Raw genomic sequence first — 48,991 nt, 5'->3', positions numbered from 1 at the left:
GAGTAAGACGACCGTAGAAAACTATATTGCTAATCAGCGAAAAGCATAATGGTATTCATCCCTTGTTTGAAAGCAAGGGAATTCTGCCAAATTTATATTAAAAGTGAACTCAGCACCAGATGTTGACAAAACATTAAAATGAGTTTATGATTGCAAATGTTAAAAATAAATGAGAAACCAATTGTGATGATCAGGAAAGTAGTAACTGGGATCAAGTCTAGGGAGCTGACGGGTAGTGGAAGTCAGTCTTGAGCCAGTCATGAAAGTAACCTGTGAACTGCCGATGCGAGCGTCAGTAAGTGTCGGCTGGGGACACCCATTATCGTGTGAACGTATCGTAGCCTGTGAGGTGCGACGGGTTGCTTCTAAGTAAGTGGAAGAAGCAGTCGAGCCGAACACTTTTCAACCCCTACTGTACGCGATCAAAGCTGCCGGACACGCAAATGCCCAGCACAAACAAAGGTGGTACCGCGCGCAAGCGCCCTTTGAAAATCCTAGTGATTTTCAAAGGGCGCTTTTTTCGTTTGATGATGAAGGAGGACGAGTGCATGTTTCAAACAACAAGTTATGGTGGTCTTAGTCGAGTGCCAAGCAATGACGAATTAGCTGTTGTTACTCAAGTCAACACACAAGGAGTTTTTGCTTATGTCCAATCAAAAATTAACATTCAAACATTATCTCATTATTGGTTCAATGTTGTTCGGCATGTTCTTTGGTGCCGGTAATCTTATCTTTCCGATTCATTTAGGTCAATTGGCCGGTAGTCATTGGTTAACGGCTGGTTGGGGCTTCTTATTGACCGGGACACTCTTACCGTTACTCGGCATTATTGCGATTAGTATTACCCGCAGTACTGGCATTTATGATCTTGCCCGGCCAATTGGCAAACATTACGCCACAGCATTTATGATTCTAACTTGCGCCACCCTTGGCCCGTTGTTTGCTACGCCACGGACGGCCACAACGCCGTTTCAGATTGGCATTGCTAGTCATGTCAGTACCAGTCAAGCCCCGCTTTACTTGTTCATTTATTCATTGATTTTCTTCAGTATCACCTATTGGGCTTCCCGGAAACCAACGGGCATTGTGGACATGATCGGCAAGCTGCTCAATCCGGCCTTTTTGATTCTACTAGCGGTTATCTTTGGGATGGCGTTTACGCATCCTTTAGGTATTGCGAAAATGACCGCTACGACGACGGCTTATCAGCAACATGCTTTTCTGAATGGCTTTTTACAAGGGTATAACACGATGGATGCCTTAGCTGCTTTACTATTCGGGATTGCCGTTGTCACGGTTATTCGTGGGTTAGGACAGCATAATCCAACGGCGATTGCGAAAACGGCTGCTAAATCTAGTTTGCTGAGTATTTCGTTAGAGGCACTGATCTATCTCGGCTTAATCTGGCTTGGCGCGACATCGTTAACCCACTTTAAGTTGACAGTCGATGGCGGGATTGCCTTTTCACAAATTGCCAAGGCGTTCTTCGGCGTTCCTGGGGAGATTATGTTAGCGATTATGGCCACGTTAACTTGTTTAACGACGGCGGTTGGCTTGGCATCGTCATTTTCAGAAGCGTTACATGCGAAATTTCCAAAGATTTCCTATCGAACTTGGAACCGGCTTTCTTGTGGCGCCTCGTTCTTAATTGCCAATATTGGTTTGGATCAGATTATCGCTTGGTCAACGCCAATGCTCATGTTCTTGTATCCTTTAGCGATTACGTTGATCGTCTTATCGATTCTGTCACCGTTATTTCACCGTAATACGGGTGTCTATCGTTGGACGACTGGGTTTACTCTGATACCCGCATTATTCGATGCGCTGGGTTCGGCTCCCGCAATCGTGACGCGACAAGGTTGGGCGCAACACTTATTAGCTTGGGATGCGAAAACTTTACCGATGGCGAAGTTGGGTATGGACTGGGTGGTCCCAGCGTTGATTGGATTAGCGATTGGCCTGGGTGGCTACCTGATTCAACGGACCTTGGCAGCGCGCAGTTACAAAACGAATCAAGATTAAGGTGTATCATGAACTTACGACATATTTAAAGGATGGATGGCAGTGAGCTTTTTAGGAACTTTGTGTTTATTATTAGTTGCGACGACCTTAGCGGGACACTTTGCCCATCGTGCCGGGATTCCGGCCGTGATTGGGGAAATTTTGGTGGGCGTTTTGCTGGGACCGGCGATTTTAAATTGGGTCCAGCTCAATACCCTCGTCCAAACGTTTTCGGACATCGGGGTGATAGTCCTGATGTTTATTGGTGGCTTGGAAAGTAATCTGACGTTGCTAAAGAAGTATTTGCGGCCAGCTATTATTGTGGCCGTCATTGGTGTGATTTTTCCAGTCGTGATTATGGGGGTCACAAGTCGATTGTTTCACTTTACGTGGTTTGAATCACTGTTTATCGGCGTGATCTTTTCGGCCACGTCAGTCTCTATTTCCGTCGAAGTGTTAAAAGAGTTCAAGGCACTGGATACTAAAGAGGGCGCGACGATTCTCGGTGCGGCCGTCGCGGATGATATTATTGGGGTTATTTTGTTAAGTTTGATGATTTCGATGATGGGTGACTCTGGTAGTGGTACGCAATCTAATATCGGTATCGTCTTGTTGGAACAAGTCGCGTTTTTTGTGGGCGTCTTCTTATTAGTGAAATGGGTTGCACCGTATTTGATGCAACTGAGTGACCATCTTTTGATGGCAGCCAGTCCGACAATTATGGCGATTATCATTTGTTTGGCAATGGCTTGGGTTGCGGATTTAGTCGGCCTGAGTGGTGCGATTGGCGCATTTTTCGCCGGGGTCGCGGTTGCTCAAACTGACTATCAGCACCAAGTCGATATCAGTGTGGAACCGGTTGGCTATACGATGTTTATTCCGTTGTTTTTCGCTAGTGTCGGGTTGAATATGACGTTTGATGGGTTCTGGGCCGCGTTACCATTCATTGCGGTAATGACAGTCTTAGGTGTCCTAACAAAACTAGTCGGTTGCGGCTTAGGTGCACGCTTGAACGGTTTTAGCGGATCGAGTAACTATCTAGTCGGTGCGGGGATGATTTCCCGTGGTGAAATGGCATTGATTACGGCCCAAATCGGATTCTCCGCGCATTTATTATCCGGCGATTATTATTCAGATGTTATTTTAGTCATTATTCTGGTCACCATCATTGCACCATTTGTCCTAAAAGACGCCATTAACCGGGCGCCAAAGTTAGTGGTTAGTGATAAATCGGCGTAAACTAGTTTAGGTTGCCGCTACGGTTGGTCTGGACTGACGCTGGAACGTGGTGGCCGCGTTTGAAAGCCTGAGAAGCGGTCTTTCAAGCCGGGCTTTGACTAGAACTGGGAAAAATCCCCCAGCTCAAGTCAAACGACACCACTGAGCGTCATCCAGCCCGCCCTACGCTGAATGATCGGATTAATATGGTTGACGACTAACTTGAAAGTAAGACTTTTTAACGCCGGGCGGACTAGAATTGGCTCAGTGGTGTCGTTTATCTTAGTCGGTGGTTTTCCGACTTAGATAAAGCCCGACTTTTGAGACCGCTCTGTGGCTCAAAAACGTGGCCACCACGTTCCAGCCAATGCTAGGCCAACCAGAGTGGCAATTTATATCAATCAAAATTTGACCTATCAAAAAACATCTTCAGCCAAATTAGCTGAAGATGTTTTTTAGTATCCGGTAATTAGACGCGGACTTGATGTTCAATAGTAAATAACGTGGGATCAAGATGCACGATTAATGGTGAGACATCACCCACACTGAGTAGCGTTAAGTGGTGCATTGCGCGTGACGCAATCGTATAGAGCAGACCGACTGAATTGGCATCTGGGTAGTTTTGAGCGGAAATGTCATAGGCAATGACGGCATCAAATTCCAAGCCTTTCGCTAGGTAGATCGGCAAGACAATGACGCCCTGTGGCATCGTCCGGTCACTATCAGCCATCAATGTCGCCACGGTATGATGTTTCAAGAATTGATAGACTTTCTTGCTATCTGCCATATTCCGTGTCAAAACAGCGACCGTGTGGGTGTGTTCAAGCTGCTGATGAACTTCCGTCAGTAAACCTTGTAAGGCACTGTCTTCATCGTAACGAATCATCACTTTCGGTAAGGCGCCTTCTCGTGTAAAGGCTTGAATCTGGTCGCCATCTGGTAAGAGCGCTTTAGCGAAATTCGTGATTTGTAAGGTCGATCGATAACTCTTATTCAACGTAATTAAGTTAGCCCGCCGTACCTGAAAGGCATCGCGTAAACGTTCTAGTAACTGTTTGGGTTGTTCGATTCCTTTGAATAGGGCTTGCTCACTGTCACCTAGTAGGGTGAACTTGGCAAGTGGAAAGGCGTGCTTAATGTAAAGCAATTGCGCTAACGAGTAATCTTGCATCTCATCGACGAAGAGGTATTGCATGCGCCGATTTTGTCCGCTACCGGTTAAAATATCGCGTAATAATAAGAGCGGCGCGCAGTCAATTAAGTCAATCCGGTGGTATTCAATTCCGGCACGGAAGGCTTTGATTCGTGCGTTCCAATCGGTTTCGGTAACCGCGGCTGGACAGTCGACTTGAGCTAAGAAGTCATTGTACTGTTCATAAGTATCTAAAAAGTAGCCATTATAAATGGCATCATAAACTTGGCGCAAGCGCTTGGTTACGATTTGCTTACCAATATAGAAGACTTCATCATCCAACGATTGAAAGGCGCCACGGCGTTTGTCACCAAGTAAGTCGTGATAGGCTTCATCCGATAATTGGTCGATCTGTTCGTTGACCCAATCAGCTTGAGCTTCATGATCGATGCGGTGTTTAAGTCGTTTGATCAACGTGTTCTTGATCGCTAAGAACCGGTCAGCTGGTTGCATGGCAGTGGGTAAACTAGTGGCAATCGCCGTGATTTCTGCGCGGGTGAAGAAGACATCGCCGTTGAAGACGATGTTAGTGAACCGCAGCTTGTCAGCCGGTAACTGGTGACAATAGGCGTCAACTTGGGCCATAAAGGCGGCCCCTTCTTGAAAGTCACGAATCGCCGCACTGGTCGCTGGGGCTTGTTGGTCACTTTCGTAGCGTTCAAAGAGACTTTGGACAGTCAGACCTTGGAACCGGGCACTGAGGAATTCCGCTAGTGTTACTTGGCGCATATTACGTTCCCCTAAACTCGGTAAAACTTCCGAAATATAGTGGCTGAATAACCGGTTAGGTGAGAATAAGACCATCTGGTCAGCTTCGAGTGACGCACGTGAATGGTATAACAGAAAGGCGATCCGCTGTAAGATCGCGGAGGTCTTTCCAGACCCCGCGACTCCTTGGACGACTAAGAGATCACTGTAAGTATCACGAATGATATCATTTTGTTCTTTTTGAATCGTGGCCACGATGTTTTGCATATAGGCATCGTTTTGTTCTCCGAGAACGGATTGTAGAATCTCATCGCCAACGGTTTCGTTAGTATCGAACATATTGTTAATCTGACCATGATCGATTTGGAATTGCCGTTTCTTCAATAGTTCGGTCGTTTGCTCACCCGCGGGGGCTTGGTAGGCGACTTTGCCGAGCGTCCCATTATAGTAAACGGAAGAAATCGGGGCGCGCCAGTCATAAACCAAGAAGTTTTGATGTTCATCGACAAACGACGCGGTTCCGATGTAGAGGCGTTCGGGATCATCTGCGGGGTCATCTTGGATGTCGATGCGCCCAAAATAAGGTGAGTTACTCAAATCTTTTAAGACACCGACTTGTCGATTTAAGATGGCTTCGGATTCAACGGCGCGTTCAACCATTTGCTTTTGTTGTTGCAGTTCGGCGTTGGTTTCAATTCGGTCATCAACTTCAAAGGTATTGACGGAGTTGTTGTCCCCATAGTTTTTTTGAATAATGTCGGTATCATGGTGGGCCTTAGCCACCAAACGGTCGGTCTCTTTAGCGCGAGCCTTGATCTGTTTAACGACCGTATCTACTCGGCGCTGTTCTTGTTGTTGTTCTTGATCTGGTGTTGTCATTGGCAGCCTCCCGTTTTAAATTCTCGTGTAAATAGCTTGAACAATTCTAGGCGGATTTAGGGGCGCTGTCAATCAAAGCGCCTGCATTTTAATGAATGCTGGGTCTTGCAACTAATGCCACTTTATTCTAAGATGATTTTAATAATTCTAATGAAGAATGGGTGACGAGATGCAAGTAGCGTTAGCACAAATTGATATTAAGTTCGGTGATCCAGATGAAAACTATCGTCGCGTTGCGGCTGCGGTCAAACAGGCTGCCGTTCAGCAGGCGGCTGTCGTCGTTTTGCCGGAAATGTGGAATACTGGTTATGCTTTAACGGCGCTTGATCAATTGGCAGATCGTGATGGTGCCCGGACGCAAGCGTTCCTAGCTGACCTGGCACGGCAATACCATATTAATTTAGTTGGTGGGTCCGTGGCGGTTGCCCGCAATGGTCACTACTATAATGAAATGTTAGTCATTAATCGGCAAGGGGCATTGCTGAGCCGCTACGATAAAGTCCATCGTTTCGGGTTGATGCGTGAAGATCAATACATTACGGCTGGCCAGACCGAAAATCGATTTGTACTCGATGAGGTGCCGGCAATGGGTGTCATTTGTTACGACATCCGTTTCCCCGAATGGTTACGCAAGCAAGCTGCTCAGGGGCCACAAGTGATCTTCGTCTCAGCCGAGTGGCCAACCGTTCGTTTACCGCAATGGCGGATTTTGTTGCAAGCACGGGCCATTGAAAACCAGGCATACGTTGTGGCAGTTAATCGCGTCGGCAGTGATCCTGACAATGACTTTGGTGGCCAGTCATTAGTGATTGATCCACTGGGACAAGTGATGGCCGAAACGCAGGATCAACCAATTGTGGTGACGGTAACAATAGATTTACAGCAGGTGGCGGCCGTTCGGGGGAGTATGCCAGTCTTTGCAGATCGGCGGACTGAGCTGTATTAGCATTTAGAATAAAATAGGCTTGGTACTAATTGAATTAAGTGACCACTCTGGTTGGGCCAGCACCAAGCATGATAAAGCTAATGATTATAACCGGATTTACAAAAAACCATTAAGATTAGATCAATGCTAATGATTTTTGAAGCTTTCAGCAAAAATCATTACTTGAAAAACTAACTTTGACACCAGCGCGCGTAACGCTTACACTAGTATCAAATAATCGTTGAAGAAAAGAACAGTAGGGCGTCCAACCAACAGAGACCTAGCAATTGCTGCAAGCTAGGAGGGACAATCGAATTGGCTTTTTGGAGATTCGGAGTTTAGACCGGGTACCCACCCTTATCGGCGTAATGAGTGGCAGAAACAGTTTCTGCAATTTAGGTGGTACCACGGTAATGCGTCCTAATTGACTAGTAATAGTTGATTGGGATTTTTTTGTATCGAATAATAGGAGGATATGAATATGACGAAAAAAGTATTATTAACTGGAGATCGCCCCACCGGCCGGTTGCACATTGGCCATTATGTCGGGTCATTACGTAATCGGGTGGCGTTACAAAATACCGGTGATTACGATTCATACATTATGATTGCGGATAACCAGGCGTTGACGGATAACGCGCATGATCCAGAAAAGATTCGTAAGAGTTTATTACAAGTGGCAATGGATTATTTGGCTGTCGGGATTGATCCTGAAAAATCAACCATTTTAGTGCAATCACAAATTCCGGCGTTAACGGATATGATGAACCAATTCTTAAACTTGGTGACGGTAGCCCGCTTGAACCGGAACCCAACTGTTAAAACGGAAATCAAACAAAAGGCGTTTGGTGAAAGTGTTCCTGCTGGTTTCTTTGTTTACCCAGTGAGCCAAGCTGCCGATATCACTGCCTTTAAAGCCACTACGGTCCCCGTTGGTGATGACCAAGAACCAATGTTGGAACAAACGCGTGAAATCGTGCGGAGCTTTAACCGGACGTATCAACGAGATGTTTTAGTTGAACCAGAAGGCTATTTCCCACCGAAAGGGTTAGGCCGAATTCCCGGGTTAGATGGTAATGCTAAGATGAGTAAGTCGTTGGGCAATGCGATTTACTTGGCTGACGATGCCGATACGGTGCAAAAGAAAGTCATGTCAATGTACACCGATCCTGATCATATCCACGTTGAAGATCCTGGTAAGATTGAAGGCAACGTGGTCTTCACTTACTTAGATATCTTCGGTGAAGATAAAGCCAAGATTGCCGACTTAAAGGCTCAGTATCAACATGGTGGCTTAGGTGATGTGAAGATCAAACGTTACTTGATCGAAGTATTGGATGGGGTCTTACGGCCGATCCGCGAACGTCGCGCCATCTATGAAGCTGATCCTGCCCAAGTGATGCAGATTTTAAAGGATGGGACTGCCAAAGCCAACGTGGTTGCGGACCAAACTTGGCGTGAAATGCAAGCGGCCATTGGGATTAATTATTTTGAAAAATAAGGTTTAATAAAAATTGTCGTCACTTGAAAAAAGGACGGCAATTTTTTTATTGAGACGCAACTCTGCAAGTGACGGCGATTAATGCTAAACTTAATCCCATAATTAATTAGCTAGAGGAGCATCTGAAACGTGACAGAATCAGGATATTGGCAACAAATTGCAGCTAAGGCTCGCGCTGAACAGCGGCCATTTTTCACGATGGCCCCGATGGAAGCCGTTAGTAACACCGTCTTTCGGCAAGTCATCAGTCGGGCCGCCGCCCCCGATGTATTTTTTACGGAATTTGTGTACGCTAAAGGTATTACGAATCCCAAGACGAAATTCCCGGTACATGGTCGGTTATACGTGGCGCCAGCTGAATCTCAAATGCCGGTGGTTCAACTATGGGGCAACGACCCGGCAGATTTTGCTAGTGCCGCGGTAGCGGTTAAAGCGCAAGGTTATCAGGCGATTGATATTAACATGGGGTGTCCCGATGGTACGGTCATTAAGAATCACGGTGGCAGCGATTTGATTCGTAATCCGCAATGGGCGGTTGATGTGATTGCGGCTGCTAAGTCATCGGGGTTGGCCGTCAGTGCGAAAACCCGTTTAGGCTACAGTAAACTCGATGAGATGCAGACTTGGATTCCGACGTTGCTGGAACAGCACGTGGCGGTGTTGACTGTTCATTTGCGGACGAAACAAGAAATGAGCAAGGTTCCGGCCCACTTTGAAGTGATCGATGAGTTGATTAAGATGCGCGATGCGATTGCACCGGAGACGTTATTGCAAATTAATGGGGACATTAAGAACTATCAGGCTGGAGTGGCTTTAGCCAAAGCGCATCCTGGATTAGATGGCATTATGATTGGCCGTGGCGTCTTCGCGAGTCCGTTTGCGTTTGAGCAACAGCCCCAACCACATTCATTGGCAGAATTATTGGATCTGTTGCGTTACCAATTAGATTTGTTCGATGACTTTAGCCAACGCTACGATGTGCCGCGTTTTCCATCATTAAAACGCTTCTTCAAGATCTATGCGCGCCCAGAGTTAGGCGCGACTGAATTACGCAATGCGATGATGGATGCCAAGTCCACCGCAGAAGTTCGCAAGATTTTGGATGAGTCGCCGTTAGCTAACTAGGCGGATTGTATTTGGTGTTACTTAATGGTTGGTTCTTAAAACGCTAGAACGTTATGGTAACGATACGACTGGGCAATTTAGAAACTGGTAGTTCAGTTAATCTAATGGTTTGAACTGCCTCATTCCTAATTTGCCAATTTTCGTTAATCAACGCCGGGCGGGACAGAATTGGCTCAGTGGTGTCGTTTGACTTGGCCGGTGTTGTTTCCGGCTTAGTCAAAGCCCGGCTTATGAGACCGAACTGTGGCTCATAAACGTGGCCACCACGTTCCAGCCGATTCTGTCCCAACCAGAGTGACAAGTAAAACAGTTATCAAAAGGTCCAGCATACAAGTGGTGTGTTGGGTTTTTTTGATGGACTAACCGGTCTGATGAGACGCGACCGTTGACCATCACACGCTGGGAATTTAATGGTAAAATAAATACAACAGAATGTTTGGTTTTAAGGCGCGACTTTTGAATGATAGGATCGCCTTAAGCTAAAATAACCGAGTGACTTAAAATGAAAAGCGAGCGTGGTGTTATGAAGAATTTAGCAATTGTGGACCTGGGATCGAATTCGGCGCGGATGGCTGTTAATCGACTGCATCCGAATGGAACGGCGGATGAGATTAAGCGGATCAAAGAGGATACCCGGTTATCAGAAGGCATGGGCGCACAGCACGTGTTAAGTGCTACCGCCATTGATCGCACCATCAAAGCGTTGCAACATTTTAAGCGGATCTATTCACGGATGCCCAATACTGATGTGATTGGGATTACCACTGCCGCGGTGCGAATGGCGCAGAATCAGGCAACATTTTTGATGCGGGTCAAAAAGGAAGTTGGTTTGGATCTCAAAGTCTTATCTGGTGATGATGAGGCCTATTACGATTACTTAGGTGTGGCCAATTCGCTAGTCGTCAATGATTGCTTGATTCTCGATACTGGCGGTGCTAGTTGCGAATTGATTCTGGTTAAGGGTGGTCAGGCCAAGCAACTGATTAGTGTGCCGTTTGGCGCGGTCACATTATCGGAACAATTTGAACTTGATGACGTGGTGCCGGCCGCCAATTTATTTCGGGCCCAGATGTTTTTGCGCAATCGCCTAGCAGATATTTGGTGGCTGACCGAAGCGATGCATTTTCCGATTATTTTACTCGGCGGCGCCAATCGGACGTTAGCGCGCATCAATCGCCGGCGTCAACAAAAGCTGAAGGTTGAAGACATTCATGGCTACCGCTTAAAGACAGAAACGGTCTATCACACATTCCTTGATTTCTTGACGCGGTCGCGACTCGGCCGCCAGGATATTTCAGGGATGGAATATGACCGGGCTGATATTATTGTTGGCGGGATGTTGCCACTAGTGACCTTGTTACAAATGCTTGACAGTGATCGGGTCATCTTCTCTGAAAGCGGCGTGCGTGAAGGGATTATCTCGGAACATTTAAATCAGAAAACGGAACCTAAAGATAAGGAATGATTATATGACGGCTGATTTTCGCCATTTTTATCAAAAGAGCTGGGCGGAACGGACCGCGATTGTGGCCGAGAATGCCCACTTATCGTCAACAGAAGCGGCGTTATTCAAAAAATACTATTTGCCGCAACATCATGAGATTATTGAAAATTATTTAACCGATTATCCATTACCCATGGGTGTCGCGGTGAACTTTGTGATTGATGAGCAACCACGAATCGTCCCGATGGTCACCGAAGAACCGTCCGTGATTGCGGCAGCCAGTAATGGCGCCAAAATCATCAAACGGGCTGGTGGCTTTAAGACGGCGCTAAACCAACGTGAGATGATTGGTCAAATCGTGTTAGAACACTTGCAGGATCCGGAACAAACGGCGGACTTGATCAAAGCACATGCACCAGGCTTACTAAAGGTCGCTGACGAGGCTCATCCAAGCTTGAAAAAGCGTGGTGGTGGGGCGCGTCAGCTGCGGGTGCGGCAACTAGGGCAAGGTTACTTATCGATTGATCTGTTCGTGGACGTGCAGGCTGCGATGGGTGCAAACATGCTGAATACAATGTTGGAGGCGGTCGCCAAATCAATTGGTGTCTTGACGAAGACGAATGCGTTGATGAGCATCTTATCCAACTTTGCCACGGCTAGTCTGGTGACGGCGACTTGTGAACTGCCAGTTTCGTTGTTACAAGCCGGCCGTTATGCGGGTGATTTAGTGGCCCAAAAGATTGCCTCAGCTAGCACGGTTGCTCAGATTGATCCTTATCGGGCAGCAACCCACAATAAAGGGATTATGAATGGTATTGACGCCGTCGCCATCGCGACTGGAAATGATTGGCGGGCGATTGAAAGCGGCGCGCATGCCTATGCCGCTAAGGATGGTCAATATCGCGGCATGAGTACTTGGACTACCGATGGCCGGATCTTAAGTGGTACATTGACCATGCCGTTACCAGTCGGCGTGGTTGGGGGCTCGATTAAGATCAATGAACTCGCCCAACTTAATCAGCGATTATTAGGGATTACAACCGCAGGAGATTTGGCAAAGACGATGGCGGCCGTGGGATTGGCCCAGAACTTGGCGGCTCTACGGGCATTAGTGACCACTGGAATTCAACAAGGTCATATGCATTTGCAATTGAAATCATTAGCGTTAGCCGCCGGGGCGACCCCCAGTGAATTGCCTATTATTCTCCAGCGTCTCGAACAAGCGCCGCAACAAGATCTAGCGACGACTCAACAACTCATTGCCACTTATCGGCAAACAAAGGATGAAAATTAAGATGACTGAATTAAAAGTATCACAACAAGTAAAAGACTTATTAAGTGCGACAAACTCCATTTTTCCAGGTAATGTGACGGTCACGTTCGGTGATCAAAAAGCCGGGTATGTGCGTCATGACCAAGCTGCACAATTGATGCAAGATGGGAATATTGAAGTCCATGTCAGCGATATCACGGCACCGAACTATACGGCATCGCATGAAGTCATGCATCTCTTACTGTTGTTGCAAGGCTTCCCACAGATGACGTTTAACTTAACGACGAACAATGCCCAACTAGATGAACAGTTGATGGCGATTGCGACTGAACTTTATGATGCCGTTGCCCATGTCTTAATTGTCCAAAACCAACGGGAACATGACTTAATCGATAGTGAGATTGAAGACTTATACTTCAAAGGCGTTTATGCCACGATTGATCCCGAAGATCCTAATCAAGACGATGCGATGATGACGTTACGGTTATTAACGTTAACGGACTTATTGGTCTTCTTTAATGGTGACTTAGGTGATCAACGCTTAGCCAAGGTTGAAGCGGACTTTCCAAAGTCATGGGCCGCAGCTAAGAAGTTGTATGCAGTCATTACCACTAAGCCGGTTGAAACGCCATTTGCCATGCGGCGGACGGTGGTTAAACTATTCAAAGCTTTCGATGACCAGATGTTGGACTGGGACTTGCCATTGTTACATGGTAGTGAATTCGTCACCATGCAAAGCGTGCTTAGTGACCGGCAACAACGACTAGAAGTGCGCCAATTGTTCGATATTTATCATTCAGAAATGATTGAAACGGAACAGCACACGCGGGCCTTTATCGGGTTAAATAAAGGTGACCGGCAAAATGCGTTTGTCATACCAGCACCAGCTGAAAAGCAAAGTGATGACTTCTTTAAGGAATTGTATGGCATGCAGGTTAAAGATTTGTTTGCCCGGTTGCATGTACCGTTTACGACTAGATAAGAGTGTGAGCGAGGACGGGTTGAAGGTGAGCATTGCCTAGCTAGTCAGTGATACCGGTGAACTTCCGGTATGGCTGACTAGCGTAGCAAGCGGAGCCTTCAGTCCGAGCGAACACGTTTCAGCAAACTAACGCAAAGGAGGTTCTCAAATCATGACAACTCAAGCCCAACAAACGGTACTAGCGGCCAAGCACATTGTCTTCATGACGGGTGCCGGGGTCTCGACACCGTCAGGAATTCCGGATTATCGATCTAAAAATGGCTTGTACACCGGCCATCACAATGCCGAATATTATCTGAGTCATGCTTATCTCGAGTCTGATCCCATTGGCTTTTACCATTATCTAAAGGAAAATTTGTATCATCCAGAAGCTAAGCCTAACGTCATTCATGAAAAGATGGCAGCGTTGACGCAACGCGGGCAGGCTGGAGTGATTACGCAAAATATTGATAATTTATACCAAGTGGCTGAAACTAAAAATTTAGTCGAATTTCATGGCAACTTGTACCAGGTCTACTGTACTCAGTGTGGTCAACCAGTGCCCTGGGCGGACTATTTAAAGTCGCCTTATCATACGACGGATCACGGTTATTTACGGCCCAATGTGGTCTTATATGATGAAGGGATTAATCAGCAAAATGTTGACCGCGCGTTGGCGTTGTTGCGGCAAGCCGATCTGGTCGTGATTTGTGGGACCTCATTTCGGGTTTACCCCTTTGCTGGATTGATTGATTACCGCGCGACTGGTGCGCAAGTGATGGCGATTAATGAAGAACCGTTACAATTACCATTCGATTTTGAGATGGTTCAAACCAATGCGGTCAAATTTTTTGAAGGACTGACGCTAACATGATTACACTAGGATTAACAACTTGGACGGAGCATCCGAGCTTACTGGGCGGAACGGATAACTTAACATTGACGGAATACTCAGGGGTCCTACCAGTTGTTGAAGTCGATACCCCGTTTTACGGGATTCCGAAGGTCAGTACCGTGGCTAAATGGCAAAAAGAAGTTCCGGCCAAGTTCCAATTTATTTTAAAAGCCAATCAGACGATGACGCTGCATGATACTTATGAAGACGGTCTTTCGATGGACGCTTTGAAGACGGCTTACCGTGAATATCGAGCGATGTTGAAACCGTTAATTCAGCATGGACAGCTTAAAGCGGTGTTATTTCAATTTCCACCGTTTTTCGAACGCTCAACGCGGAATTTCCATTATCTACAGCGGATGGTGCAATGGCTGCCAGGGGTACCGATTGCGGTCGAGTTTCGGAATCAGAGTTGGTATGAAGCCGGCGTTAAGGATTCAGTCTTTGACTTTTTGAAGGACTTAGGGCTGATTCATGTGATTGTGGATGAACCGCACGCCATGAATGATGGGGTCTCATTAGAGCCAGTCGTGACGAGTCCGAAATTGGCAATCATGCGGCTGCATGGTCGTAATCAGCAAGGCTGGTCAGCTAAAGGAAAAGATTGGCGCGGTCAACGCACGTTGTATCGCTATAATGACACTGAGTTGGCGGCCTTTAAGACGATGGTCGAAGACTTGCAACCCCAGACAGATGAAGTTTGTGTGATCTTCAACAATAATTCGGGCGGCGATGCTGCGGATAATGCGTTGGCTTTAAAAGAACAGTTAGGCATCTCATTTGGTGATCTAGGACCACAACAGTTGGACTTGTTCTGATAAAAGAACACTTAAAGAACAGTAAGCAGGTCGTGGATTATGATACCCTGAACGTATGGAAAACCGATCAATCAAGGGGGTATCAGACATGACAGAATCAGAAGACAGTTGTAACTTATCATTAGACCGCCGCAAATTTGCTGAAATGGTCGTTAGCTCACACCAAGTTTCGGATGAGCTAGATCCCGAGGCAATCGTGAAACGCAAGCTAACACTATATTTATCCGCGTATTATTTAGCGGATCGTTTTAATAAGTTAGAAAATGCCCATTTTGAAGGGGCTATGAATTCAGAACGTTATCAGAAGTTATTGAATGAACTTAAAGATGAGAAGTTCGGTGACTGGTAAATTGAATAAGTTTGAAGGGCGCTCACATTTGTGGGTGCCCTTTTTTTCTCCTCCCAAAACGTCATAGGACTTGATTGCACATTCAAGATTACTTGAGTTAAAATTGCGGACCAACCAGAGTGGCCACCTGATTCAACTAGTACCAAGCCTTAGTTATATGTTTAAATTTATTGTGATTATTTATACTTTTTACTTAAAAAGTATAATATTTTTGATATTTTAGCCGTATAATGAATTTATAAGTTAACTATACGAATGATGTAAGGTAAAGCTACTGTTTGAATTACGGGGGGTTCTTAGAATGGCAAAAAAAATGGGATCAAAATTGCATTATAAGATGTACAAACAGGGACGCTTCTGGGTCTTTGCAGGTCTAACGCTATTAACTTGGCAGCTTGGGAATACAGCGACTGCCCAGGCAGATACAGCCGGGACGACTGCTAAGCCGGCAACCGCCACGACTCAGGTGACAGCGGCAACTAGTGGTGAGGAAAACAGTGTCAAGTTGTCGGCCACACCAGCATCGACACAAGCTAATCACAGTCAAGCGGAGTCGGCAACGACAAGTACCGATAGTACTGCCAATAGCTCGGAAGCTGCTAGTTCGGCCACCAGTAGCCAGCAACCTCAATCTGGTGCAACTGAGTCTCAGTCAGTAACATCAGGAGCTAGTTCAAGAGCTCAAAGTCAAACTGATGGTAACAGTCAAAGCGCAACTAGTCAGTCGAGTCAAGCACCGGCCAGTGCAGCACTGAAAGATCAATCAAGTGATGTGACACCCGCAAGCTCAGCAGTGACGAGTGCTAAGGACAATAATACAAAACAATTGACTGTTGAACCGGCTTCATCAATGGCGACTACCGGTCAAACTAGTCAGGTCGCTAAGGCAATGGTCACCAGTCGGGCACCCAGACAATTGAATCGCAGTGCTTTATTACGCGATACTGCGGTACCAACTGAGATTAAAGGTGTTAATGGTGATGTCGCCTGGTCATTTGATGCTAGTAATGGGGCGTTAACTTTAGGTGGTGGTACGCTTGGTAGTCCCGACTTTACGTATACCGATACAAACAACACGCTCCAAAAATTGAATCGTGATGATGTTAAGTCAATGGCAGTGACTGGAAAATTAGTGGTCACTGGCCTGAATGGTGTAAAATTATTTGCACATTTGAGCAATGGGGTCACCGGTTTGGACCAGGTTGATGTTAGTCAGGCGACCAGCTTAAGTTATATGTTTTATCAGACGAAGCTAACGCCCGTTGTCAATTTGAATGGTTGGGATGTTCGTAACGTTACTGATATGTCGGAATTGTTTTTCCAGGCGATTGGTGTGACAGATATCGAAGTCAATGACTGGCAGACCGATTCATTAACTGATATGGATGAGACGTTTTCGTGGTCAGATGATTTGGCTACGGTTAATGTAGCTGATTGGAATACTAGTAAAGTGACTAATATGTGGGGGCTCTTCCAATATGCCGGAAAGCTAGTGAATGTGGATGTTAGCAAGTGGGATGTTAGCAAGGTCAGCATCTTCTACCGAACTTTTTATGCCACTGATTCATTAACAAAAATTGATGTTAGTCGATGGAATACTGCAAGTGCGACGAATATGGAGCAAATGTTTCTATCTTCAAGCGTGGAGCACCTTGATTTGAGCAATTGGGACATGTCAAAGGTGACTGATAATGATGAAATGATGGGGTATGCACCAGGTCAAGTGAACACCTTTAGTTTGGTTGAGTTAAAAGTTAGCCCAACGTTTAAATTTGTTTCTCCGGACTTCTCTTGGTATAACAATATCGGCCAAGTCACGACATACCCATATACGGGTAAATGGGTTAAGGTGAGCACAGGTGAAGTTTTAACGTATCAAGAGCTTGATGATTTTTATCGGAAAGGCGCTACGGATACTGCTGAGACTTATCTTGCCCAAACAGATTATAGTGATCGGAGCCAATTGACGGGCCAAGACATTAATATCTATCCGAATACCGATTGGAGCGTGATATCTGGGATTGCCAGTCTGAAAGATGCGCATGGTGAAGATGCGCTTAATTTTGATCCCAGTCAGTTTAGTTATACTGGTTCAGTTGATCAAACTAAGATAGGTCATTATCCAATAACGCTGACCTATACTAGTGCGCTGGGCAATCAATTTTCGGCGCCAATTAATGTCAATGTTATTGAACGTAAAAGTAAAGCGACGATCGGTGGCCAAGATGTCACTGTTGTTATAGGGTCAGACGCAGAAGCCAACTTGGCGGCAATGCAAGCTGTAATTCCAAAATTACTCACTGGGATTACTGATAGTGGCAGTCCCATGGTTGTTGGCCAGGACCAGGTACAAGTTATTGAAAGTTATGCGGATGGTAGTCCGATAACAACTAATGATTATACAATTCCTGCTGTTTATAAGTTTGTTTTTAGTTATCGCAATACAGATGACGTTTTGCTAACACAAACTAGTTTTTTAACCTTGGTTGAAAGTCAGGCTAAGATTAATTTAAAAGCACCAACGATTATTATTGGACCAACTGCTAAATTATCAATAGCTGATTATTTCGATAATCTGATAAATGATGCTGGGCAATCAGTTGATGACGCTACCGGTGTTACGTTTACCGGGGTGGATAATGTTGATTTAACTAAGGCCGGCGATTATACCATCTCAGCAAATTACACGGACACAGTTGGTAATTTAATCACGGCGACAACAACGGTTTATGTAATTGAAAATACAGCAACATTAGGCTTAACGGCTCCAACTGAGCCATTAATTGCCGGACCCAAAACAACTTTTGACCCGACAAGTGTGATTACCACCGCTGTAACTGCCATGGGGACTAAGATGACAACGGCGAATGGTTTAACTATCGATAACACGGTTGATCCGCAAAAAGCGGGGACTTATACGATAACGGTCAGTTATCTGGATAACTCTGGTAATCAGTTGACGAAACAAGTTCAAGTCGTCGTTATTCCTAGTCAGTTAGCCTTGACTGTGCCATCAACGACTGAATTAATCGTTGGCGAACCCTTGGATTTAACTGCTCAAGCCATTACTGCAAAAGATGCGACAGGACAAGCGGTAGCACTAGCAGACCTAGTCATTGACTTGAGCCAGTTGAATACGGCCCAAGCAGGAACCTATCCGGTGACGGTAAGCTATACCGATGCTTATGGTAATATGTTGCAGCGAGTCTTGATGGTAACGGTAAAAGCTAGTCCAATTGCGATTCAAACCGTGCCACAAGTTAACTTATTACTTGGAGATAACTTTGAGCCAACTAGTGCGGTTACCGTCGCTACCGGCATGGATGGTCAACCGCTAGCTAAGACGGCGTTAAGCTACGATGTCAGTCAGGTTAATCTCAAGCAAGGCGGTACGTACACAATGTGGGTCAGTTATCGTGACCAATATCAAAATACGGTCAAGCAAACTGTAACGATTAATGTAAGTGCGCTGAGTTTGGAACTAACGGATGCCCTAACCGTGACTCAAGGCACGACTTTTGATCCAGTAAACCTCGTTAAATTGGCGACAAACGCGCTAGGTCAATCGATGACAGCCAGTCAATTAACGATTACTGGAACGGTTAATACCGCTGTGCCAGGCAAGTATCAGTTGCAAGTGACGAACCGAGATCAATTTGGACATCAACTGACTAAGTCAATGACGGTTACGGTGTTGGCGTCAACGCCTGATCCTGAGGTGCCGACTGATCCAAGTACACCAACTGATCCAAGTACACCAACTAATCCAGAGACACCGACTGATCCAAGTACACCGACTGATCCCGGTACAACGCCAACACCAGATCATCCGAATAATGGTGGGATCGTGACGCCCCCAACTGATGTAGATCAGCCAAATCAACCAATTGTCTCACCGGCCAAACAGGGGACCAAGCAAGCAGTTAAGACGGTTGTTAAGGTCAAGTCAGCTAATCGAAAGACTGGCCAATCTGTAACTAAGACTGGTCTTAAACAAAGTCAACTGACTGCTGCTACGATTAAATCGGCAACAACGACGCAAGTGGCAATGGCTACTATTGATTTGGCAACAACGATGCAATCAGCAGCGGCAACGATTAAACCAGCAGCAACAACGCAATCAGCGATGGCGACGATTAGACCAGCTAAAGCACAATTAAAGGCTGTCGATAACTTAACTGTTGGTAAGCATGCGATGGTGGAAAAGCCGTTACCACAAACGAATGAAACCAAACCTTCACTAACGAGCACCATTTTATTAGCGACGACAGCAGCTTTAGCAGCCTTAGGAATCACATTGAAACGGCGCCATAATTAGAATTAACTTGAATAAGTTCAATCATCATACAATCACCAAGTTTAGCAGACTGGGTGATTGTTTTTTGTTAGGATTAAAGCTTGGGCATTGTTGATTAGTGAGCAAGTGGCCTAGGCCAGTCGTTGGTCGATGGGGGTGATTGAGTTAAACCGAAATTTGCGATGATTCCTATCATAACAACACCTTTAGACTTAAATGTACATACATTTTCGCGCAACAAAACTTGCTGTGAACTGGAATATCAAAGTGTTCTTTCTGTGTACTTCCGCACAAAAACGGTAGTAAAAGCGCTTTCAATCCGATATGATTTGCTTGTAGAAAAATAAAAGGAGTTGAAACCATGTTACTAACAGTTATCTCATATGCCATGATTGTCGTCTTCATGTTTATTATCATGAAGAAGAAATTATCACCATTTACCGCCTTAGTATTGGTTCCATTAGTTTTCGCCATTATTGCGATGGTCGCCGGCGTTGCCAAAAAAGGCACAATCGGTGATTTCGTCCTCGAAGGGATCAAGACCACTGCCAACACCGGGATCATGCTATTATTTGCGATTCTTTATTTCTCGATTATGTTGGATGCCGGACTCTTTGATCCTATCACCAAGAAGATGATTCTCTTCGCTAAGGGTGATCCCATGAAAGTCCTAATGGCCACAGCCATCGTTGCGGCGGCCGTTTCCTTGAATGGGGATGGGACGACCACAACCTTGATTTGTTGTTCCGCTTTTATTCCGATTTACAAGAAGTTAAACATGCGGATGATGAACTTAGGGGTTTTGGTTATCTTACAAAACACGATCATGAACTTACTTCCATGGGGCGGGCCAACTGCTCGGGCAATGGCCGTCTTAGATGTTGATGCCAGTATCTTAGCTTACGTGATGCCTGGGATGATCTTAGCCTTACTTTACGTCACCTTTATCGTTGCCCCTAGTATGGGTCGTAAAGAACGTAAACGTTTAGGCATTAAAGAATTATCACCAGCCGAAATCGATGCAATGACCCAAGTAACGGATCCCGATGTTGCTGAGATTCGTCGGCCAAAGAACTTTGCATTCAACGGTATCTTAACCATTGTTTTGATTGCTTGGTTAGTTGCCGGTTCATTCATCAAAGCTTTAGAAATGCCACCATTATTGCTCTTCTTAGTCGGAACTTGTATCGCGTTGATGGTCAACTATCCAAAGCTCAAAGACCAATCCAAGCGAATTGGTGCTAACGGTGGTGACGCCGTGCAAGTGGTTATCTTAGTCTTCGCGGCGGGGGTCTTCATGGGTCTCTTCCAAGGAACTGGGATGGCGACGGCTTTGGCTCAAAGCTTTACCCAAATTATCCCGCATCAATTAGCCGGTTTCTGGGGCTTAGTCATTGCTGCAATTTCTGCTCCTGGGACTTTCTTCCTATCAAACGACGGGTTCTACTTTGGGGTCTTGCCAGTCTTAGCTCAAGCTGGGCGGGCATACGGCTTTACCAACATGCAAATGGCGCTCGCTTCTTTGATGGGTCAAGCGTTCCATTTACTCAGTCCATTAGTAGCCTTTATCTACTTGTTACTACGTTTAACTGGTTTGGACATGGGGGCTTGGCAAAAGGAAACCGCCAAGTACGCACTTGGCGTCTTCGCCATCTTCGTGGTTACGATTCTCTTGACCGGCCACATGCCATTCTACATTCCACAATGAGTTTAATTAGGTAACACAACGCCATTGACCCGCAACCTGCTTAGCCGCGTAAATGGCCAATAAGCAAGCTGCGGGTCAACTCATTAGGCCGTCGATAGAACATTAAAAGAACAATCTGAATCAACATTTGGTTATATGATGGAAGCAAGGGTTAAGCGGTAGCTGTTAGTTTCAATTGTAAGCGATTTACCAGTTGCCGCTGACTGAACAAATTAAAGGAGTGATCCGCATGGCTAGTTTTTGGCAAACCTTATTTCATCACGAAGCGGCCAGCGCCCCGGCCGACCAGCCGGCGGTGACACCGACTGTGCCTGCTGAACCAGCTGAGGAGTGGGTGACCGTCCCAAAGTACTTGGAAGTCGATCCGCATGACCATTTAATTCCAAGTCTGGTTGCCGCCAGCGTGACGGCGACCGCGGTTCCCGATAGTCAGTTAGTGTTAAAAAAGCTCTATGTGCAAAATCCGGAAGCCCAGCTTGTTAGCGTTATTGCGAGCAGTTGTGCTTTAGCTACCGGCGACGGTCAATTCGTCGTCAAATCAGTCAGAAAGCGAGTTGACCAGCACTAATGTTACGTAAATTTAAGATCACCATTGATGGTAAAGAATACTTGGTTGAAATGGAAGAAATCGGGGGCGTGGCGCAACCAGTTGCCCCAGTTGCCGCGGCACCCGCACCAACTGCCACGACACAACCTGCTGCTACCCCCGCCCCAACCCCAGCGCCTGCTCCGAAAGCAGCGCCCGCTGATGTGGCCGATGCGATGGATGCACCGATGCCTGGCACGATTATTAAGGTATTGGTTAAACCAGGCGACCAAGTAACTGAGAACCAGCCATTATTAGTCTTAGAGGCAATGAAGATGGAAAATGAAATCGTTGCCAATCGAGCTGGCGTTGTTGAAACATTATTTGTCGATAAAAATGACACGGTGAATGCCGGTGACGCGCTGATTAAGATCAGCTGAAGGGAGTAAGCATGTGGAAACCTTAATTCAGGGGATTACCTCAATTACCTTAGGCCAAATCGCGATGATGCTGATTGGTGGCATCTTGATGTATTTGGGTATCAAAAAAGAATATGAACCAACGTTACTAGTCCCAATGGGGCTGGGGTCCATCCTGGTGAACTTCCCAGGGACCGGGGTTTTAACCCAAACCGTTGGTGGCACCAAAGCCGAAGGGGTCTTGGATGTCCTCTTTAAAGCCGGAATCACGACCGAATTGTTTCCACTTTTAATCTTTATTGGGATTGGTGCGATGATTGATTTTGGACCATTGTTACAAAATCCGTTCATGCTCTTATTCGGGGCTGCAGCGCAATTCGGGATCTTCTTTGTCATTATCGTGGCAGTCTTATTCGGCTTCGATATTAAGGAAGCGGCTTCTATCGGGATTATCGGGGCAGCGGATGGGCCAACTGCCATCTTCGTTTCGAACCAGTTAGCCGAGAATCTGCTGGGGCCGATTACCGTGGCGGCATATTCGTACATGGCATTAGTGCCAATTATCCAACCGGCCGCTATTAAAGCTGTGACGACTAAGAAGGAACGTCAAATTCGGATGACTTACAAAGCCGAAAGTGTTTCGAAGCAAACTAAGATTCTCTTCCCAATTATCGTCACGATTTTGGCCGGCTTTATCGCCCCAATCTCGTTACCATTGGTCGGTTTCTTAATGTTTGGGAACTTACTGCGAGAATGTGGGGTCTTAGACCGCTTATCCAATACCGCCCAGAATGAATTGGTCAACATCGTCAGCATTCTGTTAGGGTTAACAATTTCCGTCAAGCTGCAGGCTGACCAATTCCTGAACTTACAAACGTTAATGATTATCGCCTTTGGACTCGTGGCCTTCGTCATGGATTCCATCGGTGGGGTCTTATTCGCCAAGTTATTGAACGTCTTCCGGAAAGAAAAGATCAATCCAATGATTGGGGCCGCCGGTATTTCGGCCTTCCCAATGTCTAGTCGGGTGATCCAAAAGATGGCGTCTGAAGAAGATCCAAAGAACTTTGTCTTAATGTATGCCGTTGGTGCCAACGTTTCTGGCCAGATTGGCTCAGTTATCGCCGGTGGCTTGTTGCTATCATTCTTCATGTAAAGGGAGGCTAACACCATGATTCATAATTTAGAAATCGCGTTTGAACTAATGGGATTTGGGATGGGTGGCGTGTTCTTAGTCCTCTTCGTCATTTACCTGATTTCCAAGCTCTTGATCAAAGTCTTTCCAGCTAATAAATAGCTGAAATTTGCCGTTCCGGGTGGTCTGGATTGACGCTGGAACGTGGTGGCCACGTTTGGAAGCCGAAGAGCGGTCTTCCAAGCCGGGCTTTATCTAAGTCGAAAAGCCATCGACTAAGATAAACGACACCACTGAGCATCAATCCAGATTATCCGGAGCGACAATAAAACAACAATACTTTTGGAGACGCTAACTGTTAGCTGAAATATAGTAGAACATGGTGGCTCATAGAAAAATGTTCAAATTATCTAAAGAAAGCAAACATGGAGTTGGATAATATAAGCATGATCATCACAATGGTCAGTCACCTTTGTATTAGTTTTGTAAAGTAAGTATTGATTGTGTAAATTCAGGATTAGCTTCGGTTTATTATGCTATATTCACTAAGTAACGTAATGAATGATTATTTACGTTAACTTTTATCATATTGAGGTGCTCAATAGCATGATTAGGACTCAAAAGGTGCGACTATTTCCCAATAGTCATATGCAGATAGCTCTCAATGATTTATGTAATTATCGACGTTATTGTTGGAACAGCGCACTAGCAACCTGGAATGAACTGTATGAAGTTTATTGCTTAAATTCTGAAAATGATTTTAAACCTAGTCAACGGTTGGTGCGCAATGAATTAGTGGCGAATAAAGCTGATTGGCAATATGGTTTGTCAGCTCGAGCCTTGCAATTAGCCGTTGCTGATTTAGGAAATGCTTGGCAGAACTTCTTTGACCAAGCCCAGCCTGATTGGGGACGACCAAAGTTTAAGTCCAAGCGAGCACCGCGCCAAGGCTTCAAAACTGACCGTGCTAAGTTAGTTGCAGGTAAGTTACGGTTGGATAAACCACGTGGTGTCAAAGATTGGTACGACATTCGTTTCAATAAACAGGTAGATTTAAGCGGTAAGTTAAAGGCTGTTAGTATTTATCGTGAAAATGGTATCTATTGGGCCTGCCTAAATCTTGAAGTGACAATTAAGCCGAAAGTTAAAACAAATCAAGTGACAGCTGTAGATGTGAATGTCGGCCACTTAAACTATACGTTAGGTGTTTTAAAAACACTGCCGCTCAAGTTGATGCGCTTATACAGCCGGATTAAATTCTATCAACGTCAATTAGCACGTAAACGTCAGGTTAATGGGAAGCAGGCAACTAAAATGAAAGCCTATCTTGCAATGAAAAACAAGTTGCAACGAGACTATCGTAAAGTTGCAGATTGCCAACACGATCTGATGCATAAATTCACGACTATGCTGGTTACTCAGTTTGATACGATTGTGATTGAAGATTTAGCCGTGAAGAAAATGCAGATGACCCATGTCGCATCAAAAGGACTACATCGATCAATGTTTGGTTACTTCCGCCAGCTACTGACTTATAAATGCCAATGGTATGGGAAAAAGTTAATCTTGGCTGATAGACTCTATCCATCCACACAACGTTGTTCAGCTTGCGGCCATATCAAACAAGGTGAAGACAAAGTTAGTTTACAAGGTAATTACCGACATGGTACTCGACATAACGAGTATGACTGTTACCATTGTGGGGCTAAACTTGAGCGCGACGAAAACGCCGTGGCTAATTTGTTAGCTTTGATCTAAAAGAATAAAAATAATGGGGCTGGCTTAGCCCTTAGACTATCATAGCTGGTCAATGTGGTATTTCTAATTAGAAATACTGGAATACCAACGTTATAACGGTAGTAAGCAAAATAAATGAAAGGAAATATGTAACCTTTCTAAATGCAGAAATCAGTAATGTTTTTCTACATTTCTCCATGTTTTGCATAGCAGGTGACGGCATGCAACTTAAACGACTGTGGTTCGACATTAATCCGGTGGCAAAGCGACAATGGCAAGCGCTATTGACGCAAGCAGGATTGATGGCGGATGAGCAAGTTGATTATACGATCGGCTTATATGATGGTGACAACTTGGTCGCGACCGGTTCGCTTTATCAAAACATTATTAAATGCGTGGCCGTTGCCACAACGGAAACGCACCAAAACTTATTAGCCCCGCTAATTAAAGCGTTACTAGATCGATTAGATGAACAGCAACAATCGCATGCCTTTGTATACACCAAGCCGTGTACCGCCCCGTATTTCGAAGCACTTGGATTTAAGGCGGTTGTCGCGACGACCCACGTAGTCTTGTTGGAACGCGGATACCCGGATCTGAACGCTTACCAATTGTTATTAGATCAGCGGAAAGTCACGAGTGCCAATGCGGGGGCCATCGTGATGAATGCTAATCCGTTTACGAACGGCCATCTGCAGTTAATCCAGACAGCCTTGGCAACTTGCGATGTTGTTTACGTCTTTGTCGTTTCAGAAGATCGGTCACAATTTGATACGCAAGCGCGGCTAACCATGGTCCAACAAGCCGTTGCTGATCAGTCACGGGTGATTGTGTTGCCAACAAATCATTACTTGGTGGCCAACGCCACGTTTCCGGCGTACTTCTTAAAAGATCAAGCGGACTTGGCGGTCGCTAAAGAACAAGCACAACTCGATGCCACCTTATTCTTACGTAAAATCAGTCCAATCCTGGACATTCATCACCGGTTTGTCGGTGACGAGCCTTTTTCGCCCGTTACCAAAGTCTACAATGACCAGTTAGCGCAAGTTCTAACTGGTCAGCTGCAATTGACTGTTGTGCCACGCTTGACAGTCGATGCGCAACCCGTCAGTGCCACGCAAGTACGGCAAGCACTTGCAGCCAACGACTGGGCTACTGTTAAACAACTAGTGCCAGCCACTAGTTATCACTATTTGAAGGGGAGTCAACCACATGCAAACAGCTAAAACCGTCACGGTGGGGACTATGGAATCTAGCGACATTATGATTACCTTAAAGCCCAACGCCAGTGGCATTACCATTGACCTCGACAGTAACGTTAAGAAACAATTTGGGGCTCATATTACAGCACTAATGACTGAAGTTTTACAAAAATTAGGCATTAATGATATTGCCGTTGAAGCCGTTGATAAAGGCGCCTTGGACTGCACAATCAAGGCCCGCACAATTGCGGCAGCTTATCGTTTACAAGGCAAGACGGATTACGATTGGGAGGCGTTGAACTCATGGAACGTTTAAGAAGAACAATGATGTTCGTCCCCGGGGCGAATCCAGCAATGTTACGCGATGCCATCTTATATGGGGCCGATTCAGTCATGTTTGACCTTGAAGATGCCGTTTCACTGAAAGAAAAAGATACGGCGCGGGTCTTGGTATATTCCGCTTTAAAGACCTTTGACTACTCATCCGTTGAAACGGTCGTGCGGGTTAACGCCTTAGATGCTGGTGGGAAGCAAGATATCGAAGCGATGGTCCTGGGAGGCATTAACGTTATCCGGCTACCGAAGACGGAAACCGCGCAAGATATTATCGACGTGGATGCCGTGATTACCGCAGTGGAAGCAAAATATGATATTCCAGCCGGTACCACCCATATGATGGCGGCCATCGAATCCGCTGAAGGGGTTTTGAATGCACGTGAAATCGCTAAAGCTTCGGACCGGATGATTGGGATTGCGCTGGGCGCTGAAGATTATGTCACCAGTCAAAAGACCCGCCGTTATCCAGATGGGGCGGAATTATCCTTCGCCCGCAACTACATCTTACATTCAGCACGGGCCGCTGGGATTGCCGCGATTGATACGGTTTATTCTGATGTTGATAACGAAGAAGGCTTACGGCACGAAACGGAATTGATTAAGCAACTTGGTTTTGATGGCAAATCAGTCATCAATCCGCGTCAGATTCCAGTAATTAACGGCATTTATGCGCCAACGATTAAAGAAGTTCAAAAAGCGCAAGAAGTAATGGCGGGCATTCGTGAAGCCGAAGCCAAAGGGTCTGGGGTTATTGCAGTTAACGGTCAAATGGTTGATAAACCAATCGTTGAACGGGCCGAACGGGTCTTAGCCTTAGCCAAGGCCACTAATATGGAGGTGGACTAAGATGGTTGAAAATAAATTAAAGCGTGAGATTCCGGCTAAATATGCCGAACAATACGGCGTTTATGACGGCGAGTTTGCCCATATTGATAGCTATCAAGCCGCCACTAAAACCATTAAACCGATCAAGCCTAACGACAGCAAGCTACTAGGCAGTATTCATGAAGCCATCGTTAAGACGGGCTTAAAAGATGGGATGACGATTTCTTTCCATCATCATTTCCGCGAAGGTGACTTTGTGATGAACATGGTCTTGGACGAAATTGCCAAGATGGGGATTAAGAACTTGTCGATTGCCCCCAGCTCAATTGCGAATGTGCATGCACCGCTGATTGATCACATTAAAAATGGCGTGGTGACGAACATCACGTCCAGTGGGTTACGGGACAAAGTCGGCGCAGCGATTTCGAGTGGGATTATGGCGAATCCAGTCGTGATTCGGTCTCACGGTGGTCGTGCGCGGGCCATTGCCAGCGGTGACATTCATATTGACGTCGCTTTCTTAGGTGCGCCAAGTTCTGATGAATACGGTAACATCAACGGTACTAAAGGAAAAGCAACTTGTGGTTCATTAGGTTACGCGATGGTCGATGCGAAGTATGCCGACCAAGTTGTGGCGATTACGGACAGTTTGATGCCATATCCGAATACACCGATTAGCATTCCGCAAACGGATGTTGATTACGTGGTCCAAGTTGATGCGATTGGTGATCCAGATGGGATTGCGAAGGGCGCAACTCGGTTTACGAAGAACCCGAAAGAATTATTGATTGCTGAATATGCAGCTAAAGTCATTACCGCATCGAGCTATTTCAAGAACGGCTTCTCCTTCCAAACTGGGAGTGGCGGTGCAGCCTTAGCGGTTAGTCGCTTCCTCCGCCAAACGATGATTGACGAAGATGTTAAAGCGAGCTTTGCATTAGGCGGGATCACCAATGCGATGGTCGAAATGCAAAAAGAAGGCTTAGTCGACAAGTTGATCGATGTGCAAGATTTTGACCATCCGTCAGCCATCTCCCTCGCCGAAAATGCCGATCATTACGAAATCGATGCCAACATGTATGCGTCACCACTGAGCAAGGGCGCGGTCATCAATCAATTAGATATTGCCATTTTATCCGCGCTGGAAGTTGATACCGACTTCAACGTAAATGTGATTACGGGTTCAGACGGTGTGCTTCGAGGCGCTTCCGGTGGGCATTCCGACACCAGTGCCGCTTGCAAGTTGAGTATGGTAATCGCACCGGTTGTCCGGGGCCGCATCCCAACTATTGTGGACGCAGTGACGACGGTCGTTACCCCTGGCTCTAGTGTCGATGTTGTCGTGACGGAATTGGGGATTGCCATTAATCCGGCACGTCAAGACTTAGTCGACATGTTTAAAGGTTTAAAAGTGCCACAATTAACCATTGATGAATTAAAAGATAAAGCTTATGCGATTACCGGTGTCCCTGAAAAGATCGAATACGGTGATCAAACAGTCGCTTTAATTGAATATCGCGATGGCAGTTTGATCGATGTGGTCAAAAATGTCTAGCACGTTCCAAAATCTAACTGGTCCCGAAATCACGTTGCCACAAATGTTGGCAACCCGTGATTGGCGCGCGGCGGAGCAGTTAGCCGTCTTACAAGCACATCCCAGTGCAACGCTTGTCTGGTCATCGGTACGGATTCCCGGCCCGATTAAGACGGGACCACAACTGACTCAGCAGTATCAAGCCATTATGATCAACTTGGCGCACCAATATGGGGCGGCGGTCTTAGTTCAAATGAGCTTTGATCGGCCAACAGGCTTTGAGTTCTACTTGGTCTTGGATGTGCCGGCCGCGCAAGTGAAACGAGCGTTGATCCAGTTTGAACAACAAGCTGGGTTTGCTCAATTATGTGATCTGGATGTTTTGACTTTGGACGCTGGCAATTTAAAGCAAACCAGTCGTCAAGGACTTGCCTTACCCGTCCGTCCGTGCCTGATTTGCGGTGGCGATGCCAAGGCTTGTAGCCGGTCACGAAAACATGGGTTATTAGAAGTCCAACAAGCCGTCGATGGCTTAATTACAGAAGGGTGGCGAGAAGTTTGAGTCAAAAAGTTGAAATGATGGAAACCGTCTTACGGGATGGTCAGCAAAGTTTGATTGCCACCCGGATGCCGATTAGTGACATGTTGCCGATCTTGGGTAAGCTGGATCAAGCCGGTTATCACGCGCTCGAAGTTTGGGGCGGGGCGACCTTTGATTCCTGCTTGCGGTATTTGAATGAGGATCCGTGGGAACGTCTACGTGAGATTCGCAAGCATGTCAAACACACCAAGTTACAAATGTTATTACGCGGGCAAAACATTCTCGGCTACAAGAACTACGCTGATGATGTGGTGGAGACTTTTGTTCAAAAGTCGATTGAAAATGGAATTGATATCATTCGGATGTTCGATGCCTTAAATGATACCCGTAATCTGCGGACCGCTTTGGCAGCCACGAAAAAGTATGGCGGCCATGCACAGATGACGATCTCGTATACGACGAGTGAGTTCCATACGATTCCATACTACGTTAAGTTAGCCAAAGAGATGGCGGATATGGGGGCTGACTCCTTGTGTATCAAGGATATGGCCGGAATTTTAACGCCACAGCGGGCTTATGACCTCGTTAGTGAGTTGAAGGCCACCATCGATATTCCCATTGAAATTCATACGCATGCGACTTCGGGCATTGCGGATATGACTTATATCAAAGCCGTGGAAGCAGGCGCCGATATTATTGACACCGCTAGTTCGCCATTTGCTGGGGGGACAAGTCAGCCAGCGACTGAATCAATGTTAGTGGCGTTAAAAGATCTCGGTTATGATGTGCCGGTTGACCAGACGTTGGCGGCCGAAATCGCCGAATACTTTGCACCGATTCGTGACCGTTTTCGTAATGATGGCGGCTTAAACCCTAAAGTGATGGACGTCCAACCAAAATCCTTGCGGTACCAAGTGCCGGGTGGGATGCTCTCTAACTTATTGGCCCAACTGAAAGATGCGGGTCAAGAAGACTTGTACGAACAAGTCTTGGATGAAGTGCCGAAAGTGCGTGGCGACTTGGGCTATCCACCATTAGTGACGCCATTGTCACAGATGGTTGGGACGCAAGCGCTGATGAACGTGATGAGTGGCGAGCGTTATAAGTTGATTCCAAATGAAATCAAAGATTACGTCCGTGGGTTATACGGCCGGCCACCAGTAGCAATTGATCCGGCAATGATCAAGACAATCATTGGTGACGAGCAGCCGATTACCACGCGGCCGGCTGATGATATCGCGCCACAGTTACCGGGCTTTAAAGCTGAGATTGGCGACTATGCACATAGCATGGAAGATATCTTGATTTATGGCTTATTCCCAGATCAAGGCCGTGATTTCTTAGGCCGGCGTGAAGACCGGTTCTACGATGTCCCGGTTCAAAAGATCGATTTGAGTTTCGCACCAGAAATTTAACCGACTGAAACAACCCGCAGCCAGCTTGCACTACTGGTTACGGGTTTTGTTGGTTTGAAATTGGTTAAACTTGTCGCTTCGGTTGGGCGGGATTGACGCTGGAACGTGGTGGCCGCGTTTGTGAGCCGAAGAGCGGTCTCACAAGCCGGGCTTAGACTAAGACTGGGTAAAATCACCCAGCCTAAGTCTAACGACACCACTGAGCGTCATCCCGCCCGCTCTGCGCTAGTAATGATGATCATTTGGAGCTAGTTTGACGGCATAGTTAGGCGGAGTGAGATTGTGTTTACTGTTTAGCTGATGAGTTAGCGTTAGCGAATTACATGGTAAAACATGACAAATTTTACTGTCATTGACCAGTAATTGTTAGATTTTGAATTGGTTCGTCATAAAATTAGGTTGTAGACCCTTAAAATGTAAGCTGTCTGTAACGGAAACGCTTTCGTGGTCTGATATAATGGAGAGTGACTGAGATTAGTATTAGTTGGCATCGATAAGCATTAAGTCATAAATGATTATTGATTAACGTCGGGCGGGCCAGAATTGGCTCAGTGGTGTCGTTTGACTTAGCCGGTGATTTTCCGGGTTAGTCAAAGCCCGGCTTATGAGACCGCACTGTGGCTCATAAACGCGGCCACCACGTTCCAGCCGATTCTGGACCAACCAGAGTGGCAAGTAAAATGAATGCTAATCTCACGGGTCGTAAGATGAACGGAGGGGACCGCATGGATGCTATCGTGCAAGCTGTTGCTAATAATTTAGATTTATCCCAGAACCAGCCCCTAAAAGATCTGGTCTTTGAAGCATTTCGGAAGACGATTATTTTAGGGGATATTCCGGCGGGCACCCGGATCAATGAAAAGAAATTCGCTGAAGAACTCAACGTTAGTCGGACCCCGATTCGCTATGCGCTACGACGCTTGGCCGAAGAGGATTTGGTGGCTAGTGCGCCGGGGGTCAGCACGATGGTCAAGGGGATCACAGTCAAAGATGCCTACGAAATCTTTGATATTCGTAAAGAACTTGATTCGCTCGCGACCCGTAAAGCCATGTCACAAATGACTACGGCCGATTTTGAAGAATTACGTAAGTTACTTGAACGAACAGAAACCGAGCTCGATGAAGTCCCCGACCAGACAGTTGTTAATTATTTTACGGACTTCAATCAATTTATTTATAATCACTGCGACATGCCGCATCTGGTTGCAATTGTCTTCAAACTGCAAGCATATCTCGTTTACTTCCGAGATATTTCGATTATGTCACGGGAGCGACGCGCGTTAGCGTTGCAAGAACATTGGCGCATCTACCAAGCGATGGTTAATCATGATGAAGTTCAGATCAACTTAATTATTCGCGAGCATTTAGGTCAGTCACTGCAATTTATCATTAAAGAGATGAGGGAACGACACCTTGATTAAAACGACTCCAATGACCGATACGCTGACCTTGATCAGCCGCTTCGCTCAACAATCGCTCGTCGCTGAAGTGTCACTAGCACCCAAGCCAGGACTAGTTGATCCGTTTTCGGCCGGTGCGCATGACGATATGGATTACGATTTATTTATGACCAGTATTCAAGCTTGGTCACCGTTTTTGAAATTATATTTAAAATTAGGGCAAGCGAGTCCTGATTTGACCCAGCTATTTGCCAGTTTACGGCGTGCTGGGTCTCAAGGTGAGCGGACGATGCTGTTGGCGACTCATCAAGTCAATACGCACAAAGGCGCCAACTTTTCGTATGCGGTCTTACTAGGCGCGCTAGGCTGGTGCTCGAAGACGCAAAGTTTGGCTGCGTTACAAGCCGAACACTTTAAAGCCGTTTTTGCGGCTGTTCAAACGATGACTGCCGGAGTTACGGCAGCTGACTTTAAGCATGTCAACATTAAGGATCACTTGTCATACGGTGAAGAACTGTACGTCCGTTACGGGGTCACCGGGATTCGTGGAGAAGCGGAAGCCGGCTATCCGGCGCTACAAGCGATGGCATTGCCGTGGTTACGATCACATGCCGATTTGCCAGTGACCGAACGTTACTTAAAATTGATGCTGTATTTGATGGCCGAACTAGAAGATGTTAATTTGTTACATCGTGGCGGCCAAGCGGGGCTGGCCAAAGTGCAGACGGCGGCCCGGGAGTTACAAGCAGCTGATTTGACGGGGCCGGCTTTAGCTAAGGCCTTGCGGGACCTTGATCAGCAGTTGATTGCTTGGCATCTTAGCCCCGGTGGCACGGCTGATTTGTTAGCGTTAGGGATCTTCTTTGATCAGTTACAAGACTCACCGTTAACTTTGATTTAAAGCATCATTTTGTGGCAGCAAATTATAAGCTGATTTGCTGTCCTTTTTAGGTGGTCCGTTTACGGCCTAGCACCACTGATAGTTGGAAGTATGATACAATGAAAAAGAATCTAACTAAAATGAAATTATAAGCTAATTTATAACTGTTTGAAGGGAACTAAAATCATGGCAGAAACGAAACCAACCTATTATATTACCACGCCGATTTACTACCCCTCGGGGAAATTACACATCGGTAACTCGTACACCACTATTGCGTGCGATACCTTAGCCCGCTACAAACGTGCCAAGGGTTATGACGTCTTTTTCTTAACCGGGACGGATGAACATGGTCTGAAGATCGAAGAAAAAGCTGAAAAGCTTAATACTGATCCGAAGTCCTATGTTGACGGCATGGTCAAACAAATCAAAGACCTCTGGCAATTACTGGAAATCTCCAATGATAAATTCATTCGGACGACTGATGATTACCATGAAAAAGCCGTTCAAGAAATTTTTGAACGCTTATTAAAGAGTGGCGATATTTATTTGGGCCACTACGAAGGCTGGTACTCAGTCGATGATGAAGAATACTTCACCGAAACCCAATTAGCTGAAGTTTACCGCGATGATGACGGTAAAGTTATCGGTGGGAAAGCCCCTAGCGGTCACGAAGTTGAACTCGTTAAGGAAGAATCTTACTTTTTCAAGATGAGCAAGTATGCAGACTGGTTGTTGGATTATTATCAGACGCATCCAGACTTCATTCAACCAGCTAACCGGATGAATGAAATGATCAATAACTTCATCAAGCCAGGTCTGGAAGACTTAGCGGTCTCACGGACTAGCTTTACTTGGGGTGTGCCGGTCAAGAGTAATCCTAAGCATGTGGTCTACGTGTGGTTAGATGCGTTGATCAACTATATCACCGCTCTAGGTTATGGTGGCGATGATGAAAGTTTGTTCAACAAGTATTGGCCAGCAGATGTTCAAATGGTCGGTAAAGAAATCGTGCGTTTCCACACGATTTATTGGCCAATTATTTTGCATGCGCTGGGGTTACCATTGCCTAAGACCGTCTTCGGCCATGGCTGGTTAACGATGCGTAACGGCAAGATGTCGAAGTCTAAAGGTAATGTCATCTACCCAGAAACCTTAGTCGAACGTTATGGCTTAGATGCCTTACGTTACTATTTAGTGCGTGCGATTCCTTATGGTAACGATGGGGTCTTCACGCCAGAAGACTTTGTGGCACGGGTCAACTATGACTTGGCTAATGACCTTGGAAACTTGTTAAATCGGACGGTTGCGATGATTAACAAGTATGAAGATGGTCAAGTGCCAACCTTTAAAGCGGGGGTCACTGAATTTGACGCCGACTTGGAAGCCGTTGCGGCGGAAACTATCACTAATTACGATAGTTGCATGGATGCCTTGCACTTGTCAGATGCCTTAGCGGAAGTTTGGAAGCTGGTTAGCCGGACAAACAAGTACATCGATGAGACGGCGCCTTGGCAATTGGCTAAGAGTGACGTGGCTGAAGATGCGGACAAGTTAGCCAGTGTCATGGCCCACTTGGCAGCCAGCTTGCGGGTCATCGCTAGCTTGGTTAGCCCAGTTATGACGCATGCGCCAAAGGAAATCTTTACGCAATTAGGGTTACCAGTGGATGAAATCAGCTTAATTGATTTGAACTTCAGTGATTTGCCAACGGGTGCGACCGTTGTTGCTAAAGGTACCCCAATCTTCCCACGGGTTGATATGGATGCTGAAGTGGACTTCTTGAAGGGTCAAATGACGAAGTCCGACAAGAAGAAGGGCCGTGCTGCGATGGAAGCTGCAAAGCATGCTGCTGAAGTCGAAGGCGACTGGCACCCAACTGAAACGAAACTGAACTTAACGAAACCAGAGACCGATATTAAAGTTTTTGATCAAGTGGAGTTAAAGGTTGCCGAAATTATTGCGGTTCAGAAACTAAAGGGTGCTGACAAACTGTTACAATTCCGCTTAGATGCCGGTGATTCCGATCATCGTCAGATTCTTTCTGGAATTGCCAAGTGGTATCCAGAACCAGACGTGTTAATCGGTAAGAAAGTGATTATCGTTGGTAACTTAAAGCCTCGCAAGATGCGTGGTGAAGTCAGCCAAGGCATGTTACTTTCAGCCGAACATGATGGTCAAGTTCAATTGATCACCGTGCCTGACAACTTAGTTAACGGGTCATTGATTTCATAAAACTGAAACGATTTTTCTGAAAGCTTGGGCCGTCAAACGCTCAAGCTTTTTTATTACAACGTGAAACGTGTTAAAATCAATAAGAATGTTTTGATCTAGCGTTGATTGCCGCTTCGGTTGGTCCGGATTGATGCTGGACCGTGGTGGCCGCGTTTGTGAGCCGAAGAGCGGTCTCACAAGCCGGGCTTTGACTAAGGACGAGAAAAGCACTCGACCAAGTCAAACGACACCACTGAGCATCATCCGGCCCGCCCTACGCTAAGTAGCGTTCTATAAGTCGGTTGTTTTTGATGGCTGGTTGGATGGTAACAAACTTGGTTGATATTAAATAGACGGCGTGACCGGGATAAATGCCCTGCAGACCGTTCCTTGGCTGCAGATTTGCCCCACTACGCTTATCTTAGTCAGCGAGGCAAAAGACTACGCTTGGTGTTAATTGGATAGATTACCACTCTGGTTGGTCCAAAATCGGCTGGAGCGAGGTGGCCGTGTTTGCGAGCCAAAGTTTAGGTGGCCTCGCAAACCGGGCTTTATCTAAGTCGAAAGTCACGACTAAGACAAACGATACTTTTGCGCCAATTCTGGCCCGTCCATCGTTAATTATCGGACGGTTGTATCTGACTGAAATGTTATTTTTAGCGTAGCCGTGAGGTTGTTTTCTAAAATGCTCAGCCGTATCGTTGGCCTTAGTGCGAGTGATTTTCTCGGACTTAGGCCAAGGTCAGTTTTGAAGACCGAACTTTGGCTTCAAAATGGCCCATGGCGTTCCAGCATTTTAGAAAACAACCGGTAGGCGGCAATTTTAACTAGCACCAAGCGTAAAAGACGATAAAAATTAAAAGTGAGGGTGTTAAGATGCGGATTTTTGATTCTCATACCCATTTAAATAGTGAAGAGTTTATTAATGACGTGCCGAAATACTTGGCACAGGCAAAAGCACTATCAGTTGAACGCATGGCCATTGTGGGGTCGAATACGCAACTGAACGCTGATGCGATTAAGTTAGCACAACAATATCCAGAATTGGTTGCGATTGTTGGCTGGCATCCGGAAGATTCAAAGAATTACACTAAAGCGACAGAGCAGGTTTTGATTGCGCAATTGCAATTGCCTGAAGTAGTGGCTTTAGGCGAAATTGGGTTGGATTATCATTGGGATACGTCGCCACGTGAAGTGCAGCGTAAGATTTTTGCGCGCCAAGTTGCGATTGCTAAGGAGATGCAGGTCCCAATCTCCGTGCATAATCGTGATGCTTTTGAAGATACGTACAAGATTTTGAAGGCTGCTGATATTCGTGATATTGGTGGGGTCATGCATAGTTTCAATGGTGACCCAGAATGGTTAAAACGGTTCTTGGATTTGGGGATGCATATCTCGTACAGTGGGGTGGCCTCATTTAAGCACGCTGATGACGTTCACGAATCGGTTAAGCAAACGCCCGCGGAAAGCTTATTAGTAGAAACGGATGCGCCTTATCTAACGCCGGAACCGTATCGCGGCAAGCAAAATGAACCGGCCTTTACACGTTACGTGGTCGAGGCTGTGGCCAAGTTGCGGGAGACAACGCCAGCAGCGATTGCGGCGCAAACTTATCAGAATGCTGAGGAATTATTTAAGATTGAAGAAGATTAAAGAAGTAATTGTCGTCGAAGGTAAGGACGACACCAAACGATTAGCAATGGCTGTCAATGCGGATACTTTAGAAACTAATGGCTCGGCGATTGATGCCAAAACATTGGCCCAAATTAAGCGGCTGCAAGCCAGTCGCGGGGTGATCGTGTTCACTGATCCGGATTATTCTGGAGAGCGAATTCGTAAGACTATCTCCAAAGCAGTACCGGGTGTACAGCACGCCTTTTTGCCCCGAGCGGCTGGGGTACCTACGAAAGCTGGCGGTAGTCTGGGTGTTGAACATGCGAGTCCGGCCGCCATTCAAGCGGCCTTAGCCAATCTGTATACCGAAAATCCTGATGATGCACCGTTATTGATTTCGCGGGCGGACTTGATTAAGGCTGGCTTATTGGCTGGCCCCGCGGCACGTAAACGACGTGAACAATTGGGCGAACTGTTAAAGATTGGCTATGTTAATGGCAAACAGTTACCTAAACGCCTACAACTATTTCAAATTCAACCGGCTGACTTTTGGCAAGCCGTTGAACAACTAACTGACGAACAGTAGAGGAGTCATTAATGAGTAAAGAAATCGATATTGCAAACCCCGCCCGCACTCAGGCCATCATGAATGCCTATGGATTACGGGTTAAAAAGAGCCTAGGTCAGAACTTTCTGACTGATCAAAATGTCTTGCATAATATTGTTGCCACGGCGGACATTGGTCCAGAAGATAATGTGATTGAAATTGGTCCTGGGATTGGGGCCTTGACGGAATATTTAGCCCGCGCGGCCCATCAAGTTTTAGCCTTTGAAATTGATGATCGGTTATTGCCAATCTTGGATGAAACCTTAGCCGATTATGATAATGTTGAAATCATCAATCAAGATATCTTAAAAGTTGAGTTACCGGCCATGATTGCTGAACATTTGGATGCGGATCGGCCATTAAAATTAGTGGCTAACTTGCCTTATTACATTACAACGCCCATTTTGATGAGTGTCTTAGCAGGTCGTGTGACCTTTGATAATATTGTAGTCATGATGCAAAAGGAAGTCGCGGATCGATTAGCAGCGGAACCAGGGACCAAAGCGTATGGCGCCTTGACGATTGCGGTACAGTATCGAATGGCGGCCGAACTTGCCATGATTGTGCCACGAACGGTCTTTGTGCCATCACCTAATGTGGATTCGGCGATTGTTAAGTTAACGGCCTTACCGGAACGGACCCATGTGCCGTTCGATGAAGCAGAATTTTTCAAGGTTGTTAAGGCCGGGTTTGCTCATCGGCGGAAGAACTTATGGAATAATATGCAAAGTTTATTTGCCAAGCAGCCAGAGGTGAAAACCGCCATTCAGACGGCGTTAGATGCGGCTGGTATTGATCCCAAAATCCGGGCCGAACGCTTGACGGTTGATGAATTTATCACCCTGACGGATGCCTTACACGCGGCTGATTTACTTTAGCATTTTATTATGACAAAACAGTTGCACATCAGAAAACCTTGTGATATAATATTGACTTTTTCATGAAAAGCTAGTATAGTTATTTCACATACGAGGAGGTTTCTGAATGCCAATTTCACTAGCTGCTATTAAAGATAAGCTCGACTCTCGGATCGGCCAACGGATGAAAGTCGTGGCCCAAGCCGGGCGGAAGAAGACCACTGAACGTCATGGTATCTTAAAAGAAACGTACCGTTCTGTGTTTGTCGTTGATTTAGACCAACAAGAAAACTCATTTGAACGGGTCTCCTATAGTTACACGGATGTGTTAACGAAGAACGTTCAAATCGCCTTCGAAGATGAAACAACTGAAGAAGCCTAATTCGCATTGTGCGAATCACCAATATTAAGACCCCCAAGCAAGGTCTTTTTATTTTGCCCTTAAATTAGTATAATTATAAGAAATAAGACTTATGGTTGGTTGTCACTTAGGTTGGACCAGTAATGGCCGGAACGGGGTGGCCCACTTGGTGTTGATTAAGTGAGCAATGATCAGTTAACGACTAAGTTTGGTCTGTCGATAAAAAAGTAACTCGTCAGACGTCAAGCGGTCGTTAAGGGTGTGTTCATTGCATGATTATTATTCAGACCAAGTCATTTCGGCAAGTCAACTAATTAACCGATGAAGAGGGTGAGACGCGTGCAGATTGTGGAAAAAGCGCCAGCTAAAATCAATTTAGGCCTAGATACATTGTTTGAGCATCACAATGGCGACAAAGAATGGAACATGGTGATGACCTCGGTGGACTTGGCTGATTATGTTCAGATTGAGACGATTAAAGCCAACCGGATCGAGGTGGCGACCGATAGCGGCTTTTTACCCAATGATCGGCGCAACTTAGCTTTTCAAGCGGTTAGCTTGTTGAAGCGGCGTTACCAGATTCACAGTGGCGTGAAGATTAAGATCCAAAAGACGATCCCCGTTGCCGCTGGATTGGGTGGCGGGTCTTCAGATGCTGCCGCCGTCTTGCGGGGGTTAAATCGGTTGTGGGAATTGAATTTGGATTTGGCGACTTTAGCTAAGTTAGGATTACAGATTGATTCCGATGTGCCGTATTGTGTGTATAGCCAAACGGCGCATGTGACGGGCAAGGGCGAGATTGTTACCCCGCTCCCCAAGTTGCCGCCCATGTGGATTGTACTGGCGAAACCCAAGATTAGCGTGTCGACCCCCAATATTTTACGACAAGTTGATTATGATCAATTGGAGACCCATCCGAATATTGAGGGATTGCTGGCTGGAATTCAGACTGGTGAACTGGCGCGTGTCTTTGAGAATATGGGTAACGTGCTCGAGCCGATTACGGCGAAGCGTTATCCAGAAATTATGCAAATTAAACAGCAATTATTAACATTTGGCGCCGATGCTGCGCAGATGAGCGGTACGGGACCAACTGTCTTTGGCGTGTGTCGTAAGCAATCGCGCGCTCAGCGGGTCTACAATTCGCTGAAAGGATTTTGTAAAGAAGTTTATTTAGTCCGCCCTGTTAATTTGGCGGATCGTTAATCATGGGCATCACCGACTAGGTTTAGTTGGTGGTGCTTTTTATATTGATTAAATGGTTGGTGCTAGTTGAACTTGCTGCCTGCCGGTTGGGTCCTAAAATACTGGAACGCCATGGGCCATTTTGAAGCCCGGTTTTCAAAACTGACCTTGGTCTAAGTCCGAGAACGACACTCGCACTAAGGCTAACGACACGGCTGAATATTTTAGAACCCAACCTCTCGGCTAAATTTGTGGGTTAAATGATGGCCATCCGGTGATTAACAATTAACCCGGGCAGACCAGAATTGGCTCAGTGGTGTCGTTTATCTTAGTCGTGGTTTTCGACTTAGATAAAGCCCGGCTTTTGAGACCGTCTTGTGGCTCAAAAACGCGGCCACCACGTTCCAGCCGATTCTGGTCCAACCAGAGTGGCTATTTAATCCAACTAGCATCAAGCGCATTGAGTAAAAGGCTATTACCAAGTTAAAAATCCTGAAAGATAGTCGTGAATCATGCACAAATTGGGTCAATTATGGTTAAATTAAAGGTAAGAAATGAGGTGGGTGACGATGAAAGCAACAACTAAATTGAGTTTGAAATTGGCCGGAGTTGTAGGAGCGGCCACCTACACGGGTTCGTTGCTTGGCGGAGCGGTCGCCTATAATGTGGCGATGCATGTCAGTGATGATCAAAAGCAACAAGGACAAGCACGGTCCCGCTCAGAAAATACGGAGATTGAAAATTTCTGGTATGACAAACAGCCTAAGCAACAATGGTTGGTCCAGTCATTTGACGGTTTGAACTTAGTCGCCACCTACTTACCGAATCCTAAGGCAAATGGCCGCTTAGCCATTCTAGCACATGGCTTAGGTCATTCGCGCGAACAAATGGTGCCCTATGCTCGGATTTTTATGAGCTTAGGATATGAGGTCTTATTACCGGATGCCCGGGCATTTGGCGATAGTGAGGGTCATACGATTGGCTACGGCTGGTTAGATCGGCTGGATTATCAGCGTTGGATTGCGATGGCATTAGAACAGCTGGGATCAGATACTGAAATCGCCTTAATGGGCATTTCAATGGGCGCCGCGACGGTCATGGCGACTAGCGGGGAACCGATGCCGGATAATGTGAAGGCGATTGTGGAAGATAGTGGTTACGCTGATCTTTATGACGAGGCTAAGTTTCGGATTAGTCATAAATTTCACTTACCGGCAAGTCTAATTATGCCAATGGCGAACCATTTAGCGCGAAGTAGTGCGGGCTATGCGTTCAGTGACGGCGAAATCTTACAGCAAGTTCAAAAGGGCGGCCTACCAATCTTAATGATTCATGGTAGTCATGATCAGACGGTGCCGGTGCGTAATGCCCATCATTTATACAATCAATTAACACAAACGAAGAGCTTATATATTGATCCGGAAGCCGGTCATGTTGAGGCGGTGCGGACTCATCCTGACCGCTACCAAGCGGTATTGAGTGAATTTCTGACCGAGCAAGTCGGTTTGACTGATTAAATGAAAGTCGGTGGCGATTTTGACTGATGAGATTAACTTATTAGTAACGTTGAATGCGGGGTACTTGGCGCCGCTTAAAGTGATGCTGTACTCGGTGCATGCCAATAATCCGGGCGAACGAGTTCATCTGTGGCTGTTGCATGCGAGTTTGACGCCAGCAGAAGTGGCTGCGGTGGCGCAACTGACAGCGAGTTTTGGCTGGCAGTTCAGTGATGAACCAGTTGATGCAGACTTCACGGCGGGCGTACCATTGATTAAGCGGTATCCTAAAGAAATGTATTTCCGCTTATTAAGTGGTGAAATTCTCCCGCATGAAGTGAAACGCGTGATTTATTTAGATCCGGATTTATTGGTGATCAATCCGTTACGACCATTGTGGGAGCTGGATTTAGCTGGTCATATGCTGGCCGCTGCGGCGCATCGTGGGGTGACTAAGCTAGTCGATAGTGTGAATCAGCTACGGTTAGGCACGACGACTAGTTACTTTAACTCGGGTGTCTTGGTGATTGATTTGGATCAAGCCCGGGCTAAGATTAGGCTCAGTGACATTACGGACGCGATTGAAACGCATGAAAGTGATTTGATTTTGCCAGATCAAGATATTTTGAACTTCTTGTATGGCACCGATATTTTAGAAATTCCTGAAGAAATCTGGAACTATGATACCCGCAAATATTTAATCTATCAGACACGTAATTTAACGCAGCATGATATCCATTGGGTGATGGCGAATACCGTGATTCTACATTATTGTGGAACGCCGAAGCCTTGGGATGCTAGCAGTGATGGCAAGTTTACGGGCTTGTTTTTGAATTATCAGCAACAGTTACAACGTCTATTAGCGAGTTTGGAACCGGTTGTTGAGTAGTTATTAAAATAGCAGTGCGACGAGTTAAGTGGCCATTTGTGGTTGGTTTAACTCGTCGCACTGCTATTTTAGTTTCTTGAATGAATAACTAGATAGAGCCACCAGCTGAAGAAGATGGCTGTTGAAATGACAGCCAACAGGAAATAATGACGTGGCGCTGTGTAGGTGCTTTTGCCAATCAGCGTGATCATCAGGCCGATACTACTAATAAGGGTTAGGTCCAGAATGATAGATTGACAGCGAATTGCTTTAAGTTGTTTTAAAAATTTCAAGTGCAGGCCTCGTTTTTACTAGTTGTTTAGCGGTGAGATTGATTGCTAATTGATGATAGGTTGACTATACGGTGGCTAGGGCAAGAATGCAATGTGAGAGGCCTTAGATTTTTAGGGTAACTCTCAGTAAATGATAGGTTTTGAAATTAAAAAAGTTATGAAAAGCAACGTTTTAATTTTTCAATTATCAAACTAAACCCTGCTAAGCTCACATTAATTCATGAAAATGACGCGATAGCTTATATAACTATAATTATGGTTAACCAGTGACAAGTTAGATCCAACCAAAAACGATCAGTTCATCACGAACTGGTCGTTTTTATGGTCACCTATTGACAAATAAGCCGAATCAGGTAAACTAAAATAGTAATCATTACTATTTACCTTAATAAGAGAGATGGGGGCAAAAATATGACGGCACCCTTAATTGCTGTTCAGCATTTGGGGATTGCGTTTCCCAATAACCAAGTTTTTAAAGATTTGAGTTTTGATATTCAGCGTGGTGACTTTGTCACGGTCATTGGTGAGAATGGGGTCGGCAAGACGACCTTGATTCGTGCCTTGCTGGGAATGCTTAAACCCACTAGTGGGCAAATCAAGTATTTCCCGAATAAGAAAGCCATTAAAGTCGGCTACGTACCACAATTTCGGAATTTAGACCAAGAATATCCGTTAACTATTGAAGATTTTGTCAGCTTAAACATGCGTGGTTGGCGACCGTGGCTTTCGAAAGCTGAACACCGCCAAGTCGATACGGCACTACGCGTAACCAATGTTAAGAAAATCAAACAGCGACCGTTGGGAATGGCATCCGGCGGGGAAAAGCAACGGGCTTATCTGGCTCAGGCAATTGTCCAAGCGCCCCAATTGTTGATCTTGGATGAATCCACGGCCAGCTTAGATAATGAAATGAAGTATGAGTTATTAGACCTTGTTCAGAATCTCAATCAGACTAGTCACATCACCGTGTTATTTATTACCCATGATTTGCCGTTAGCCAAGCAGTACGCCAAGCATTACTTGGCGTTACGGCCAGGCCAGCAGGAATTTGGGGCGATGGCGGGAATGTCAGTTGAGCAATTGAAGGAGGTCTCCGATGTTTAGTTTAGCGTTTATGCGCAATGCGTATTTAGCCGGGACTTTTATTGCCGTTATTTGTGGCACGATTGGCGTCTTCGTCATTGCCCGGAACTTATCTTTCTTGACTCATACCTTGTCAGAGATTGGCTTTGCGGGGGCGGCTTTCGGGATCTTTATGGGCTGGACGGCCTTATCCGGGATGTTGATCTTTACGGTGATCAGTTCAGTGATTGTCGGGCAGATGAGTGTCAAGCAGTCTCGCCGTGAAGCTTCAATCTCCGCAATTTCAGCATTATTTATTGGGTTAGGAATTTTATTCTTGTCCTTATCAAATCAAACGTCGAGTTATGCGACCAGTATTTTATTTGGGAGTGTGATTGGGATTGCGGCTGGTGATGTGTTACGGGTGGCCATCTTATCAGGAATCGTCTTACTCGTGATGTTAGGGTTGTATCGGCCGTTAAAGTTTGATTCATTCGATGCGATTGGTGCGCGGGTGAGTGGCTTATGGACGACGGCAATTTCAGTGGTTTTCTTGGTGCTAGTCGCAATGAGTGTCAGTGTGGCTGCGCAAATCGTCGGGTCATTGTTAATTTTCATTCTATTAACGTTGCCAGCCGCGGCGGCGCGTTACTTTGTCCATACCGTCAGCAAAATGATTGGCTTGTCCATTTTATTTGCGATTGTGGGGGTCTGGCTGGGCCTGTATTTGGGCTATGTGACTAATTTACCAGTCAGTTTCTTTATTGCGGCAATTGAATGTGTCTTTTACTTTACAGCCTTAGGGTATCAACGGTTACACGTGGGTAGTTAAGGCGTCGAGCTAGTCAATTGACTGGCTCTTTTTTTATGATTGTTCATAAATTCCGGGTGAATATTCCATGAAAGTCTTTTTTAAAGCAAAATTATTAAGAAATTCCGATTGTTTTGGAAAAAAATAATGAAAGCCTAGCTAATTCCCGAACGTTTGTGTTATCATTTTGCATAGACTTTAAAAAAGATGATTTAGGTTGAGGTGGAAACATGAAAGTACGTAGAAGCGAACGTTTAATTGATATGACGCGCTATTTATTAGAACGGCCCCATACATTAGTTTCATTGACGTTCTTTGCGGAACGCTACGAATCCGCGAAATCTTCCATTAGTGAAGATTTGACGATTCTCAAGCGGACCTTCCAGATGCGTGGAACGGGGATCTTAGAAACTATTCCGGGCGCAGCTGGCGGGGCACGATTTATTCCGTATATTTTAAAAGAAGAAGCACAAGCCTTCATTGACAAGATGACTGATTTAGTAGCCGACAAAAGCCGGGTATTGCCAGGTGGCTACGTTTATTTATCAGATATTTTGGGCCAACCAGAAATCCTACGCCAAGTCGGTCGGGTGATTGCGACACAATACTTGAACCAAAAGATCGATGCCGTTATGACGGTGGCGACTAAAGGGATTCCGATTGCGCAAAGCGTGGCAACCTACTTAAATGTGCCATTTGTGATCGTACGTAACGATTCTAAGATTACGGAAGGTTCCACTGTCAGTGTGAACTATGTATCCGGGTCTTCTGAACGGATTAAGAAGATGGAATTATCCAAACGTAGCTTACAAGAAGGCGCCAATGTCTTGATTGTCGATGACTTCATGAAGGGCGGCGGGACGATTAATGGGATGAAGACGTTAATTGAAGAATTCGATGCGAACTTAATCGGCATCACCGTTTTCGCAGAAGCGGCCTTTAAGGGTAATCGATTGATCGATGATTACACGTCATTATTGCGGGTCACCAACGTTAATGATAACGAAAAAGCCATTAAAGTGATTCCCGGTAACTACTTAGAAAAGGTCTTCGGGGCGGAAGACCAAAAGTAAGTTGTGGGTTTAAGATTGTCTTTGGACACATGTCAAGCCAATGCTGCTAAAGACCGGCGACAATTAGACCAATCTTTGGTATCATTGAGTTATCTGAAGACTAAGGAGCTTTATTTGTTATGACAACCAAAAATGCAATTATCCTCGCCGCTGGTAAAGGGACGCGGATGAAATCCAAGTTAGTCAAAGTGTTGCATCAAGTATGCGGCAAATCGATGGTCGACCATGTGTTGACCCAAGTTGAAGCCGTTTCGATGGATAACATCGTGACGATTGTGGGCCACGGTGCCGAAGACGTTGAACAAGCGTTGGGCGACCGGACCAAATATGCGGAACAAACTGAACAATTAGGGACCGGCCATGCCGTTTTGCAAGCTGAACCCTTATTGAAGGATAAGGACGGGATGACCTTAATCATTAGTGGTGATACCCCCTTGTTCCGTGCGGAAACGCTAGAAGAATTATTCGAATATCATCAAGCTAAAAAGGCGGCTGGTACGATTTTGACGTCTAATGCGCCAGACCCACAAGGCTACGGCCGAATTGTGCGGAATCGTTTAGGAATCGTTGAAAAGATTGTTGAACAAAAGGACGCGACTAAAGAAGAACAAGAAATCCACGAAATTAATACTGGGGTTTATTGTTTTGATAACCAAGCGTTGTTTGCGGCGTTACATCAAGTCACTAACGATAATGCTCAGGGTGAATATTACTTGACCGACGTGATTGAAATCATGAAGGAACAAGGTGACATCGTGGCGGCTTATCAAATGTCAGACTTCGATGAATCCATGGGGGTTAACACGCGGGCAGCTTTAGCACAGGCGACTAAAGTGATGCAAAAGCGGATTAATGAACACCATATGGAAAACGGTGTGTCCATCATCAACCCTGATGATACGTATATCGATGCCGGCATTAAGATTGGTGCCGATACGATTATCGAACCTGGGGTTTTGATTAAAGGCAATACGACGATTGGTGAAGATTGCTTTATCGGGGCTCATTCTGAAATCCATAATATGACGATTGAAGATCGTGTCACGGTGACGTCATCATTCTTGGAAGATTCAATTATGCACGCTGATAGCAATATCGGCCCATACAGTCATCTACGGCCAGAAGCTGAGATTGGCGAACATGTCCACTTGGGCAACTTCGTCGAAATCAAGAAGGCGAAGATTGGCGATCGGACGAAGGTTGGTCATTTAACTTACGTGGGAAATGCCACGTTAGGTAAGGACATCAACGTTGGTTGTGGGGTGGTCTTTGTCAACTACGATGGTGTCAATAAGCATCATACGAATGTTGGTGACTCTGCTTTTGTTGGAAGTAATTCTAACATTGTCGCCCCAGTTGATGTGGCGGATCATTCCTTTATCGCAGCTGGGTCGACCATCACCGATGATGTGAAGGTCCACGATATGGCCATTGCTCGGGCTCGGCAGACAAATAAGCCGGACTACTGGAAGAAATTACCACATGAACCTGAAAATATGTAATTAGTTATTGAGCACCACTGAATTCACGTTGCTTGTGAACTTAGTGGTGCTTTTTTTGTCGCCGCCACCTACCAAGAGCGAACTTGCGCCTAGTGTTAGTTGGCTTAGTGTTAATTATTAGCCATTTACAACCTAACGTTAAGTCATCGCAATCAGCAGTTTGGAAACCAATCGGAGTGGAAACTTTGTAGCTTACTAGATTAAGAAAAATGTTCGGCTTTTAAAATTGACTGGCCATTAATAAGTTGGTTGTTAGGCTTTAAACCGATCTAACTTGGTGGTACCGTTACCATTAAGGCCTGGACTAAGCCCGGGCTAATAGGCATTAGTTATCAAATTGGCCTCACGAAACTTTAATATTAAAAAGTCAAACCCGCTGAAAACCCGAAGTATTCGCCTCCAGCCCAGTCTGACGCAATTTATAACCGCTAAGGGGGCTTGATTTTCAACGCCAAAATGCATATTATTTAGTAAGAATAAATTTTCGAATGGAGGAAATTATGTCAGAACAGTATTTTGATCCAAAGTTAAAGATTTTTGCTTTGAATTCAAATAAACCATTGGCAGAAAAAATTGCTGAAGCCGTTGGTGTTAAATTGGGTAAGACATCAGTTGATCGCTTTAGTGACGGCGAAATTCGCATTAACATTGAGGAAAGTATTCGTGGTGACCAAGTGTACATCATCCAATCAACTTCCGCTCCCGTTAATGACAACCTGATGGAATTATTGATTATGATTGATGCGTTACGGCGGGCCAGTGCCAAGACAATCAACGTGGTCATCCCTTATTATGGGTACGCCCGTCAAGATCGGAAAGCCCGTTCACGGGAACCAATTACTGCTAAGTTAGTTGCCAACATGTTGGAAACTGCCGGGGCAACTCGGATTTTAGCATTAGACTTACATGCTGCCCAAATCCAAGGTTTCTTTGATATTCCTTTGGATCACTTAATGGGTGCGCCACTGTTAGCTGACTACTTCCTTACTCATCATTTAGATGAAAATGCCGTTGTGGTCTCACCTGATCATGGTGGGGTTACACGGGCTCGTAAATTGGCTGAATTCTTGAAAGCCCCAATTGCCATTATTGACAAGCGTCGTCCACGTGCTAATGTGGCCGAAGTCATGAATATTATCGGTGATGTGAAGGGCAAACGTGCCATTATGATTGATGATATGATTGATACCGCTGGGACGATTACATTGGGTGCCCAAGCCTTGATGGATGCTGGTGCCACGGATGTCTATGCTAGCTGTACTCATCCCGTACTTTCAGGTCCAGCTATCGAACGGATTGAAAAGTCACCAATTAAGAAGTTAATTGTGACCGATTCAATCGCTTTGCCAGCTGAAAAGCAAATCGACAAGATCGAACAAGTTTCAGTTGGTCAATTAATGGGTCAAGCCATTAAGTTTATCCATGAAAATAAACCCGTTAGTCCATTATTCAAGAACCGTTTCCACAACGAAGAAAACTAAGACTAATGATTTAAGACACGTTCGGCGAAAGCTGAGCGTGTCTTTTTTTTGCCGCATTAGTTTGACGCTATAAATTCATGACGGCGCAAGATTGGTCTTTAAAACGCGGCCAACATGTTCCGGCCGATGCTGGGATAACCAGAGTGGCAAATTAAGTCCACAAGCACTGAGCACAAATTTATGGCTAGCAATTAAACTTGCGATTGGTATCGACCAGTGAAATTAGCTATAATTAAGGCTGATGAAACAAAAAGAAGGTGGTTAACTTGGATTGGTTTTATTGGGGTAGTCTGGCGTTAGTGAGTGCGGTGACGTTGCAACTG

At 45.7% G+C, this 48,991-nt stretch carries 42 protein-coding genes and 2 other annotated features (1 of these 44 running past the window's edge); of the genes, 40 read left to right on the top strand and 2 right to left on the bottom strand.

Annotated features, from left to right (window positions below):
* The first annotated feature begins 177 nt into the window (after nucleotides 1–177).
* Nucleotides 178–489: a binding site (T-box leader), on the top strand.
* 156 nt (nucleotides 490–645) lie between these two features.
* Entirely contained in the window at nucleotides 646–2,022 is a 1,377-nt protein-coding gene (gene brnQ, locus FFM80_RS04400) for a branched-chain amino acid transport system II carrier protein (protein WP_137639684.1), read from the top strand.
* Between the two features lie 42 nt (nucleotides 2,023–2,064).
* A complete protein-coding gene (locus tag FFM80_RS04395) occupies nucleotides 2,065–3,240 on the top strand; it encodes a cation:proton antiporter (RefSeq protein ID WP_137639683.1) in 1,176 nt (391 codons plus the stop codon).
* A gap of 448 nt (nucleotides 3,241–3,688) precedes the next feature.
* On the opposite strand, the gene helD is transcribed toward FFM80_RS04395, so the two are convergent.
* Nucleotides 3,689–5,998 carry an RNA polymerase recycling motor HelD gene (helD, locus tag FFM80_RS04390; protein WP_137633776.1) on the bottom strand — a complete coding sequence of 770 codons (2,310 nt, stop codon included), beginning with the start codon at nucleotides 5,996–5,998 and terminating at the stop codon, nucleotides 3,689–3,691.
* A 169-nt stretch (nucleotides 5,999–6,167) separates the two neighbouring features.
* Here helD and FFM80_RS04385 point away from each other — a divergent pair, with 169 nt between their 5' ends.
* From FFM80_RS04385 to FFM80_RS04230, 32 genes are all read left to right on the top strand, one after another.
* Nucleotides 6,168–6,944 carry a carbon-nitrogen family hydrolase gene (locus FFM80_RS04385; protein ID WP_137639682.1) on the top strand — a complete coding sequence of 259 codons (777 nt, stop codon included), beginning with the start codon at nucleotides 6,168–6,170 and terminating at the stop codon, nucleotides 6,942–6,944.
* Between the two features lie 211 nt (nucleotides 6,945–7,155).
* Nucleotides 7,156–7,349, top strand: a binding site (T-box leader).
* 55 nt (nucleotides 7,350–7,404) lie between these two features.
* Complete coding sequence (trpS, locus tag FFM80_RS04380; protein WP_137639681.1) at nucleotides 7,405–8,424, top strand: tryptophan--tRNA ligase; 1,020 nt, start codon at nucleotides 7,405–7,407, stop codon at nucleotides 8,422–8,424.
* A gap of 129 nt (nucleotides 8,425–8,553) precedes the next feature.
* Nucleotides 8,554–9,549 carry a tRNA dihydrouridine synthase gene (locus FFM80_RS04375; protein WP_137639680.1) on the top strand — a complete coding sequence of 332 codons (996 nt, stop codon included), beginning with the start codon at nucleotides 8,554–8,556 and terminating at the stop codon, nucleotides 9,547–9,549.
* A 523-nt stretch (nucleotides 9,550–10,072) separates the two neighbouring features.
* Nucleotides 10,073–11,014 (top strand): Ppx/GppA family phosphatase, encoded by a 942-nt coding sequence (locus FFM80_RS04370; protein WP_137639679.1) that lies wholly within the window; start codon nucleotides 10,073–10,075, stop codon nucleotides 11,012–11,014.
* A 4-nt stretch (nucleotides 11,015–11,018) separates the two neighbouring features.
* Nucleotides 11,019–12,287: a hydroxymethylglutaryl-CoA reductase, degradative gene (locus FFM80_RS04365; RefSeq protein WP_137639678.1), complete on the top strand. Its 1,269-nt coding sequence runs from the start codon at nucleotides 11,019–11,021 to the stop codon at nucleotides 12,285–12,287.
* A gap of 1 nt (nucleotide 12,288) precedes the next feature.
* Nucleotides 12,289–13,248, top strand: coding sequence for an IpaB/EvcA family protein (locus FFM80_RS04360; RefSeq protein WP_137639677.1), 960 nt, complete (start codon nucleotides 12,289–12,291; stop codon nucleotides 13,246–13,248).
* A 151-nt stretch (nucleotides 13,249–13,399) separates the two neighbouring features.
* Nucleotides 13,400–14,101 carry an NAD-dependent protein deacylase gene (locus FFM80_RS04355; protein WP_137639676.1) on the top strand — a complete coding sequence of 234 codons (702 nt, stop codon included), beginning with the start codon at nucleotides 13,400–13,402 and terminating at the stop codon, nucleotides 14,099–14,101.
* Nucleotides 14,098–14,940, top strand: a complete 843-nt coding sequence (locus FFM80_RS04350; protein ID WP_137639675.1) for a DUF72 domain-containing protein — start codon at nucleotides 14,098–14,100, stop codon at nucleotides 14,938–14,940. The genes FFM80_RS04355 and FFM80_RS04350 overlap by 4 nt, the downstream gene beginning before the upstream one ends.
* Before the next feature lie 88 nt (nucleotides 14,941–15,028).
* Nucleotides 15,029–15,289: a hypothetical protein gene (locus FFM80_RS04345; RefSeq protein WP_137639674.1), complete on the top strand. Its 261-nt coding sequence runs from the start codon at nucleotides 15,029–15,031 to the stop codon at nucleotides 15,287–15,289.
* Nucleotides 15,290–15,590: 301 nt separating this feature from the next.
* Nucleotides 15,591–19,607: a BspA family leucine-rich repeat surface protein gene (locus FFM80_RS04340; RefSeq protein WP_137639673.1), complete on the top strand. Its 4,017-nt coding sequence runs from the start codon at nucleotides 15,591–15,593 to the stop codon at nucleotides 19,605–19,607.
* Nucleotides 19,608–19,947: 340 nt separating this feature from the next.
* Nucleotides 19,948–21,294, top strand: coding sequence for a CitMHS family transporter (locus FFM80_RS04335; protein WP_137633764.1), 1,347 nt, complete (start codon nucleotides 19,948–19,950; stop codon nucleotides 21,292–21,294).
* 229 nt (nucleotides 21,295–21,523) lie between these two features.
* Nucleotides 21,524–21,862 (top strand): hypothetical protein, encoded by a 339-nt coding sequence (locus tag FFM80_RS04330; RefSeq protein ID WP_137639672.1) that lies wholly within the window; start codon nucleotides 21,524–21,526, stop codon nucleotides 21,860–21,862.
* A complete protein-coding gene (locus FFM80_RS04325) occupies nucleotides 21,862–22,260 on the top strand; it encodes an acetyl-CoA carboxylase biotin carboxyl carrier protein subunit (protein ID WP_137639671.1) in 399 nt (132 codons plus the stop codon). The genes FFM80_RS04330 and FFM80_RS04325 overlap by 1 nt, the downstream gene beginning before the upstream one ends.
* Before the next feature lie 13 nt (nucleotides 22,261–22,273).
* Entirely contained in the window at nucleotides 22,274–23,395 is a 1,122-nt protein-coding gene (locus FFM80_RS04320) for a sodium ion-translocating decarboxylase subunit beta (protein WP_137633761.1), read from the top strand.
* Nucleotides 23,396–23,410: 15 nt separating this feature from the next.
* Nucleotides 23,411–23,536: an OadG family protein gene (locus FFM80_RS14620; RefSeq protein ID WP_137639670.1), complete on the top strand. Its 126-nt coding sequence runs from the start codon at nucleotides 23,411–23,413 to the stop codon at nucleotides 23,534–23,536.
* Nucleotides 23,537–23,980: 444 nt separating this feature from the next.
* Nucleotides 23,981–25,132: an RNA-guided endonuclease InsQ/TnpB family protein gene (locus FFM80_RS04310; RefSeq protein WP_137639669.1), complete on the top strand. Its 1,152-nt coding sequence runs from the start codon at nucleotides 23,981–23,983 to the stop codon at nucleotides 25,130–25,132.
* A 200-nt stretch (nucleotides 25,133–25,332) separates the two neighbouring features.
* On the top strand, nucleotides 25,333–26,337 hold the full coding sequence (citC, locus tag FFM80_RS04305) for a [citrate (pro-3S)-lyase] ligase (RefSeq protein ID WP_137639668.1): 1,005 nt from the start codon (nucleotides 25,333–25,335) through the stop codon (nucleotides 26,335–26,337).
* Nucleotides 26,324–26,629, top strand: a complete 306-nt coding sequence (gene citD, locus FFM80_RS04300) for a citrate lyase acyl carrier protein (RefSeq protein ID WP_137633758.1) — start codon at nucleotides 26,324–26,326, stop codon at nucleotides 26,627–26,629. Before citC ends, citD begins: the two co-directional genes overlap by 14 nt.
* Entirely contained in the window at nucleotides 26,617–27,495 is an 879-nt protein-coding gene (gene citE / locus FFM80_RS04295) for a citrate (pro-3S)-lyase subunit beta (protein WP_137639667.1), read from the top strand. The genes citD and citE overlap by 13 nt, the downstream gene beginning before the upstream one ends.
* Nucleotide 27,496: 1 nt before the next feature.
* Nucleotides 27,497–29,029: a citrate lyase subunit alpha gene (citF, locus tag FFM80_RS04290; RefSeq protein ID WP_137639666.1), complete on the top strand. Its 1,533-nt coding sequence runs from the start codon at nucleotides 27,497–27,499 to the stop codon at nucleotides 29,027–29,029.
* Nucleotides 29,022–29,570, top strand: coding sequence for a citrate lyase holo-[acyl-carrier protein] synthase (gene citX / locus FFM80_RS04285; protein WP_171001028.1), 549 nt, complete (start codon nucleotides 29,022–29,024; stop codon nucleotides 29,568–29,570). Before citF ends, citX begins: the two co-directional genes overlap by 8 nt.
* A gap of 14 nt (nucleotides 29,571–29,584) precedes the next feature.
* Nucleotides 29,585–30,964 (top strand): oxaloacetate decarboxylase subunit alpha, encoded by a 1,380-nt coding sequence (locus tag FFM80_RS04280; RefSeq protein ID WP_137639690.1) that lies wholly within the window; start codon nucleotides 29,585–29,587, stop codon nucleotides 30,962–30,964.
* A 725-nt stretch (nucleotides 30,965–31,689) separates the two neighbouring features.
* Nucleotides 31,690–32,385, top strand: a complete 696-nt coding sequence (locus FFM80_RS04275) for a GntR family transcriptional regulator (protein WP_137639664.1) — start codon at nucleotides 31,690–31,692, stop codon at nucleotides 32,383–32,385.
* Nucleotides 32,378–33,265: a triphosphoribosyl-dephospho-CoA synthase CitG gene (citG, locus tag FFM80_RS04270; protein ID WP_223877293.1), complete on the top strand. Its 888-nt coding sequence runs from the start codon at nucleotides 32,378–32,380 to the stop codon at nucleotides 33,263–33,265. Before FFM80_RS04275 ends, citG begins: the two co-directional genes overlap by 8 nt.
* A 165-nt stretch (nucleotides 33,266–33,430) precedes the next feature.
* The gene (metG, locus tag FFM80_RS04265) at nucleotides 33,431–35,479 is read left to right on the top strand and encodes a methionine--tRNA ligase (RefSeq protein WP_137639663.1); all 2,049 of its coding nucleotides are present in this window, start codon (nucleotides 33,431–33,433) and stop codon (nucleotides 35,477–35,479) included.
* A gap of 855 nt (nucleotides 35,480–36,334) precedes the next feature.
* Nucleotides 36,335–37,111 carry a TatD family hydrolase gene (locus FFM80_RS04260; RefSeq protein ID WP_137639662.1) on the top strand — a complete coding sequence of 259 codons (777 nt, stop codon included), beginning with the start codon at nucleotides 36,335–36,337 and terminating at the stop codon, nucleotides 37,109–37,111.
* The gene (rnmV, locus tag FFM80_RS04255; RefSeq protein ID WP_137639661.1) at nucleotides 37,098–37,658 is read left to right on the top strand and encodes a ribonuclease M5; all 561 of its coding nucleotides are present in this window, start codon (nucleotides 37,098–37,100) and stop codon (nucleotides 37,656–37,658) included. The genes FFM80_RS04260 and rnmV overlap by 14 nt, the downstream gene beginning before the upstream one ends.
* A gap of 11 nt (nucleotides 37,659–37,669) precedes the next feature.
* A complete protein-coding gene (rsmA, locus tag FFM80_RS04250) occupies nucleotides 37,670–38,557 on the top strand; it encodes a 16S rRNA (adenine(1518)-N(6)/adenine(1519)-N(6))-dimethyltransferase RsmA (RefSeq protein ID WP_137639660.1) in 888 nt (295 codons plus the stop codon).
* A gap of 106 nt (nucleotides 38,558–38,663) precedes the next feature.
* Nucleotides 38,664–38,918, top strand: a complete 255-nt coding sequence (locus FFM80_RS04245) for a Veg family protein (RefSeq protein WP_137633749.1) — start codon at nucleotides 38,664–38,666, stop codon at nucleotides 38,916–38,918.
* A gap of 318 nt (nucleotides 38,919–39,236) precedes the next feature.
* Nucleotides 39,237–40,103 carry a 4-(cytidine 5'-diphospho)-2-C-methyl-D-erythritol kinase gene (gene ispE / locus FFM80_RS04240; RefSeq protein WP_137639659.1) on the top strand — a complete coding sequence of 289 codons (867 nt, stop codon included), beginning with the start codon at nucleotides 39,237–39,239 and terminating at the stop codon, nucleotides 40,101–40,103.
* A gap of 548 nt (nucleotides 40,104–40,651) precedes the next feature.
* Nucleotides 40,652–41,599, top strand: coding sequence for an alpha/beta hydrolase (locus tag FFM80_RS04235; protein ID WP_137639658.1), 948 nt, complete (start codon nucleotides 40,652–40,654; stop codon nucleotides 41,597–41,599).
* Nucleotides 41,600–41,609: 10 nt separating this feature from the next.
* Nucleotides 41,610–42,467, top strand: coding sequence for a glycosyltransferase family 8 protein (locus FFM80_RS04230; RefSeq protein WP_379853082.1), 858 nt, complete (start codon nucleotides 41,610–41,612; stop codon nucleotides 42,465–42,467).
* A gap of 68 nt (nucleotides 42,468–42,535) precedes the next feature.
* Here the strand turns inward: FFM80_RS04230 and FFM80_RS14455 are convergent, their stop codons facing one another.
* Nucleotides 42,536–42,739, bottom strand: a complete 204-nt coding sequence (locus FFM80_RS14455) for a hypothetical protein (RefSeq protein ID WP_171001027.1) — start codon at nucleotides 42,737–42,739, stop codon at nucleotides 42,536–42,538.
* Between the two features lie 411 nt (nucleotides 42,740–43,150).
* Between FFM80_RS14455 and FFM80_RS04225 the strand changes: the two genes are divergently transcribed.
* From FFM80_RS04225 to FFM80_RS04200, 6 genes are all read left to right on the top strand, one after another.
* Nucleotides 43,151–43,843, top strand: a complete 693-nt coding sequence (locus tag FFM80_RS04225) for a metal ABC transporter ATP-binding protein (protein WP_137639656.1) — start codon at nucleotides 43,151–43,153, stop codon at nucleotides 43,841–43,843.
* On the top strand, nucleotides 43,836–44,633 hold the full coding sequence (locus tag FFM80_RS04220) for a metal ABC transporter permease (protein ID WP_137639655.1): 798 nt from the start codon (nucleotides 43,836–43,838) through the stop codon (nucleotides 44,631–44,633). Before FFM80_RS04225 ends, FFM80_RS04220 begins: the two co-directional genes overlap by 8 nt.
* A gap of 209 nt (nucleotides 44,634–44,842) precedes the next feature.
* A complete protein-coding gene (purR, locus tag FFM80_RS04215; RefSeq protein ID WP_137639654.1) occupies nucleotides 44,843–45,685 on the top strand; it encodes a pur operon repressor in 843 nt (280 codons plus the stop codon).
* A 119-nt stretch (nucleotides 45,686–45,804) separates the two neighbouring features.
* On the top strand, nucleotides 45,805–47,187 hold the full coding sequence (gene glmU, locus FFM80_RS04210; protein WP_137639653.1) for a bifunctional UDP-N-acetylglucosamine diphosphorylase/glucosamine-1-phosphate N-acetyltransferase GlmU: 1,383 nt from the start codon (nucleotides 45,805–45,807) through the stop codon (nucleotides 47,185–47,187).
* 500 nt (nucleotides 47,188–47,687) lie between these two features.
* Entirely contained in the window at nucleotides 47,688–48,668 is a 981-nt protein-coding gene (locus FFM80_RS04205) for a ribose-phosphate diphosphokinase (protein ID WP_137633739.1), read from the top strand.
* 266 nt (nucleotides 48,669–48,934) lie between these two features.
* Nucleotides 48,935–48,991 carry the beginning of a YdcF family protein gene (locus FFM80_RS04200; RefSeq protein WP_137639652.1) on the top strand. Its footprint extends 966 nt past the window's final position, so 57 of the gene's 1,023 nt are visible here — the first part of the coding sequence; the start codon lies at nucleotides 48,935–48,937; the stop codon falls past the right edge of the window.

The organism is Lactiplantibacillus dongliensis (genome assembly GCF_005405105.1).
In the GTDB taxonomy this organism is placed as follows: Bacteria; Bacillota; Bacilli; order Lactobacillales; family Lactobacillaceae; genus Lactiplantibacillus; species Lactiplantibacillus dongliensis.
This window is presented reverse-complemented; position numbering and strand designations above follow the sequence as displayed.

Excerpts from the sequence above, each read along its gene's own strand:
- brnQ (WP_137639684.1), top strand. The coding sequence starts at position 646 with ATGTCCAATCAAAAATTAACATTCAAACATTATCTCATTATTGGTTCA.
- helD (WP_137633776.1), bottom strand. The coding sequence starts at position 5,998 with ATGACAACACCAGATCAAGAACAACAACAAGAACAGCGCCGAGTAGAT.
- FFM80_RS04385 (WP_137639682.1), top strand. The coding sequence starts at position 6,168 with ATGCAAGTAGCGTTAGCACAAATTGATATTAAGTTCGGTGATCCAGAT.
- trpS (WP_137639681.1), top strand. The coding sequence starts at position 7,405 with ATGACGAAAAAAGTATTATTAACTGGAGATCGCCCCACCGGCCGGTTG.
- FFM80_RS04370 (WP_137639679.1), top strand. The coding sequence starts at position 10,073 with ATGAAGAATTTAGCAATTGTGGACCTGGGATCGAATTCGGCGCGGATG.
- FFM80_RS04365 (WP_137639678.1), top strand. The coding sequence starts at position 11,019 with ATGACGGCTGATTTTCGCCATTTTTATCAAAAGAGCTGGGCGGAACGG.
- FFM80_RS04360 (WP_137639677.1), top strand. The coding sequence starts at position 12,289 with ATGACTGAATTAAAAGTATCACAACAAGTAAAAGACTTATTAAGTGCG.
- FFM80_RS04355 (WP_137639676.1), top strand. The coding sequence starts at position 13,400 with ATGACAACTCAAGCCCAACAAACGGTACTAGCGGCCAAGCACATTGTC.
- FFM80_RS04350 (WP_137639675.1), top strand. The coding sequence starts at position 14,098 with ATGATTACACTAGGATTAACAACTTGGACGGAGCATCCGAGCTTACTG.
- FFM80_RS04345 (WP_137639674.1), top strand. The coding sequence starts at position 15,029 with ATGACAGAATCAGAAGACAGTTGTAACTTATCATTAGACCGCCGCAAA.
- FFM80_RS04340 (WP_137639673.1), top strand. The coding sequence starts at position 15,591 with ATGGCAAAAAAAATGGGATCAAAATTGCATTATAAGATGTACAAACAG.
- FFM80_RS04335 (WP_137633764.1), top strand. The coding sequence starts at position 19,948 with ATGTTACTAACAGTTATCTCATATGCCATGATTGTCGTCTTCATGTTT.
- FFM80_RS04330 (WP_137639672.1), top strand. The coding sequence starts at position 21,524 with ATGGCTAGTTTTTGGCAAACCTTATTTCATCACGAAGCGGCCAGCGCC.
- FFM80_RS04325 (WP_137639671.1), top strand. The coding sequence starts at position 21,862 with ATGTTACGTAAATTTAAGATCACCATTGATGGTAAAGAATACTTGGTT.
- FFM80_RS14620 (WP_137639670.1), top strand. The coding sequence starts at position 23,411 with ATGATTCATAATTTAGAAATCGCGTTTGAACTAATGGGATTTGGGATG.
- FFM80_RS04310 (WP_137639669.1), top strand. The coding sequence starts at position 23,981 with ATGATTAGGACTCAAAAGGTGCGACTATTTCCCAATAGTCATATGCAG.
- citC (WP_137639668.1), top strand. The coding sequence starts at position 25,333 with ATGCAACTTAAACGACTGTGGTTCGACATTAATCCGGTGGCAAAGCGA.
- citD (WP_137633758.1), top strand. The coding sequence starts at position 26,324 with ATGCAAACAGCTAAAACCGTCACGGTGGGGACTATGGAATCTAGCGAC.
- citE (WP_137639667.1), top strand. The coding sequence starts at position 26,617 with ATGGAACGTTTAAGAAGAACAATGATGTTCGTCCCCGGGGCGAATCCA.
- citF (WP_137639666.1), top strand. The coding sequence starts at position 27,497 with ATGGTTGAAAATAAATTAAAGCGTGAGATTCCGGCTAAATATGCCGAA.
- citX (WP_171001028.1), top strand. The coding sequence starts at position 29,022 with ATGTCTAGCACGTTCCAAAATCTAACTGGTCCCGAAATCACGTTGCCA.
- FFM80_RS04280 (WP_137639690.1), top strand. The coding sequence starts at position 29,585 with ATGATGGAAACCGTCTTACGGGATGGTCAGCAAAGTTTGATTGCCACC.
- FFM80_RS04275 (WP_137639664.1), top strand. The coding sequence starts at position 31,690 with ATGGATGCTATCGTGCAAGCTGTTGCTAATAATTTAGATTTATCCCAG.
- metG (WP_137639663.1), top strand. The coding sequence starts at position 33,431 with ATGGCAGAAACGAAACCAACCTATTATATTACCACGCCGATTTACTAC.
- FFM80_RS04260 (WP_137639662.1), top strand. The coding sequence starts at position 36,335 with ATGCGGATTTTTGATTCTCATACCCATTTAAATAGTGAAGAGTTTATT.
- rsmA (WP_137639660.1), top strand. The coding sequence starts at position 37,670 with ATGAGTAAAGAAATCGATATTGCAAACCCCGCCCGCACTCAGGCCATC.
- FFM80_RS04245 (WP_137633749.1), top strand. The coding sequence starts at position 38,664 with ATGCCAATTTCACTAGCTGCTATTAAAGATAAGCTCGACTCTCGGATC.
- FFM80_RS04235 (WP_137639658.1), top strand. The coding sequence starts at position 40,652 with ATGAAAGCAACAACTAAATTGAGTTTGAAATTGGCCGGAGTTGTAGGA.
- FFM80_RS04225 (WP_137639656.1), top strand. The coding sequence starts at position 43,151 with ATGACGGCACCCTTAATTGCTGTTCAGCATTTGGGGATTGCGTTTCCC.
- FFM80_RS04220 (WP_137639655.1), top strand. The coding sequence starts at position 43,836 with ATGTTTAGTTTAGCGTTTATGCGCAATGCGTATTTAGCCGGGACTTTT.
- purR (WP_137639654.1), top strand. The coding sequence starts at position 44,843 with ATGAAAGTACGTAGAAGCGAACGTTTAATTGATATGACGCGCTATTTA.
- glmU (WP_137639653.1), top strand. The coding sequence starts at position 45,805 with ATGACAACCAAAAATGCAATTATCCTCGCCGCTGGTAAAGGGACGCGG.
- FFM80_RS04205 (WP_137633739.1), top strand. The coding sequence starts at position 47,688 with ATGTCAGAACAGTATTTTGATCCAAAGTTAAAGATTTTTGCTTTGAAT.